The 57,143-nt window shown below is 71.1% G+C and carries 49 protein-coding genes (1 of these 49 running past the window's edge); 36 read left to right on the top strand and 13 right to left on the bottom strand.

Annotation, left to right across the window (positions count from 1 at the left end):
* From EOE48_RS06540 to fliP, 4 genes are all read left to right on the top strand, one after another.
* Positions 1-297 carry the 3' portion of a MotE family protein gene (locus EOE48_RS06540; protein WP_246153995.1) on the top strand. It extends 210 nt beyond the left edge of the window, so the window shows 297 of its 507 coding nt (coding positions 211-507); its start codon lies off the left edge, out of view; the stop codon is at positions 295-297.
* 135 nt (positions 298-432) lie between these two features.
* Positions 433-1,128, top strand: coding sequence for a flagellar basal body L-ring protein FlgH (gene flgH, locus EOE48_RS06535; protein WP_127727977.1), 696 nt, complete (start codon positions 433-435; stop codon positions 1,126-1,128).
* 55 nt (positions 1,129-1,183) lie between these two features.
* Positions 1,184-1,672 (top strand): flagellar basal body-associated FliL family protein, encoded by a 489-nt coding sequence (locus EOE48_RS06530; RefSeq protein ID WP_127727976.1) that lies wholly within the window; start codon positions 1,184-1,186, stop codon positions 1,670-1,672.
* Position 1,673: 1 nt separating this feature from the next.
* Positions 1,674-2,456: a flagellar type III secretion system pore protein FliP gene (fliP, locus tag EOE48_RS06525; protein ID WP_127727975.1), complete on the top strand. Its 783-nt coding sequence runs from the start codon at positions 1,674-1,676 to the stop codon at positions 2,454-2,456.
* Positions 2,457-2,673: 217 nt separating this feature from the next.
* On the opposite strand, the gene EOE48_RS06520 is transcribed toward fliP, so the two are convergent.
* Positions 2,674-3,285: a CatB-related O-acetyltransferase gene (locus tag EOE48_RS06520; protein WP_127728043.1), complete on the bottom strand. Its 612-nt coding sequence runs from the start codon at positions 3,283-3,285 to the stop codon at positions 2,674-2,676.
* Between the two features lie 66 nt (positions 3,286-3,351).
* On the opposite strand from EOE48_RS06520, the gene EOE48_RS06515 reads away from it, so the two are divergent.
* The gene (locus EOE48_RS06515; RefSeq protein WP_127727974.1) at positions 3,352-5,691 is read left to right on the top strand and encodes an NADP-dependent malic enzyme; all 2,340 of its coding nucleotides are present in this window, start codon (positions 3,352-3,354) and stop codon (positions 5,689-5,691) included.
* A gap of 284 nt (positions 5,692-5,975) precedes the next feature.
* Here the strand turns inward: EOE48_RS06515 and EOE48_RS06510 are convergent, their stop codons facing one another.
* Positions 5,976-8,393, bottom strand: a complete 2,418-nt coding sequence (locus EOE48_RS06510) for a penicillin-binding protein 1A (protein ID WP_127727973.1) — start codon at positions 8,391-8,393, stop codon at positions 5,976-5,978.
* A 173-nt stretch (positions 8,394-8,566) separates the two neighbouring features.
* Positions 8,567-9,835 (bottom strand): N-acetylmuramoyl-L-alanine amidase, encoded by a 1,269-nt coding sequence (locus EOE48_RS06505; RefSeq protein WP_127727972.1) that lies wholly within the window; start codon positions 9,833-9,835, stop codon positions 8,567-8,569.
* A gap of 672 nt (positions 9,836-10,507) precedes the next feature.
* Between EOE48_RS06505 and EOE48_RS06500 the strand changes: the two genes are divergently transcribed.
* Positions 10,508-13,603 (top strand): Rne/Rng family ribonuclease, encoded by a 3,096-nt coding sequence (locus EOE48_RS06500; protein ID WP_127727971.1) that lies wholly within the window; start codon positions 10,508-10,510, stop codon positions 13,601-13,603.
* Between the two features lie 75 nt (positions 13,604-13,678).
* Here the strand turns inward: EOE48_RS06500 and EOE48_RS29745 are convergent, their stop codons facing one another.
* Positions 13,679-14,224 (bottom strand): helix-turn-helix domain-containing protein, encoded by a 546-nt coding sequence (locus EOE48_RS29745; protein WP_246153994.1) that lies wholly within the window; start codon positions 14,222-14,224, stop codon positions 13,679-13,681.
* Entirely contained in the window at positions 14,115-14,459 is a 345-nt protein-coding gene (locus tag EOE48_RS06490) for a hypothetical protein (RefSeq protein WP_127727970.1), read from the bottom strand. The genes EOE48_RS29745 and EOE48_RS06490 overlap by 110 nt, the downstream gene beginning before the upstream one ends.
* Before the next feature lie 306 nt (positions 14,460-14,765).
* On the opposite strand from EOE48_RS06490, the gene EOE48_RS06485 reads away from it, so the two are divergent.
* Positions 14,766-16,109 (top strand): methyl-accepting chemotaxis protein, encoded by a 1,344-nt coding sequence (locus EOE48_RS06485; protein ID WP_127727969.1) that lies wholly within the window; start codon positions 14,766-14,768, stop codon positions 16,107-16,109.
* Between the two features lie 8 nt (positions 16,110-16,117).
* Here EOE48_RS06485 and EOE48_RS06480 read toward each other — a convergent pair whose 3' ends face one another.
* From EOE48_RS06480 to EOE48_RS06455, 6 genes are all read right to left on the bottom strand, one after another.
* Positions 16,118-16,429, bottom strand: a complete 312-nt coding sequence (locus tag EOE48_RS06480) for a nitrile hydratase accessory protein (RefSeq protein WP_127727968.1) — start codon at positions 16,427-16,429, stop codon at positions 16,118-16,120.
* Positions 16,426-17,100 (bottom strand): nitrile hydratase subunit beta, encoded by a 675-nt coding sequence (gene nthB / locus EOE48_RS06475; RefSeq protein ID WP_127727967.1) that lies wholly within the window; start codon positions 17,098-17,100, stop codon positions 16,426-16,428. Before nthB ends, EOE48_RS06480 begins: the two co-directional genes overlap by 4 nt.
* Positions 17,097-17,765 carry a nitrile hydratase subunit alpha gene (gene nthA, locus EOE48_RS06470; RefSeq protein WP_127727966.1) on the bottom strand — a complete coding sequence of 223 codons (669 nt, stop codon included), beginning with the start codon at positions 17,763-17,765 and terminating at the stop codon, positions 17,097-17,099. The genes nthB and nthA overlap by 4 nt, the downstream gene beginning before the upstream one ends.
* Before the next feature lie 55 nt (positions 17,766-17,820).
* Positions 17,821-19,692 carry a M23 family metallopeptidase gene (locus EOE48_RS06465; RefSeq protein WP_246153991.1) on the bottom strand — a complete coding sequence of 624 codons (1,872 nt, stop codon included), beginning with the start codon at positions 19,690-19,692 and terminating at the stop codon, positions 17,821-17,823.
* A 455-nt stretch (positions 19,693-20,147) separates the two neighbouring features.
* Positions 20,148-21,875, bottom strand: a complete 1,728-nt coding sequence (locus EOE48_RS06460; protein WP_127727964.1) for a class I adenylate-forming enzyme family protein — start codon at positions 21,873-21,875, stop codon at positions 20,148-20,150.
* A gap of 45 nt (positions 21,876-21,920) precedes the next feature.
* Entirely contained in the window at positions 21,921-22,688 is a 768-nt protein-coding gene (locus EOE48_RS06455; RefSeq protein WP_127727963.1) for an SDR family oxidoreductase, read from the bottom strand.
* A 218-nt stretch (positions 22,689-22,906) separates the two neighbouring features.
* Here EOE48_RS06455 and EOE48_RS06450 point away from each other — a divergent pair, with 218 nt between their 5' ends.
* The 27 genes from EOE48_RS06450 to EOE48_RS06320 all read left to right on the top strand — a co-directional run bounded on the left by EOE48_RS06450 (position 22,907) and on the right by EOE48_RS06320 (position 53,653).
* Positions 22,907-24,109 carry an acetyl-CoA C-acyltransferase gene (locus tag EOE48_RS06450; RefSeq protein ID WP_127727962.1) on the top strand — a complete coding sequence of 401 codons (1,203 nt, stop codon included), beginning with the start codon at positions 22,907-22,909 and terminating at the stop codon, positions 24,107-24,109.
* A 246-nt stretch (positions 24,110-24,355) separates the two neighbouring features.
* The gene (locus EOE48_RS06445; RefSeq protein WP_127727961.1) at positions 24,356-26,431 is read left to right on the top strand and encodes a 3-hydroxyacyl-CoA dehydrogenase NAD-binding domain-containing protein; all 2,076 of its coding nucleotides are present in this window, start codon (positions 24,356-24,358) and stop codon (positions 26,429-26,431) included.
* A 232-nt stretch (positions 26,432-26,663) separates the two neighbouring features.
* Complete coding sequence (pimC, locus tag EOE48_RS06440; RefSeq protein WP_127727960.1) at positions 26,664-27,872, top strand: pimeloyl-CoA dehydrogenase large subunit; 1,209 nt, start codon at positions 26,664-26,666, stop codon at positions 27,870-27,872.
* 243 nt (positions 27,873-28,115) lie between these two features.
* On the top strand, positions 28,116-29,264 hold the full coding sequence (locus EOE48_RS06435) for an acyl-CoA dehydrogenase family protein (RefSeq protein ID WP_127727959.1): 1,149 nt from the start codon (positions 28,116-28,118) through the stop codon (positions 29,262-29,264).
* Between the two features lie 131 nt (positions 29,265-29,395).
* The gene (locus tag EOE48_RS06430) at positions 29,396-29,881 is read left to right on the top strand and encodes a CAP domain-containing protein (RefSeq protein WP_127727958.1); all 486 of its coding nucleotides are present in this window, start codon (positions 29,396-29,398) and stop codon (positions 29,879-29,881) included.
* Between the two features lie 389 nt (positions 29,882-30,270).
* The gene (locus EOE48_RS06425) at positions 30,271-30,636 is read left to right on the top strand and encodes an NADH-quinone oxidoreductase subunit A (protein ID WP_127727957.1); all 366 of its coding nucleotides are present in this window, start codon (positions 30,271-30,273) and stop codon (positions 30,634-30,636) included.
* Positions 30,637-30,683: 47 nt separating this feature from the next.
* A complete protein-coding gene (locus EOE48_RS06420; RefSeq protein WP_127727956.1) occupies positions 30,684-31,271 on the top strand; it encodes a NuoB/complex I 20 kDa subunit family protein in 588 nt (195 codons plus the stop codon).
* Positions 31,272-31,280: 9 nt separating this feature from the next.
* Positions 31,281-31,943: an NADH-quinone oxidoreductase subunit C gene (locus EOE48_RS06415; RefSeq protein WP_127727955.1), complete on the top strand. Its 663-nt coding sequence runs from the start codon at positions 31,281-31,283 to the stop codon at positions 31,941-31,943.
* 6 nt (positions 31,944-31,949) lie between these two features.
* Entirely contained in the window at positions 31,950-33,140 is a 1,191-nt protein-coding gene (locus EOE48_RS06410; RefSeq protein WP_127727954.1) for an NADH-quinone oxidoreductase subunit D, read from the top strand.
* Between the two features lie 38 nt (positions 33,141-33,178).
* Entirely contained in the window at positions 33,179-34,279 is a 1,101-nt protein-coding gene (gene nuoE, locus EOE48_RS06405) for an NADH-quinone oxidoreductase subunit NuoE (protein ID WP_127727953.1), read from the top strand.
* Positions 34,280-34,346: 67 nt separating this feature from the next.
* Positions 34,347-35,648 carry an NADH-quinone oxidoreductase subunit NuoF gene (nuoF, locus tag EOE48_RS06400; protein ID WP_127727952.1) on the top strand — a complete coding sequence of 434 codons (1,302 nt, stop codon included), beginning with the start codon at positions 34,347-34,349 and terminating at the stop codon, positions 35,646-35,648.
* 5 nt (positions 35,649-35,653) lie between these two features.
* On the top strand, positions 35,654-35,863 hold the full coding sequence (locus tag EOE48_RS06395) for a hypothetical protein (protein ID WP_127727951.1): 210 nt from the start codon (positions 35,654-35,656) through the stop codon (positions 35,861-35,863).
* Positions 35,864-35,874: 11 nt separating this feature from the next.
* Positions 35,875-37,956 carry an NADH-quinone oxidoreductase subunit NuoG gene (gene nuoG, locus EOE48_RS06390; protein WP_127727950.1) on the top strand — a complete coding sequence of 694 codons (2,082 nt, stop codon included), beginning with the start codon at positions 35,875-35,877 and terminating at the stop codon, positions 37,954-37,956.
* Positions 37,957-37,964: 8 nt separating this feature from the next.
* On the top strand, positions 37,965-38,987 hold the full coding sequence (nuoH, locus tag EOE48_RS06385; RefSeq protein ID WP_127727949.1) for an NADH-quinone oxidoreductase subunit NuoH: 1,023 nt from the start codon (positions 37,965-37,967) through the stop codon (positions 38,985-38,987).
* A 29-nt stretch (positions 38,988-39,016) separates the two neighbouring features.
* On the top strand, positions 39,017-39,505 hold the full coding sequence (gene nuoI / locus EOE48_RS06380; protein WP_127727948.1) for an NADH-quinone oxidoreductase subunit NuoI: 489 nt from the start codon (positions 39,017-39,019) through the stop codon (positions 39,503-39,505).
* A gap of 151 nt (positions 39,506-39,656) precedes the next feature.
* Positions 39,657-40,277 (top strand): NADH-quinone oxidoreductase subunit J, encoded by a 621-nt coding sequence (locus EOE48_RS06375; RefSeq protein ID WP_127727947.1) that lies wholly within the window; start codon positions 39,657-39,659, stop codon positions 40,275-40,277.
* A gap of 120 nt (positions 40,278-40,397) precedes the next feature.
* Entirely contained in the window at positions 40,398-40,703 is a 306-nt protein-coding gene (nuoK, locus tag EOE48_RS06370) for an NADH-quinone oxidoreductase subunit NuoK (protein ID WP_048425446.1), read from the top strand.
* Between the two features lie 88 nt (positions 40,704-40,791).
* Positions 40,792-42,924: an NADH-quinone oxidoreductase subunit L gene (nuoL, locus tag EOE48_RS06365; protein ID WP_127727946.1), complete on the top strand. Its 2,133-nt coding sequence runs from the start codon at positions 40,792-40,794 to the stop codon at positions 42,922-42,924.
* A gap of 22 nt (positions 42,925-42,946) precedes the next feature.
* Complete coding sequence (locus EOE48_RS06360) at positions 42,947-44,467, top strand: NADH-quinone oxidoreductase subunit M (protein WP_127727945.1); 1,521 nt, start codon at positions 42,947-42,949, stop codon at positions 44,465-44,467.
* Positions 44,468-44,481: 14 nt separating this feature from the next.
* Positions 44,482-45,927: an NADH-quinone oxidoreductase subunit NuoN gene (nuoN, locus tag EOE48_RS06355; RefSeq protein WP_127727944.1), complete on the top strand. Its 1,446-nt coding sequence runs from the start codon at positions 44,482-44,484 to the stop codon at positions 45,925-45,927.
* A gap of 7 nt (positions 45,928-45,934) precedes the next feature.
* The gene (locus EOE48_RS06350; protein WP_127727943.1) at positions 45,935-46,732 is read left to right on the top strand and encodes a biotin--[acetyl-CoA-carboxylase] ligase; all 798 of its coding nucleotides are present in this window, start codon (positions 45,935-45,937) and stop codon (positions 46,730-46,732) included.
* Between the two features lie 228 nt (positions 46,733-46,960).
* Positions 46,961-48,634 (top strand): ribonuclease J, encoded by a 1,674-nt coding sequence (locus EOE48_RS06345; protein WP_127727942.1) that lies wholly within the window; start codon positions 46,961-46,963, stop codon positions 48,632-48,634.
* A gap of 352 nt (positions 48,635-48,986) precedes the next feature.
* Positions 48,987-49,391: a methylmalonyl-CoA epimerase gene (mce, locus tag EOE48_RS06340; RefSeq protein WP_127727941.1), complete on the top strand. Its 405-nt coding sequence runs from the start codon at positions 48,987-48,989 to the stop codon at positions 49,389-49,391.
* 1 nt (position 49,392) lies between these two features.
* Positions 49,393-49,725: a DUF1467 family protein gene (locus EOE48_RS06335; RefSeq protein WP_127727940.1), complete on the top strand. Its 333-nt coding sequence runs from the start codon at positions 49,393-49,395 to the stop codon at positions 49,723-49,725.
* 471 nt (positions 49,726-50,196) lie between these two features.
* Positions 50,197-51,528, top strand: a complete 1,332-nt coding sequence (gene proS, locus EOE48_RS06330; protein WP_127727939.1) for a proline--tRNA ligase — start codon at positions 50,197-50,199, stop codon at positions 51,526-51,528.
* Between the two features lie 7 nt (positions 51,529-51,535).
* The gene (locus EOE48_RS06325; RefSeq protein WP_127727938.1) at positions 51,536-52,822 is read left to right on the top strand and encodes a lipoprotein-releasing ABC transporter permease subunit; all 1,287 of its coding nucleotides are present in this window, start codon (positions 51,536-51,538) and stop codon (positions 52,820-52,822) included.
* A 129-nt stretch (positions 52,823-52,951) separates the two neighbouring features.
* On the top strand, positions 52,952-53,653 hold the full coding sequence (locus tag EOE48_RS06320) for an ABC transporter ATP-binding protein (protein ID WP_127727937.1): 702 nt from the start codon (positions 52,952-52,954) through the stop codon (positions 53,651-53,653).
* Positions 53,654-53,882: 229 nt separating this feature from the next.
* On the opposite strand, the gene EOE48_RS06315 is transcribed toward EOE48_RS06320, so the two are convergent.
* Positions 53,883-54,095, bottom strand: coding sequence for a hypothetical protein (locus tag EOE48_RS06315; protein WP_127727936.1), 213 nt, complete (start codon positions 54,093-54,095; stop codon positions 53,883-53,885).
* A 232-nt stretch (positions 54,096-54,327) separates the two neighbouring features.
* On the opposite strand from EOE48_RS06315, the gene EOE48_RS06310 reads away from it, so the two are divergent.
* A complete protein-coding gene (locus tag EOE48_RS06310; RefSeq protein ID WP_127727935.1) occupies positions 54,328-55,578 on the top strand; it encodes a molybdopterin molybdotransferase MoeA in 1,251 nt (416 codons plus the stop codon).
* Positions 55,579-55,581: 3 nt separating this feature from the next.
* On the opposite strand, the gene EOE48_RS06305 is transcribed toward EOE48_RS06310, so the two are convergent.
* Positions 55,582-56,469: a glycosyltransferase family A protein gene (locus tag EOE48_RS06305; RefSeq protein ID WP_127727934.1), complete on the bottom strand. Its 888-nt coding sequence runs from the start codon at positions 56,467-56,469 to the stop codon at positions 55,582-55,584.
* Between the two features lie 221 nt (positions 56,470-56,690).
* Between EOE48_RS06305 and EOE48_RS06300 the strand changes: the two genes are divergently transcribed.
* Entirely contained in the window at positions 56,691-57,011 is a 321-nt protein-coding gene (locus tag EOE48_RS06300) for a hypothetical protein (protein ID WP_127727933.1), read from the top strand.
* Positions 57,012-57,143: the final 132 nt, after the last annotated feature.

The following is a 57,143-nucleotide window of genomic DNA, read 5'->3' as shown; positions in this document are numbered from 1 at the left end:
GTCGAGGAGCGCATCCAGCGCCTCGAGGCCAAGCGGGCCGAGTACGAGGAGTGGCTGCGCCGCCGCAACGAGTTCCTGGCCAAGGCCGAGGCCGGAGTCGTGGCGATCTACACCAAGATGAAGCCGGATGCGGCGGCGCTCCAGCTCGCCAACATGCCGGAGGAGGGCGCCGCCGCCATCCTCACCAAGCTCAACGCCCGCGCCGCCAGCGCGATCCTGAGCGAGATGGAGGCCGCCCGCGCGGCCCAGCTCGCCCGCGCGATGGCGAACGCCGCCAAGAAGCCCCAGGAAGGCTGAGCGTCAGCCAGCCTGAGAAACACAAGCAAGGCTGAGCGTCAGCCAGCCTGAGAAGCACAACCAAGGCTGAGCCCCAGCCAGCCTGAGAAACCCCAGCAAGGCTGAGCCCGGCAGGGCTCGCACAGCGAGAGATCGATGAGACTAGCACTCGCCTGCGCGGCGGCTCTCGGGCTCGGGGCCTGCTCCAGCCTCAAGGAGGTCGGCCAGACCCCGACGCTCACGCCGATCGGCACCGGGCTCTCGACCCCGCGCGAGCCGCTGCCGGCGACCTTCGCCACCCCGAGCCGGCGCTCGTTCTACTCGACGTGGTCGCCGATGGCGTCCGAGCTGTACCAGGATCCCCGCGCCCGCAACGTCGGCGACACGATCACGGTCAGCATCCAGATCGACGACAAGGCGCAGTTCGACAACGCCACCGACCGCTCGCGCAGCCAGAAGTCGACCCTCGGCTTCGATTTCGGCTACGGCGTCTCGGCGCTGAAGGACGCGGCCACCGCCGATGTCGGCATCCGCTCGGGCACCTCGACCAAGGGCGAGGGCACGATCGACCGCAAGGAGACCCTGCGCCTGTCGGTCGCCGCCATCGTCACCGAGGTGCTGCCCAACGGCAACGTCCTCATCAGCGGCTCGCAGGAGGTGCGGGTGAACAACGAGGTCCGGGTGCTCACCGTCGCGGGCATCGTGCGGCCGCGGGACATCTCGCGCCGCAACACCATCGACTACGACAAGATCGCCGAGGCCCGCGTCTCCTACGGCGGCCGCGGCCGGATCACCGACGTGCAGTCGCCGACCCCGGGCCAGCACCTGTTCGAGATCCTCACGCCGTACTGACGCCCCATCGCCGTGCGACCACGGCCCGACCCGCCCCTCACCCCGGACGCATCCGATGGCCGCGAAGACCGACGAGACGACGAAGAAGCCCGGCAAGGGCTGGATCGCCGCCCTGGCGCTGGTGACGCTCGTCGCCGTCGGCACCGGCGGGGCGCTCGGCACGTACCTCGTCACGACGGTCGAGAAGGCGGTCGACCGCAAGAACCGCGACGACCACGACAAGGCCGCCAAGGTACTGACCTATACCGGCGACCTCACCCTGCGCAGCGTCGGGCCGGTGGTGACCAACCTCGCCGATTCCGCCGATACCTGGGTCCGGCTCGAATCCTCGGTGGTGTTCAAGGCCGGCAGCCTGCCGACCCCGGACGTCACCCTGGCCGAGATCCGCCAGGACATCGTCGCCTACATGCGCACCGTGTCGCTCGCTCAGGTCGAGGGGGCGAGCGGCCTGCTGCACCTGCGCGAGGACCTCAACGAGCGGGTCGCCCAGCGCACCAAGGGGCAGGTGCGCGAGCTGATCCTCGAAACCGTGATCGTGCAGTAGCGTGACCGTTCCCTCGACGGTTTCCGCGCGCGGGCGCCTCGGCCGCCTCGCGGCCGTGCTCGTCCTCGTCGCGGTGCCGGGCGCCGCCCTGGCGCAGGGCGCCACCGGCCTGCCGGCCCTCGACGCGCTGCTGCCCGCCGGCAACGGCGCGGCGAGCGGGCGCATCATCCAGCTCGTCGCCCTGCTCACCGTGCTGTCGGTGGCGCCTGGCCTGCTCGTGATGATGACGAGCTTCACCCGCTTCGTCGTCGCGCTGTCGTTCCTGCGCTCGGGCCTCGGCCTCCAGAGCACGCCGGCCAACCTGTTCATGGTCAGCCTCGCGCTGTTCATGACCTTCTACGTCATGGCGCCGACCTTCGACCGCGCCTGGCAGGAGGGGGTGCGCCCGCTCTCCGAGAACCGGATCAGCGAGGAGGAGGCGTTCGCCAAGGTCGTCGACCCGTTCCGCGAGTTCATGGCCAACAACGTGCGGCCGAAGGACCTCCAGACCTTCGCCGACCTCGCCCCGGCGGGCCTGCCGCGGCCGCAGGAGGGCCAGAAGATCGACCTGCGCATCCTGATCCCGGCCTTCATGATCTCCGAGCTGCGCCGCGGCTTCGAGATCGGCTTCCTCATCGCCCTGCCGTTCCTCGTCATCGACATGATCGTGGCGACGGTGGTGATGTCGATGGGCATGATGATGCTGCCGCCGACCGTGATCTCGCTGCCGTTCAAGGTGCTGTTCTTCGTCCTGATCGACGGCTGGAACATGCTGGTGAGCGGGCTGGTGCGATCGTATTTCTGATACGATTTTCGATTGACCGCTCGGCGATCCCTGCGGGATCGTGGCGATTGCTGCGCAATCGCTGACGCGACGCGAAAATCGGCTTTGCTCAGGCGCCGCGCGGGCCGGTCATACGGTTTTTGGACGAATCGTCCAAAAACCGTATGACGATCGAAGCCGCCACAACCCCTCCCGCGCAGGGTCGCCTGGGGCCGCCCCTTTGCCGGTGGGGCTCGCCTCAAATGGCGACCGACCGCTCCGCCCGCAGCAGCGCGATCAGTTCCTCCGCCCGCCCGCTCTGCAGCAGCGGCACCAGCGCCCGCACCCGCGCCGGCGGCAGGTCCCACCACGCGGTCTCGACCAGCGCCGCTGCGACCTCCGCCGGGAAGCGGTGGCGCACCACCCGGGCCGGGTTGCCGGCCGCCACCGCGTAGGCCGGCACGTCGCGCGTGACGACCGCGCGGGCCGCCACCACCGCCCCCGGCCCGAGGGTGACGCCCGACAGGATCAGGCAGCCCGAGCCGAGCCAGACGTCGGCGCCGATCGTCACGTCGCCGCGGCCGACCTCGTGGTCGGGCGGCACCGGCAGGTCCGGCCACAGGCCCTCCAGCGCGCCGAACGGATAGGCCGACACCCAATCGGTGCGGTGGTCGCCGCCGAGCAGGATCTCGACCTTGTCGGCGATCGAGCAGTAGGGGCCGATCGTCAGTCGAGCGCCGGATCCGGCGAAGCGCACCTTGGGCCTGCCGTAGGAGAACGCACCGATCGCGAAGCCGTGCCGGCGCGCCAGTCCGGCGAGGTGCCGTTGCGTCTCGTTGTGAGGGTTGCGCCCCGGGAGGAGGCGGTGCAGGAAACCGGTCACGCCAGGTCGAACGGGCCTGCGGCGAGGATGCGCGCGATCCGAGGAGGGAACGCTGTGAGCGGCAACATGTCGGACGATCTCAAGAGTGGCGCGCTCTTCTATCACCGCAATCCGCGCCCCGGGAAGCTGGAGATCCAGCCGACCAAGCCGCTGGGCAACCAGCGCGATCTCGCCCTCGCATATTCTCCCGGCGTCGCCGCCGCCTGCGAGGCGATCGCCGCCGATCCCGACGAGGCCGCGACCCTCACCGCGCGCCAGAACCTCGTCGCCGTGGTCTCGAACGGCACCGCGGTCCTCGGCCTCGGCAATATCGGACCCCTCGCCGCGAAGCCCGTGATGGAGGGCAAGGCGGTCCTGTTCAAGAAGTTCGCCGGCATCGACGTGTTCGACGTCGAGCTGGCCGAGAACGACGTCGACAAGCTCGTCGACGTGGTGGCCGCCCTGGAGCCGACCTTCGGCGGCATCAACCTGGAGGACATCAAGGCGCCCGAGTGCTTCGAGGTCGAGGAGCGCTGCCGGGCCCGGATGAACATCCCGGTCTTCCACGACGATCAGCACGGTACCGCGATCATCGTGGCGGCGGCCGTCCTCAACGGTCTCGAACTCGCCGGCAAGCCGCTGTCCGAGGTCAAGATCGTCACCTCGGGCGCCGGGGCGGCGGCGCTCGCCTGCCTCAACCAGCTCGTCTCGCTCGGCGCGCGGCGCGAGAACATCTTCGTCACCGACATCGAGGGCGTGGTCTACGAGGGCCGCACCAGCCTGATGGACCGCTGGAAGGCGGTCTACGCCCAGCCGACCCAGGCGCGGACGCTGGCCGAGGTCATCCCCGGCGCCGACGTCTTCCTCGGCCTCTCGGCCGGGGGCGTGCTCAAGCCCGAGCTGCTCGAGCAGATGGCCGCCAAGCCGATGATCCTCGCGCTCGCCAATCCGTATCCGGAGATCATGCCGAACCTCGCCGAGGAGAAGCGGCCGGACGCGATGATCTGCACCGGCCGGTCGGACTTTCCGAACCAGGTCAACAACGTCCTGTGCTTCCCCTACATCTTCCGCGGCGCGCTGGATGTGGGCGCGACCACGATCAACGAGGCGATGAAGGCGGCGGCCGTGAAGGCGATCGCCGGGCTCGCCCGCGAGACCCCCTCCGACGTCGTCGCCCGCGCCTATGGCGGCGAGGCGCGGCCGTTCGGCCCGCACTCGCTGATCCCGAGCCCGTTCGACCCGCGGCTGATCCTGCGCATCGCGCCCGCGGTCGCCAAGGCCGCGATGGAATCCGGCGTCGCCCGGCGCCCGGTCGAGGATCTCGACGCCTACGCGGAGTCGCTCGACCGCTTCGTCCACCGCTCCGGCTTCATCATGAAGCCGGTCTTCACCAAGGCCAAGCAGGACCCGCGCCGGGTCATCTACGCCGAGGGCGAGGACGAGCGCGTCCTGCGCGCCGTCCAGGCGATCGTCGAGGAGGGGCTGGCCAAGCCGATCCTGGTCGGGCGCCCGAACGTGATCGAGACCCGCCTCAAGCGGTTCGGCCTGTCGATGCGGATCGGGCGCGAGTTCGACCTCATCAACCCCGAGGACGATCCGCGCTACCGCGCCTACGTCTCGACCTATCTCGACATCGCCGGCCGCAAGGGCGTGACGCCCGACGCCGCCCGCACGCTGGTGCGCACCAACACCACGGTGATCGGGGCGCTGGCGGTGCGCCGGGGCGAGGCCGACGCGCTGATCTGCGGCCTGGAGGGCCGGTTCGACAGCCGGGTCAAGCACATCCGCGACATCATCGGGCTGGCGCCCGGCGCCCGCGACTTCGCGGCGCTGAGCCTGATCGTGACCTCGAAGGGCGCCTACTTCATCGCCGACACCCATGTCCGGCCCGACCCCAGCGCCGAGGAGATCGCCGACGTCGCCATCGCCTGCGGCGAGACCGCGCGGCGCTTCGGCCTGACTCCGAAGATCGCGCTGGTCAGCCACTCGGATTTCGGCTCGTCCGACACGCCGTCGGCCCGCAAGATGCGCCACGCCTTCACGCTGATCCGCGAGCGGGCGCCCGACCTCGAGGCCGACGGCGAGATGGGCGCCGACACCGCCCTGTCGCAGATGATCCGCGACCGGGTGCTGCCGGGCTCGCGCCTGAAGGGCGAGGCCAACGTGCTCATCATGCCGAACCTGGATGCCGCCAACATCGCGTTCCAGTTCTCGAAGGTGCTGGCGGACGCGCTCCCGGTCGGCCCGCTGCTGCTCGGCCCGGCCAAGCCGGCCCACATCCTCACCCCCTCGGTGACGGCGCGGGGCATCGTCAACATCACCGCCGCGGCGGTGGTGGAGGCCCAGGGCGAGACGGTCGCCGGCGCCGTGTCCGAGACGGCCGCCGAGACCGGGACGCCGCTGACGTCGGAGTGAGGGTGGGGCGGGCGGGCCGAACCCTCCCCCCTCTGCGGGGGAGGGTGCCCGGCGGAGGCCGGGCGGGAGAGGGGATGCCGTTTCCGGAGAAGCCGCGACCTGGGTCAAGGCCGCCACGTTCTGAACCGTCGCGTTCCCCTCTCCCGGCTCGCCGCGCTCGCCACCCTCCCCCGCATAGGGGGGAGGGTTGGGCTGCGGCATCTCGAAAGGTTCGACACTAAAAAACCGGCGCGGGAGCGCTCCCGCGCCGGTTCCGTTCGTACCGAGCCTCTCGGCCCTGCCCGTCAGTACAGCCCGCCCGCCTGGGCGGCGCGGTCGGCGTCCGGCGGGGCCGCGCTCGCCGCCGGGGCGCTCGGCGGGGCCGAGTAGGCGTCGGGCGGGGCGGTGCCGGGCTTGAACGCCTCGAGGACGCCGCCCTCGCCGCCGGCGCGCTGGCCCGAGGCGAGATTGACCCGGATCAGCTTGATGCCCGGCGGCACCCGGAACGGGGTCGGCGGCTTGTCCTTGAGCGCGACCTTCAGGAAGTCGCGGGCGATCGGCGCGGCGAGCCCGCCGCCGGTGGCGCGGTCGCCGAGCGAGCGCGGCTTGTCGAAGCCGATATAGATGCCGACCGCGAGGTCGGGCGAGAAGCCGACGAACCACGCGTCCTTGGCGTCGTTGGTGGTGCCGGTCTTGCCGGCGAGCGGCTTGCCGATCTCCTTCAGGATCGTGGCGGTGCCGCGCTGGACCACGCCCTCCATGATCGAGGTGATCTGGTAGGCGGTGAGCGGGTCGAGCACCTGCTCGGAATCGTCGACCAGCTTCGGCTCGTCCTGGCCCGACCACTTCTCGGCGTCGCAGCCGATGCACTTGCGGTTGTCGTGGCGGTAGATCGTCTCGCCGACCCGGTCCTGGATCCGGTCGATGAGGGTCGGGCGGATGCGCCGGCCGCCATTGGCGAGCATCGAGTAGGCGGTGACCATCCGCATCACGGTGGTCTCGCCGGCGCCGAGCGACATCGGCAGCACCGGCAGCATGTCGTCGTAGACGCCGAAGCGGCGGGCGTACTCGGCGATCAGCGGCATGCCGACGTCCTTGGCGAGCCGCACCGTCATGAGGTTCTTCGAGTGCTCGATGCCGTAGCGCAGGGTGTGGGGGCCGCCGGACTTGCCGTCGTAGTTCGACGGCGTCCACGCCTCCTGGCCGGGACCCGCCTCGATGGTGATCGGGGTGTCGAGCACGATCGAGGACGGGGTGTAGCCGTTGTCGAGCGCCGCCGAGTAGACGATCGGCTTGAACGAGGAGCCGGGCTGGCGCATCGCCTGGGTGGCGCGGTTGAACTCGCTCTCGTCGTAGGAGAACCCGCCGACCATCGCGTGGACGCGGCCGGTATAGGGGTCCATCGCCACGATCGCGCCGGAGACTTCCGGGATCTGGCGCAGGCGGTAGGTGGTGCCGGCGCCTTCCAGGCGCTCGACATAGACCACGTCGCCGGGGTTGAGCGCCGAGGCGATGCCGCGGCCGGTCCAGCGCACGCCCTCGGCGGTGATGGTGCCGGTCTCGCGGTCCTTCGACACCTGCCCCGAGCTCTCGCGCCGCGGCTGGAGGCCGATCTGCGCCCGGCCGCCGGAGGTGTCGAGCACCACCGCGAGCCGCCAGGGCTGCACGTCGCCCAGCGCCGGCACCTCGGCCACCGCCATGCCCCAGTCGCGCCCGGCGAGGTCGACGCGGGTCTGGGGGCCGCGCCAGCCGCGGGCCTGGTCGTAGCGCACCAGCCCGTCGATCAGGGCGCGGCGGGCCTGGGCCTGCATCTTCGGGTCGAGGGTGGTGCGCACCGACAGGCCGCCCTCGTAGAGCTTCTTCTCGCCGTAGCGCTCGGAGATCTCGCGCCGGACCTCCTCGGCGAAGTAGTTCGCGCTGGCGGTGTTCGGCGAGACGCTGCGCGGGTTGACGCCGAGCGGCAGCTTGCGCTCGGCCTCGGCCTCCTCGCGGGTGATGTACCCGTTCTGGGCCATCAGGCCGATGATCTCGTTGCGCCGCGCCAGCGCCGCCTGGGTCTTGCGGTAGGGGTGGTAGTTGTTCGGGCCCTTCGGCAGCGCCGCGAGGTAGGCCGCCTCGTGGATCGTCAGCTCGTGGACCGACTTGCCGAAATAGTCGAGCGCGGCCGCCGCGATGCCGTGCAGGTTGCGGCCCGGCACGATCGTGCCGAGGAAGATCTCGTTGAGGTAGAGTTCGAGGATCTTGTCCTTCGAGTAGGTCGACTCGATGCGCAGCGCGATCAGCGCCTCGCGGATCTTGCGGTCGAGGGTCTGCTCGTTCGAGAGCAGGAAGTTCTTGGCGACCTGCTGGGTGATGGTCGAGGCGCCCTGCTTCTTGCCGCTCGACGCGTTGGTGACGATGGCGCGCACCACGCCCTCGGGGTCGATGCCGTTGTGCTTGTAGAAGTTCTTGTCCTCGGCCGACAGGAAGGCCGCGACGACGATCTTCGGCATCGCCTGGATCGGCAGGTAGAGCCGGCGCTCGCGGGCGTACTCGGCGAGCAGGCTGCCGTCGGCGGCGTGGACGCGGGTCATCACCGGCGGCTCGTAATTGGCGAGCGCCGCGTGGTCCGGCAGGTCCTGCGAGTACTTCCAGAAGAAGTAGCCCGCCGCCGCCGAGCCGATGACCACCACCAGCGCGGCGATGCTGAACAGGAAGCCGAAGAAACGTAGGACGAAGCGCATCCGAACCCGATCCGTCGATGGTGCCGCCGCGGGGGCGGGAGGTTGCGCCTCGTGGCGACCACCGGCAAGCCTCGTCCGCGGGCCGGAAGGGCACGGGGCGGGGGCGGCGGATCACGGGGCGTCGACGGCGTCTATCGACACGGGATCTATGGTGAAACTGGGGCGTCGCCGGGTCAGCGCGAGGCGGTGGTCGCCCGGCCCGGCGGAACCGCGCTCTCGGCGAGCGCCGGGCGGGCGCCTCCGCGGCCGGCGAAGAACGTCTCGATCGCCGAACTCATCTCGGCGGTGACGCGCCCGCGCCACTCGTCGGAGAGCAGCAGATCGAGGTCGCGCTGGCTCGACAGGTAGCCGAGTTCGACCAGCACCGAGGGCACGTCTGGCGAGCGCAGCACCTTGAACCCGGCCTCGCGGTGGGGCTTGGCGCTCATCTCCATCACGCGGCCGAGGCGGGTGCGCAGACCCTGCGCGAACCGGGCCGAGAAGCCGCGGGTCTCGCGCAGGGTGAGTTCCTGCAGGATGTCGGCGACGTCGCCCGGGCCCTCGCCGGCATCGGCGCCGGCGGCGGCGTCGGCCCGGTTCTCGCGGTCGGCGAGGCGGGCCGATTCGGCGTCGGTCGCCCGCTCCGAGCCGGTGTAGATCGTGGCGCCGCGCACCTGCGGCGCCGCCGAGATCGAATCGGCGTGGATCGACACGAACAGGTCGGCCCGGGCGTCGCGGGCGATGCGGACCCGCTCGGCCAGCGGCACGAACACGTCGCTGTCGCGGGTCATGCGCACCCGCAGCCGGCCGCCGGCTTCCAGCCGGCGCACGAGGTCCTGCGCCACCCCGAACACGATGTCCTTTTCGAACGCGCCGTTGGCCGCGATCGCGCCCGGATCGGTGCCGCCGTGGCCGGCATCGACGATGACGAGCGGGCGGGCGTCGCCGGTCTCGGCGGCGGGGGCGGGCGCCGCCTCCGGGGCCGCGGCCGGGACCACCGCGGCGCGGCGGAAGCCGTCGCGGTCGCTGCGGGCGAGGTCGATGGTGAGCAGCGTGGCGCCGTCGCGCGGCCGCGGCGCGGTGGCCACCCGCGCGATGGTGGCGGGCTGGGCGAGATCGATGACGATGCGCGAGCGGCCCGGGGCGAACAGCCCGTAGCGGTAGGAGCCGATCAGCCCCTCGCGCCGCCGGCCGGATTGCGGCGCGAGCTGGAAGTTGACCTCGGGCAATTCGATGATCGCCCGGTCGGGACGCTCCATCACGAAGGCCCGCGCCTCGACCGGCTTCGACAGCACCACGGTGAGGCGGGTGCCGTTGTCCGGCCCGGCCGCGACCTCGGCGGCGATCGCCACCGCCGGCAGATCGGGCACGACCGCCGGGGCCGCCGCCGCCGGCACGGCGAGCAGCGCCCAGGCGGCGAGGAGGACGCACAGGAGATGGCTCGGGCAGGCGCGTATCGGCATGGCTTCGCGGCTCGTCGACTTCCCCCGTACGGGATTGCCCACGCGTGGTTAACGCTTCGCAAACCCGCCGGATCACGCCGTTCCGCGATGTTGCTCACAGGGCACAAGCGAGCCTCGCAGGATCCCGCTTGCCAAGGCCGAGGAACACTCTTTAATGATGGTGATCCCTGCCCGATGCCGCCGGTCTTCCGTCGCGGCCCGCGGGCTCGCCCGGACACCTCGTTGTCCGCGGCGTCCGTCGCCGGCTTTCCGCCAGGCGGCAGGTCCGCCAGGCCGGGCAGGAATCGCCTTCGCCAGCGGCGGCGTTCTCGTTGAGCGTCTCCGCCCGTTTCCAAGCGGTCGGCCCTCGCGCCGGCCCGTCGTTTCGAGAGGTCGGTGGGATCATGCGCGGACGCACAGCCACGGATTCCGTTGCTGCCGTCCCCGGCGCGCGCGATCGGCGTCGCGCCCGTCCGCGCTTCCTGCCCCCGGCCTGTGTCAACCCCTCGCGCGCAGGCTTGCGCGCAGCGGCGTTTGACGGCAGCCCCAGCCCGACACCCCCTGCCGCGACCCCTCGGTCGCGGCCAGACAGCGCCGTTGCGGTCGGAGGCGCCTTCCTGCGGGAAGTGCGGTTCTCCGCGGCACGGTCGGATCCCGCGACGCTGCCGCCACTCGCCATGCCGAAAGAACGTCATGGCCAACAAGATGCTCATCGACGCCGCCCACCCGGAAGAGACCCGGGTGGTGACGGTCAAGGGATCGAAGGTCGAGGAATTCGACTTCGAGGCGGCTAACCGCCGCCAGTTGCGCGGCAACATCTACCTCGCCAAGGTCACCCGGGTCGAGCCGTCGCTCCAGGCCGCCTTCGTCGAGTACGGAGGCAACCGCCACGGCTTCCTCGCCTTCAGCGAGATCCATCCCGACTACTACCAGATTCCGATCGCCGACCGGATGGCGCTCCTCGAGGAGGAGGCCCGGGCCGAGCGCGAGCACGAGGAGCGCCCCGAGCGACCGGCCCGCGAGCAGGACGAGCGCCGCCGCCGCGGACGCCGCCGCCGCCGCGCCGAGCCCGCCGCCGCCCGCCCCGATGCCGTCGTCACCGCCCCCGCCGAGGGGCTGGAGCCGGAGGAGGGCGAGCGCCCCGCCGCCGAGACCGCCTCGCACGAGCACGACCACGACACCGTGGCGCCCGACGCCGAGGCGCGCCCGGTCGAGAGCGAGACCGAACACGCGGTCGCGCAGGACGCCGCCGGCGGCGAGGCGACCCCGGCGCAGGACGACGCGCCGTCGCACGCGGCCGGGGACGCGTCCTCGCACGAGGTCGAAACGGTCTCGCACGAGCCTGCATGGTCGCACGAGGCCGGGGCGGCCTCGCACGAGGTCGAGGCCGAGCCCGCACCGGTCGCGGTCGAACCCGACGCCCCCGTCGCCGCAGAGCCGGTCCACGGCTCCGCCGGCATCGCGCCGGAGCAGGACGCCGCGGCCTCCGAGGGCGAGACCGCCCTGCCGCAGCCCGTCGCCGCCTCCCAGCCCGTCACCGACAAGGACGAGCCGGAGGACGAGGACGATTCCGACGAGGATGACGACGAGGACGAGGAGTCGGACGACGATGACTCGGACGACGACGAGGAGGATGACGAGGACGGCGACGACGAGCACGACGAGGAGCACGAGGAGCCGGTCGTCGAGCAGGTCGGCGGCCGCGGCGACGCCCTCGCCGAGATCCCGGACCGTCCCCGCGCCCCGCGCCGGCACTACAAGATCCAGGAGGTCATCAAGCGCCGGCAGGTCATCCTGGTGCAGGTGGTCAAGGAGGAGCGCGGCACCAAGGGCGCGGCGCTCACCACCTACCTGTCGCTCGCCGGCCGCTACTCGGTGCTGATGCCCAATACCGGGCGCGGCGGCGGCATCTCGCGCAAGATCACCAGCGCGGCCGACCGCAAGCGCCTGAAGGAGATCGCCACCGACCTCGAAGTGCCGGACGGGATGGGCGTGATCCTGCGCACGGCGGGCGCCTCGCGCACCAAGCCGGAGATCAAGCGCGACTTCGAGTACCTGATGCGCCTGTGGGAGAGCGTGCGCGAGCTGACGCTGTCGTCCTCGGCCCCGGCGCTCGTCTACGAGGAGGGCTCGCTCATCAAGCGCGCCATCCGCGACCTCTACAACAAGGACATCGACGAGGTCCTGGTCTCGGGCGACGACGCCTACCGCGAGGCCCGCGACTTCATGCGGATGCTGATGCCGGGCCAGTCCAAGGTGGTGCGGCCCTACCGCGACCCGGTGCCGGTCTTCGCCCGGTTCGGGGTCGAGCAGCAGCTCGACGCGATGTTCTCCAACCACGTCTCCCTGCGCTCGGGCGGCTACCTCGTCATCAACCCGACCGAGGCGCTGGTCTCGATCGACGTCAATTCGGGCCGCGCCACCCGCGAGCACGACATCGAGGACACCGCGCTCAAGACCAACCTGGAGGCCGCCGAGGAGGTGGCGCGCCAGTTGCGCCTGCGCGACCTCGCCGGGCTCATCGTCATCGACTTCATCGACATGGAGGAGAAGCGCAACAACCGCGCCGTCGAGAAGAAGCTGAACGAGTGCCTGAAGAACGACCGCGCCCGCATCCAGGTCGGCCGGATCTCGCCGTTCGGCCTGCTGGAGATGTCGCGCCAGCGCATCCGCACCGGCGTGCTCGAATCCTCGTCGGTGCCGTGCGCCCATTGCGGCGGCTCGGGCTTCGTGCGGGCGACCGCGTCGGTCGCGCTGCTGATCCTGCGGGCGATCGAGGAGGCGCTGCTCAAGTCGAGCAGCCATAACCTGATCCTGCGCACCCGGACCGAGGTCGCGCTCTACATCCTCAACCAGAAGCGCGCCCATCTCGCCGAGCTGGAGGCCCGCTTCGGCGCCGCCGTCATCATCGCGGCCGACGAGCGGCTCGCCGCGACCTCGGTGTTCCACCTCGAGCGCGGCGACCCGGCCCAGCGGCTGGAGCCGCGGCCGCAGGCGACCAGCATCCGCGCCGAGGCGGTCGAGCCGCCGCCGCTGGAGGAGGACGACGAGGAGGACGAGGTCGTCGAGGCGATCGAGGAGGTCGAGGAGACCGCCGAGGCCGCCGCACCCGAGCAGGCCGCCGCGAACGACGACGAGAACGGCGGCCGCCGCCGCCGCCGCCGTCGCCGCCGCCGGACCCGCGGCGAGCGCGGACCCGACGAGGAGGGCCAGAACGAGGCCGAGGGCGACGACGAGGACGAGGACGACGCCGTCGCGGAAGCCGCGGTCTCGATCCCGATCACCGAGGACGGCGAGGCCGTGGCCGCGCCGGACGATCGCCCCGGCGCCGACGAGCGCGACGACGGCCAGGGCCGCCGCCGCCGCCGCGGCCGCCGCGGCGGGCGGGGGCGCGACCGGATCGAGGAGGCCGGCGGCACCGTCGGCGACGAGATCGTCAGCAGCGCCGACGCTCCGGCCGAATCGACCGTGGTGACCCTCGTCCCCGACTCGCTGTCGGAGGAGATCGTCGCCGTCGGCGAGATCGCCGGGCCGTCGCCCGAGGCCGTCGCTCCGGCGCCCGGCGCCGAGACGCCCGACCTCGTCGCGGCCGAGCCGAGCGCCCACGAGCGCGAGGCCCTCGCCGCCGCGACGATCGAGGCACCCGAGGCCGCCCCGGAGCCCGCTCCCGTCGAGCCCCCGGCACCCGAGCCTGAGCCGGTCGCGGTCGTCCTGACCCCGTCCGATCCGGACCGGCCGAAGCGGGCCGGCTGGTGGTCGCGCACCAAGGCGGCGATCGGCAACGCCTGACGTTCCCGCAAGGGGACCGGATCGACGGGGCGGCGTTCGGGAGACCGGGCGCCGCCCCATTCGTCTCGATGACGATCAGGCCGCGCCGACGTCCTCCTCCCGCCGGTCGCGCTGCGCCCGGGCCAGCAATCCGACGACGGCGCCCGGATCCGTGGCGATCATCGCCAGCAGGCTGCGCGAGGCCCGGTCGGGCTGGGACCGCCCCTGCTCCCAGTTCCGAAGCGTCGCCGCATCGAGGCCGAAGGCCAGCGCGAACTGTTCCTGCGTGAGCTGCAGGCGCTCGCGAAGTTCCGCCGGACCCACCGACGCGGGCTCCCGGTAGCGGGATGCGCGAATGCCGGCTCCGGCCAGTTCGTGGATGACCGCGTCCACGTTCTCGACCATCGGCACCTCGACGACGACCCATCCCGTTTCGACGAGGCGGCTCAAGGCCCGATGGGCCGCACGCAGCGTCATGTGGCGGCGCGCGAGGATCAGGGCGGCCTGCGGTGTGTCGGGGCCGCCGGCGACCTCAGCCTTCCCGAGGAGAAGGCTTTCGCGTGAACCTGAGCCGACCCGGTCGACGCCCTGGATTCGCACCCGTGGTCCGGCTTGCGCCAGCAACTTCGAGAGATCCGACATCGAAGGTCTCCATGACGGCTTGCGCGAGATGGCGCAGGTGGACGGCACCGAAGGCATTGGCGCCGCCGACCTGCGAGTGCATATGCAGCCCGCGCAGGATCAGGCCCCCCTCCGTGAAGCTCACCTCCGCCATCACCTTGACGGTTCCGGCCGGCGTCGCGACGACGCCGGTGAGGATGTCCTCGGCCGACTCGTCGAGCACGAGGTCGATCGTGATGTCGCTCGCCGACCACATGGTGCTTTATGCGCAAGTCGCGTAGGACGGGGCAAGGGGCGGCGCGATCCTGCCGCCCATCGCAGCGTCCCGACGCCCCGGCCGTCCTAACAACCAGCGGGCGAGTCCTCTGCGGCCCATCCCGTCCGCCGCCCCGATGTCGCGGCGCTGGCCGCGCGCCTGTACTGCGGGACGAAGGGTCTCATCAATCGACGCCGACCATCCTCGTCTCCAGTGGCCTAGTCCGGCTGACCACGTGCGGTTGTAACGAAGGGTGAACTGATTCGGTTCAAGTTCCGTCGCGACAACCGACGAAACGACGACGCCATGTTCTTGTCCCGCCGCGCCCCGCCAGCCATCGCAACGGCCGAAGCCCCCGAGGCCGTGGAGGAGCGGCTGGCCCGCCTGCTCGATACGGCCGGTGCCGCCGGCACGGTGACCGCCGACGGCCGGTTCGGGCTCGCCCTGCGCGGGCTGGTCGCGCAGGGCCGCCGGACCGCCGCGGCGGATCTCGCGGTCGCGGCGCAGGTCTCGGCCGAGGCGTCGGAGGCCGCCACCGTCCTGGCCTGGATGACCCACGACGCCGCCGAGGTGTCGAGCCAGACCCGCGCGATGGCGGCGGCGGTGGAGCAGGTCGCGGCCTCGACCCGCGAATTGTCGAGCCGGTCGCAGGCCAGCGCCGGCCTCGCCGAGCGCGCCCGCGACGGCATCCTCGGCTGCGCCGCCGGGATGCGCGAGGCGGTCGACACCATGGCGGCGATCGAGTCGGGGACCGCCCAGATCGAGGAGCGCCTGCGCGGCTTCGAGGGCGCCGCCCAGCAGATCCAGGAGATCGCCGGCGCCATCGAGGCGATCTCGAGCCAGACCAACCTCCTGGCGCTGAACGCCACCATCGAGGCGGCCCGGGCCGGCGAGGCCGGCAAGGGCTTCGCGGTCGTCGCCGCCGAGGTCAAGCAGCTCTCGGGTCAGACCGCCCGGGCGACCGACCAGATCCGCCAGCGCCTCTCGACCCTGCTGCAGGAACTCGCCGCGATCCAGGCGGCGGTCGAGGAGAGCCGCCGCGCGGTCGCGGCGGGCAGCGCCGCGGTCGCGCGGATCGGCGGGCGGGTGAGCGAGGAGGGCGAGGCGGTGGCGCAGTCGGCCGGCGGCATCCGGGCGCTCGCCGACGTGCTCGGCCAGCAGGAGACCGCCGCGTCGGAGATCTCGTCGGGAGTGCAGCAGGTCGCCGGCAAGGCCGACAAGACCCTCGCCGAGATCGACGGGCTGATGACGATCCTGGTCCGCGCCGAGGCCGGGGCCCTCGACGCCCTGGAGGCCGGTGGAGCCCGCGAGTTGTCGGGCTACTCGCTGGTGCGCCTGCCGGCCGATCTCGCCGCCTGGAAGCGGCGCCTCGCCGCGATCCTGGTCGGCCGGGCGTCGGCGAGCGCAGAGGCCGCCGGCGCGCCCGCGGCCGTCGAGGCCGCGCCCGCGGCGTCGGAGGCCGTCGAGGGTGCGGACCGGGCCGCCCGCGACCGGCTGCTCGCCGCCTGTGCCGAGGCCAAGCGGCAGGCGGCGGCGGTGGTCGAGGGCGTCGGGGCCGGCGCCTGGGACCGCGCCATCCCGGCCTTCCAGGCCTTCGAGGCCGCCGCGAAGACGATGGTGGCGGCGTCCGAGGCGGTGCGGCGGAGTTGAACCAGGGGTCACGCCCCGGGGTCGTTCTCGAGCCGGATCGGCTCGCCGTGCGGCGTCGCCGCGGCGGCGCGGGCGAAGGCGGCGCGGCGGGCCTCCAGAGCGCCGGGCGCCGTCACACCCCGGGCGGCGAGCAGGCCCTCGACCGTCTCCAGCCACAGGGCGTAGTCGGTCGGTCCGCCGCCGCGGCGGCTCGCGGCGCCGAGCGCCTCGGCCCATTCGCCCGGGGTGAACAGGCCGGCATCCTGCAGCGACACGACCATGGCGAAGACCTGCGCCTCCCACGGCTCGGCGAAGACCGGCGGGTCGGGCGGGGCGCTCACGCGGCGCGCCTGCGGGCCGGTTCGAGGTAGCTCTCGAAGGCGCCGACCGAGACGGTGAGGCCCGGATCGGCATCCTCGCCCCAGAGTTCCAGGCCGGAGAACCGCACGGTGTAGAGCCATTGCGGCGCCTCGCCGGCGAGGTCGGCGTTGGTGTCGGGAAACACGAAGGCGCCGTGCACCCGCTCGACCGTGCCGGTGCGGCCGCGGACGTAGCGCGGCAGGCGGGTATGGCCGGTCGGGTTGATCGTCTTCGCGCTCACCTCGTCACCGACGGCGAAGCGGGCCGGGCCCGGCTGCTCGCGGTCGCTCGGGAAGCCGCGGGCGAAGAGCGGCGCGACCTGCTCGGCGTGGAGCACCCGGGCGACCGGGGCGGGCGGCGCCAGGGCGGCGCCGGCCGACAGCTCGGCGCCCTCGACGAGGCCGTGGGCCAGCACCTGCTTCTCCAGGGCGCGGAACCAGATCTCGTAGTAGCTCGCCAGCATGTACTCGCCGGGGTTGAGCGATTCGCGGGCGGCGCGGCTGGCGTCGAGGTTCCAGGCGCCGGTGAAGCCCATCGCCATCGCGAGGGCGAAGACCCGGCGCTCCCACTCGGCGTGGAAGCGCGGCTCGTCGGCCTCCGGCGCCACCGGCCCGAAGCCGTGCATCCCGCCGAGATCCTGGCCGCCGTTCATGCCCGGCCTCCCTGCGGCAGCCCGGTGCCGATCATCGCGTCGCGGGTCACGAGGTCGGCGAGCGCCGCCTCGTCGAGGTCCTCTGTGCCCTCGGGCCGCATCGGCAGCACCATGAAGCGCAGCTCGGCGGTCGAGTCCCACACCCGGATGCGGGTGGTGGCCGGCAGCGCGACGCCGAATTCCTCCAGCACGCCGCGCGGGTCGATCACCGCCCGCGAGCGGTAGGGCGGCGACTTGTACCAGACTGGCGGCAGGCCCAGTACCGGCCAGGGATAGCAGGAGCACAGGGTGCAGACGACGAGGTTGTGCTCCTCGGGGGTGTTGGCGACCACGACCATGTGCTCGCCGCCGCGGCCGCCGATGCCGAGTTCGCGGATCGCCGCCGTGCCGTCGGCGAGCAGCCGCTCGCGGTAGGCCGGATCGACCCAGGCCCGGGCCACCACCCGGGCGCCGTTGCGCGGGCCGATCCGGGTCTCGTAGGTCTCGATCAGGGCGTCCATCGCGGCGGGCTCGACGTAGCCCTTCTCGACCAGGATCGATTCGAGCGCCCGCACCCGCAGCTCCATCGGCGACAGCGCGCTGCCGTGATGCGGGTGGTCGTGCCCGTGGTCGTGATCCGCGTGGGGGTGGTGATGGGGCTCGTGCGGGCCCGGGTCGTGCGCCATGCCGCGTCTCCTCGCGGCGAGACTACGCGCTCGCCGCGGCGGCGTCACCCGCGGCTCAGATCCGCGCCGCCACCGCCTTGGCGCCGTGGCTGCGGCGCAGGGCGTCGACCTGCTCCTCGGCCTGCCGGAACGCCGCGAGGGCCGGGCCGGCGAGCTCGCGGGCGCTCGGCAGGCGGATCTTCATCGGGTCGACGAAGCGGCCGTTGATCGTCACCTCGTAGTGGACGTGCGGCCCGGTCGACAGGCCGGTGGTGCCGACGCCGCCGATCACCTGCCCGAGGCGGACGCGGGCGCCCGGGGCGACGCCGCGGGCGATGCGGGCCATGTGGTTGTAGGCGCTGGTATAGCCGTTGGCGTGCTGGATCTCGACCCGGTTGCCGTAGCCCGAGCGCGCCCCGGCCGACAGGATCGTGCCGTCGCCGGTCGCCATGATCGGCGTGCCGCGGGTGGCGGCCCAGTCGACGCCGTTGTGCGGCCGCAGATAGCCGAGGATCGGGTGGTAGCGCGCGCCGAACGGCGAGCTGATCCGCCCGTCCGCCACCGGCCGGCGCATCAGGAACTTGCGGCTGGAGCGCCCGTGGGCGTCGAGGTAGTCGACCTCGCCGGTGCCGGGCACCCGGTAGCGGTACAGCGCCTGGGTGTCGCCGTGCAGGCGCAGGGCGGCGAAGACCAGTTCGGGCCGGCTGTCCTCGTCCTCGGTGAACAGCATCTCGACCCGGTCGCCGGAGGCCACCCGCTGCTGCAGGTCGGTGCCGTAGGCCAGCGCCAGGACCAGTTCCTCGATGATCGGGCGCGGCACGCCGTTCCTCAGCCCGGCGCCGTAGAGGCTCTCGTACAGGGTCGCGCCGCCGGCATCGTCGTCGTCGTCCCGCGCCGCCTCGGTCCCGGCCCGGGGCGGCGCGACCGAGACGAAACGGCCGCGGTCGTTCATCGCCACGATCTCCTCGATCCCGGCCTCGCCGTAGAGCGTCACCCGCTGGATCGCGCGCCCCTCGCCCTCCGGGCCCAGCAGCAGGCGCAGGTGCTGGCCCTCCTCCAGTTCGCCGCGGGCGCGGGCGCTGAGCACCGGCAGGATTGCGGCGATCCGTCCGGCCGCGGCGCCGTTGGCCCGCAGCACCGCTTCCAGGGTCTCGTCCCTGCCGAGCACGACGTCGCGCTCCTCGACCAGCGGGGCGGCCTCGGTCGGGTTCTCGGGCACCTCGGTGAGGTTCTCGGGCAGGATCCGGACCTCGATCGAGCCGAAGGCGGCCTCGGGTTCCGGCACGCCCGGGGCGGGCAGCCCGGCCCGCAACGCCCGCGACAGCAGCCGCTCGGCCGGGAGGAGCGGCAGGGTGCCGCCCGCGGCCCGTTCCGCCTCGGCGACCACGGCGTCGACCTCGGCCTCGGTCAGGGCGGGGGCGTCTTCGCCCGCCTCGTCCCCGGCGAGGGGGGAGCGGGTGAGGGTGACGGCGGTCTCGGCCGGATCGGTGCCGTCGTCGGGCGGCATCGCCTCGGGCGCGGCGCCGCTGCGCATCGGGTCGAAGGGCGGCACCGGCTCGTCGGGCGGGCGCGCCGACAGGTCGGTGGCGACCTGGACGTAGGCGTGGTTGCGGATCACCTCGCGCTCGCCGACCCGCTCGGTGACCGGGGCGCGGAAGCTCTGCTTGGCGGCGACCGTCATCGCCTCGCGCATCAGGCGGTCGCCCTTGCGGGCGCCGTCGCCGTGGCGGCCGTCCTCGGCCGCGTTCTCCGCGGCGGCGTCCTGGCGCCACGCCGCCCGCTCCGGCGGCGCCACCTCGGTCTCGCCCGACACCGCCAGCGCCAGGGCGGCGCCGAGCAGGCCCGCGCCGGCGATGCCCGTCAGCAGGCACCCGGCGAGCCAGCGCAGGCTCACCGCCTGCCGGGGTGGGGCGGCCGGGCGGGCGGAGGGGGCGTCTTCGGCGAACACTCGGCGATCCTGGCTACGGCGACCGGGGTCTGACACAGGACAACCGTGACGGTTTTGCGACCGGGCCGGGCTCGGGGGCCTGTTCGAGCCGTGCTCGGAGGCGTCCGATCGGCTCTTCTGGCGAATGGCCGAAGTCGCGATCTCGGCGTTGTCGAGCCACCGTGTCATCGTGGCTGCCGGCCGACCTGATGGCGCAACCCCGACCCTCCCCTCTCTGCGGGGGAGGGTGGCGAGCGGAGCGAGCCGGGAGAGGGGATGCCGCTTCCGGAAAAGGCGCAACCGTGATGACGGGCGCCACCTCCGGCACCGTCGCGGTCCCCTCTCCCGCCCCACTCCGTGGAGCACCCTCCCCCGCAGAGGGGGGAGGGTTGGTGCGGCGGCTTCTTCGTGAACGGATGGACCTCCGGACCGGGCCCAACGACGGAAGCGAATGCAACAGGTCGCGGCATCCGCTCTCAGAACAGCTTGCGCAGCTCGCTCTTCAGGATCTTGCCGTTGGCGTTGCGCGGCAGGATCTCGTCGTGGAGCAGGATCCGCACCGGAACCTTGAACGCGGCGAGGCGCTCGGCGACGAAGGCGCGCAGCTCCGCCTCGCTCGCCGTCTGGCCGCGGCCGAGGGCGACGATGGCGCCGGGCTCCTCGCCGAGGGTCGGGTGCGGGATCGCCACCACGGCGGCGTCGACCACCGACGGGTGCTCGTGCAGGGCGTTCTCGACCTCGCCGCAATAGATGTTCTCGCCGCCGCGGATCAGCATGTCCTTGGCGCGGTCGACGATGGTGACGAAGCCCTCCCGGTCCATCCGGGCGAGGTCGCCGGTGAGGAGCCAGCCGTCGCGGAAGGTCGCGGCGGTGTCCTCGGGGCGGCGCCAGTAACCCGCGACCACGTTCGGGCCCTTGACCCACAGGTCGCCGACCTCGCCCGGGGCGAGCGGCGCGCCGAGGGGATCGGTGATCCGCGCCTCGCAGACCGGCAGCGGCGGCCCGCAACTGTCGGGATGGTGGACGTAATCCTCGGCCTGATGGTGGGTGAAGGTGCCCGAGGTCTCGGTCATGCCCCAGCCGGTCGCCGGCACGGCGTGCGGGAAGGCGGCGCGCAGGCGGCGCACCAGCTCGGCCGGGGCGGGGGCGCCGCCGTAGCTGATGCTCTCCAGCGACGACAGGTCGTGGGTTCCGGCCTCGCGCCCGTCGAGGAGCTGCCAGGCGATGGTCGGCACCCCGCCGGCGCTGGTGCAGCGCTCGCGCTCGATCAGGCCGAGCGCCGTCGCGAGGTCCCAGCGCCGCATCAGCACGAGGCGCGAGCCCCGGTAGAGCCCGGTGACCAGCGTCGCGAAGCAGCCGGTGACGTGGAAGAACGGCACCGAGACCAGCGACACCTTCTGGGGCGCGGCCGGATCGGGCGCCGGCAGCGCCTGCCCGCGGCGCAGCAGCGAGCGGGCGAGGGAATAGGGATGGGCCAGCACCGCGCAGGCGCCGTTGCGGTGTGTGCCGACCGCGCCCTTGGAGCGGCCGGTGGTGCCCGAGGTGTAGAACAGGGTGGCCGGGCCGTCCGGGTCGAGGGCGATCTCCGGCACCCCGCCCTCCGGCAGGTCGCCCCAGGCGGCGACCGGGCCGATCACGCCCTCCAGGGCTTCGACCCCGTCCGGCGCCGCGCGGGCGACCAGCACCCGGCGCAGCTCCGGGTAGAGGTGCCGGCGCCCGGCGATCCGCTCCCAGCGCTCGCCGTCGACGATCGCGACGCCGGCACCGGAATCGGTCAGGCCGTGGTCGAGTTCCGGCCCGGTCCACCACGCATTGAGCGGCGTGGCGATGCCGCCGGCGAGAATCGTGGCGAAGAACGCCACCGGCCATTCCGGCAGGTTGCGCATCGCGATCGCGACCCGGTCGCCGGGCTTGAGCCCGTCGCGGATCAGGTCGGCGGCGAGCGCCAGCACGGCGCGGGCGAACCCCTCGAACGTCGCCCGGTCGTCCTCGTAGACGAGGAACGTCCTGTCGCCGTGGGCCCGCCCGGCGAGGAACACGTCGCGCAGGGTCGGCGGCGCGGCGGTCCAGACCCGGGTCGGCACGCCGCGGATCACCGCCTCGGTCACCGCGAAGGGCGAGCCCGGCGCGGTCAGCCGCGCGGTCGCGTCGGCGAAGGAGATCGCGGGCCAGGACGGGTGGGGAGGAGCGGACGGTTTGGTCATCGACGGGCTCGCGGAGGGGGAGGGGATCGGGGGCCGCGAAGCCGCTCAGGTGATGGTCTGGCCGCCGTCGATCACGATGCTCTGCCCGGTCATGAACGCGCCGGCGGGGCTCGCCAGGAACACCGCGGCGCCGGCGATCTCGTCGGGCTGGCCGATCCGGGCGAGCGGCGTGCGCGACAGATACGCCTCGCGGGTCTGCGGGTTCTCCCACAGGGCGCGGGCGAAGTCGGTCTGGACGAGGCCCGGCGCGATGCAGTTCACCCGCACGTTGTGCGGCCCGAGTTCGACCGCGAGGTTGCGGGCGAGCTGGAAGTCGGCGGCCTTCGACACGTTGTAGGCGCCGATCACCCCCGACCCCTTCAGCCCGCCGACCGACGAGACCAGGATGATCGCGCCGTCGCGCCGGGCGACCATGCCGGGGGCCGCGAAGCTCACCAGCCAGTTGCTGGCGACGACGTTGTTGTCGAGGATCTTGCGGAACTGCTCGTCGGCGATGCCGCTCATCGGCCCGTAATAGGGATTGCTGGCGGCGTTGCAGACCAGGACGTCGATGCGGCCGTGGCGTTCCTCGGTGGTGCGGACCAGCCGCTCCAGGTCCGGCTTCGACGAGATGCTGGCGGCGACCACGTCGGCGCGGCCCTCGCCGTGGCGGGCGTTGATGGCGTCGGCGACGGCCCGGCACGCCTCCTCCTTGCGGGAGGACACCACGACCCGCGCCCCGTGCTCGGCCAGCCGCTCGGCGATGGCCCGCCCGATGCCCCGCGACGAGCCGGTGACGACGGCGACGCGGCCGGACAGATCGAACAGCGACATGCCCTTCCTCCCGAAATCAGGTCTTGCCTTTTGGGGGACCTTAGCCCTGAATGCGATTTAAGCAAGCCGCGTTTTCGAAAACGCGGCCGGACGGCGCTCGGCCTGGGGTGTTTGCTCAAGGTTCGGTGGCTCTTGCGGCGCCATACCGGATCCACGATAATGGCGCAAAGCCGAGACCGGACCCGAACGGGCCGGCGTTTCCACGGAGGAGACCCGAGATGCGGGAAGCCGTCATCGTCGCGACCGCGCGCACGCCCATCGGCAAGGCGTACCGGGGCGCCTTCAACGACACCCAGGGACAGGCGCTCGGCGGCCATGCCATCGCGGCGGCGGTGCAGCGGGCCGGCATCGACCCGGCCGAGATCGGCGACGTGGTGATGGGCGCGGCACTCCAGCAGGGCTCGACCGGCGGCAACGTCGCCCGGCAGGCGGCCCTGCGCGCCGGCCTGCCCGAGACCGTGGCGGGCATGAGCCTCGACCGGCAATGCGCGTCCGGCCTGATGGCGATCGCCACCGCCGCCAAGGAGATCGTGAGCGACGGGCTCGACGTCGCGGTCGGCGGCGGGCTGGAATCGATCTCGCTCGTGCAGAACGACAAGATCAACCGCTTCCGCGGCGCCGATCCCTGGCTCGTCGAGCACGTCCCGGCGATCTACATGACGATGATCGAGACCGCCGAGACGGTGGCCGACCGCTACGGCATCAGCCGCGAGGCCCAGGACGAGTATGCCCTGCGCTCGCAGCGCCGCACCGCCGAGGCCCAGGCGGCCGGGCGCTTCGCCGACGAGATCGTGCCGATCACGACCCGGATGAGCGTCGCCGACAAGGCGACCGGCGAGACCTCGTCGCGGGAGATCACCCTGTCGCAGGACGAGGGCAACCGGCCGCAGACCCGGCTGGAGGATCTCGCCGCCTTGAAGCCGGTGTTCAAGGACGGCCAGCGCATCGCTCAGGGCCGCTTCGTCACCGCCGGCAACGCCAGCCAGCTCTCCGACGGGGCCTCGGCCTGCGTGCTGATGGAGGCCCGCGAGGCCGAGCGCCGCGGCCTGACGCCGCTCGGCGCCTATCGCGGCATGGCGGTCGCCGGCTGCAACCCCGACGAGATGGGCATCGGCCCGGTCTTCGCGGTGCCCAAGCTGCTCGCGCAGCACGGCCTCTCGGTCGAGGACATCGACCTGTGGGAGCTGAACGAGGCGTTCGCCTCGCAGGTGCTGTACTGCCGCGATCGCCTCGGCATCCCGGACGAGCGCCTCAACGTCGACGGCGGCGCGATCTCGATCGGCCATCCCTACGGCATGTCGGGCGCGCGGATGACCGGCCACATCCTGCTGGAAGGCCGCCGCCGCGGCGCCAAGTACGGGGTGGTGACGATGTGCGTCGGCGGCGGCATGGGTGCTGCCGGATTGTTCGAGATTTTCTGAGGGGGGAGGGGCGGGACGCCGCCTTAGCCCTCCCCCCTCCGCGGGGGAGGGTGCCCGGCGGAGCCGGGCGGGAGAGGGGACCGCGACGGTGCCGGACGTGGCGCCTGTCAGAAAGGCTCAGACCTTTCCGGAAACGGCGCTCCCCTCTCCCGGCTCGCTTCGCTCGCCACCCTCCCCCGCAGAGGGGGGAGGGTGGGGCGGCGGTGCCCCTCCATTTCCGCACACACGCCGGAGGACCAGCGTTCCATGACCCAGGACAATCCCGTCTCCGTGAGCCGCGAGGGCGCGGTCGTCGTGCTCACGATGCGCTCCGGCCCGGTCAACGCCCTCGGCTCGGCCCTGCGCGAAGCCCTGCGCGCGGCGTTCGACGAGGCCGCGGCCGACCCGGCCGTGAGCGCGATCGTGCTCACTGGCGGCGGGCGGATGTTCTCGGCCGGAGCCGACATCTCGGAATTCGGCAAGCCCCAGAGCGGGATCTCGCTGCCGGCCCTGCTCGACCGGATCGAGTCGGTGCAGAAGCCGGTCGTCGCCGCGATCCACGGCAACGCGCTCGGCGGCGGGCTGGAGACGGCGCTCGCCTGCCACTACCGGGTGGCTTTGCCCTCGGCGAAGGTCGGGCTGCCGGAGGTGAAGCTCGGCATCCTGCCGGGTGCGGGCGGCACCCAGCGCCTGCCGCGCATCGTCGGCCCGCGCAAGGCCCTCGACGTGATCGTCGGCGGCGCCCCGATCGGCGCCAAGCCCGCCGCCGAGATGGGCCTGATCGACGACCTCGCCCCCGAGGACGGGCTCGTCGCCCACGCGGTCGCCTTCGCCGAGCGCGTGGTGGCGGAGAAGCGCCCGCTGACCAGGATCCGCGACCGCGACGACCGCATCGCGGAGGGACGCGACGATCCCGGCCTGTTCGACGCCTTCCGCAAGGAGAACGCCCGCAAGCTGCGCGGCTTCGAGGCGCCGGAAGCCTGCATCGCCTGCATCGAGGCCGCCTGCCGGCTGCCGTTCGAGCAGGGCCTCGCCTTCGAGCGCGAGCAGTTCGGCAAGCTCGTCTCCGGCACCCAGTCGGCGGCGCAGCGCCACGTCTTCTTCGCCGAGCGCCAGACCGCCAAGATCCCCGACGTGCCGGAGGACACGGCCCCCCGCCCGATCCACAAGGTCGGCGTCATCGGCGCCGGCACGATGGGCGGCGGCATCGCGATGAACTTCCTCAACGCCGGCATCCCGGTGACGATCGTCGAGACGCGCCAGGACGCCCTCGACCGCGGCCTCAAGACCATCCGCACCAACTACGAGAACACCGCGAAGAAGGGCCGCCTGAAGCCGGAGGACGTCGAGACCCGGATGGGGCTCCTGACCCCGACCCTGGACCTGGAGGCCCTGCGGGACTGCGACCTCGTCATCGAGGCGGTGTTCGAGGACATGGGGATCAAGAAGGAGATCTTCTCCAAGCTCGACCGGATCGCCAAGCCCGGCGCGATCCTCGCCTCGAACACCTCCTACCTCGACATCGACGCCATCGCGGCGATGACCGGCCGGCCCGGCGACGTGATCGGGATGCACTTCTTCTCGCCCGCCAACGTGATGCGGCTGCTGGAGGTGGTGCGCGGCGAGAAGACCGAGAAGGACGTCATCGCCACCGCGATGCAGCTCGGCCGCAAGGTCGGCAAGATCGCGGTGCTGGTCGGCGTCTGCCACGGCTTCGTCGGCAACCGGATGCTCGCCCAGCGCCAGCGCGAGGCCAACCGGCTGATGCTGGAGGGCGTGAAGCCCTGGGACGTCGACCGGGTGATCCAGGATTTCGGCCTGCCGATGGGGCCGTTCGCGATGATCGACCTCGCCGGGCTCGACATCGGCTGGAGCCGGGAGACCAACAAGTCGGAGACCGTGCGCGACCTGCTGTGCGAACTGGACCGCCGCGGCCAGAAGACCGGCGCCGGCTTCTACGACTACGACGCGAGCCGCAAGGCGACGCCGTCCAAGGTCACCGAGGAGATCATCGCCAAAGTGTCCGGCCGCCAGGGCGTCGCCCAGAAGCCGGCCTCCGATGGGGAGATCCTGGAGCGCTGCCTGTACCCGATGGTCAACGAGGGCGCGAAGATCCTGGAGGAGGGCAAGGCGATCCGCGCCTCCGACATCGATATCGTGTGGATCAACGGCTACGGCTGGCCGGTCTATCGCGGCGGCCCGATGTTCTGGGCCGACACGATCGGGCTGCCGAAGGTGCTGGAGCGCCTGCGCGCCTACCAGGCCGAGTACGGCGACGACTTCAAGCCGTCGGCCCTGCTGGAGCGGCTGGCGGCGGAGGGGAAGGGGTTCAGGGATCTCTGAGCCGCGACGCGCTTGAACCCTCCCCCCTCTGCGGGGGAGGGTGCCCGGCGGAAGCCGGGCGGGAGAGGGGAACGCGACGGTGCCGGAGGTGGTGCCCGTCACAGCGGTCGCGACCTGTCCGGAAGCGTGGTTCCCCTCTCCCGGCTCGCTTCGCGCGCCACCCTCCCCCGCAGAGGGGGGAGGGGGAGGTGGCGTTCTCAGGTTAACCCAATCATTTTTCGAGGAGGCACCCATGGACCTTCGCTTCACCCCAGAGGAGCGCGCCTTCCGGCAGGAAGTCCGCGGCTTCTTCGAGCAGAACCTGCCCAAGGACATCCACGCCAAGATGATCGACGGGCGCCATCCGTCGAAGGACGACATCGTCACCTGGCAGAAGATCCTGAACAAGCAGGGTTGGGCGGTGCCGAACTGGCCGGTCGAATGGGGCGGCACCGGCTGGGATCCGGTGCGGCAGTACATCTTCCTCGACGAGCTGCAGAGCTTCCCGGCGCCGTCGCCGCTGCAGTTCGGCGTCTACATGGTCGGGCCGGTGATCGCTCAGTTCGGCAACGAGGCGCAGAAGAAGCACTTCCTGCCGCGCATCGCCAACCTCGACGACTGGTGGTGCCAGGGCTTCTCCGAGCCGGGCTCGGGCTCCGACCTCGCCTCGCTGAAGACCCGGGCCGTGCGCGACGGCGACCACTACGTCGTCAACGGCCAGAAGACCTGGACCACGCTCGGCCAGTACGCCGACTGGATCTTCTGCCTCGTGCGCACCGACGCCACGGTCAAGAAGCAGGAGGGCATCAGCTTCCTGCTCATCGACATGAAGACGCCGGGCATCACCGTGCGGCCGATCCAGACCATCGACGGCGGCCACGAGGTCAACGAGGTGTTCTTCGACGACGTGCGGGTGCCGGTCGAAAACCTCGTCGGCCAGGAGAACAAGGGCTGGGACTACGCCAAGTTCCTGCTCGGCAACGAGCGCACCAACATCGCCCGGGTCGGCGTGTCGAAGCAGCGCCTGCGCCGCCTGCGCGAACTCGCCGCCCTGGAGCGGGTCGGCGACGCGCCGATCCTGGAGAACCCGCGCTTCGCGGAAAAGCTCGCGGCCCTGGAGATCGAGCTGAAGGCGCTGGAGATGACGCAGCTGCGCGTCGTCGCCGCCGAGCGCAAGCGCGAGAAGGGCAAGCCCGACCCGGCCTCGTCGATCCTCAAGATCAAGGGCTCGGAGATCCAGCAGGCGACGACCGAACTCCTGATGGAGGTGGTCGGCCCGTTCGCGCTGCCCTACGCGCCGGAGGACGAGGGCGACGAGCACGGCCACAACGAGCCGCCGGTCGGGCCGGACTGGGCCGCCCCGGTCGCGCCGACCTACTTCAACTGGCGCAAGATCTCGATCTACGGCGGGTCGAACGAGATCCAGAAGAACATCATCGCGAAGGCGATCCTGGGCCTATAACCCCGGATTCGTTCTACGCGGCCCTTTTCCCGGACGACTGGAACGCAGTGGAAGGAGATCCGGGAACCAGCACAAGACTTCGCGGAGCGACCGTTCTCTGCACCGTCGCCGCTTCAGAGCCGCTTCGCGGCACTTCCTCTGCTGGATCCCGGGTCGCATTCCGCTGTCGCTGCATGCGCCCGGGAAAAGGGGAGCCATCCTCGGCCGCGCTGCCGGCCCCTGACCGACCAGGAACATACGGCCATGGACTTCGATCTGAGCGAGGAGCAGAGTCTCCTCAAGGACAGCGTCGAGCGGCTGCTCGCCGACCGCTACGACTTCGAGGCGCGCAAGCGCCACGGGAAGCACCCTGAGGGCTTCTCGCCCGAGATGTGGCGCGCGTATGCCGAGCAGGGCCTGCTCGCGGTGCCGTTCTCCGAGGAGGAGGGCGGCATCGGCGGCGGCACGATCGAGACGATGATCGTCATGGAGGCGTTCGGCGGCGCCCTGGTGCTGGAGCCCTACCTCTCGACCGTGGTGCTCGCCGGCGGGCTGCTGCGCCACGCCGCCAGCGCCGAGCAGCGGGCCGAGTGGCTGCCGGGCCTGATCGGCGGCGAGACCCGCTACGCCCTCGCGCACGGCGAGCGGCAGGCCCGCTACGACCTGCACGACGTCGGCGTCCAGGCCCGGCGCGACGGCGAGGGCTGGGTGCTGGAGGGCGAGAAGGCGCTCGTCCTGCACGGCGACAGCGCCGACCGGCTGATCGTCTCGGCCCGCACCGCCGGCGGACGCCGCGACCGCGACGGGATCGGGCTGTTTCTGGTCGAGGCCGGCGCCGAGGGCGTCTCCCGCCGCGGCTACCCGACCCAGGACGGTCAGCGCGCCGCCGAAGTCTCGCTGTCCTCGGTGCGGGTCGGGCCGGAGGCGGTGATCGGCTCCCCCGAGGGCGCGCTGCCGGCGATCGAGCGCGTCGCCGACGAGGCGATCGCGGCGCTCTGCGCCGAGGCGGTCGGCGCGATGGACCGGATGCACCGGCTGACGGTCGAGTACCTCAAGACCCGCAAGCAGTTCGGCGTCACCATCGGGTCGTTCCAGGTGCTCCAGCACCGGGCCGCCGACATGTTCATCGCCCTCGAACAGGCGCGCTCGATGTCGTTCCTCGCCACCATGATGGCCGAGGCCGACGACCCGGCCGAGCGCTCGCGGGCGGTGTCGGGCGCCAAGGTGCAGATCGGCCGCTCCGGCCGGACGGTCGGGCAGGGCGCGGTGCAGCTCCACGGCGGCGTCGGCATGACGATGGAGTACAGCGTCGGCCACTATTTCAAGCGGGTCACGATGATCGACCAGCTCTTCGGCGACGCCGACCACCACCTCGCCCGGGTCGCCCGGATGGGCAGCCTGCTGGCGGCCTGAAACTCTGGCGTGGCCTCCGGGCCACGCCGACCGCTTCCTGCGCCGCGCGCCCGGAACCGTTCCGGAAATCTCCACAATCCGGCGACACGGACCCCTCGCGGCCCAGGCATCGGGCCGGGAGAGGTCCGCTCATGCATCGCCGGGGTTTCGTCACGCTCGCCTGCTGCCTGTGGCTCGCCGGGTGCAGCGGCTCGGCGCTGCTGCCGGCGCCGGACCTGCCGACGACGCCGGTGATCCTCGACGAAACGGCGGCGGCGGCCGCGATCTCGCGCTACCGCGCCAGCCACGGCCTCGGTCCCGTCACCGTCGACCCGAGCCTGATCCGCGCCGCCTCGTTCCAGGCGCAGTCGAACGCGAAGGCCGGCCACCTGTCGCACGAGGTCGGCGGCACCTTCGACGCGCGGCTCGCCCGGGCCGGGTTCGGCGGGCGCTACGCCGCCGAGAATCTCAGCGCCGGCTCGACCACCTTCGACGAGGTGCTGCGGCGCTGGCAGAACTCGCCGGAGCACAACCGCAACATGCTCATGCCGCAGGTCCGGCGCATCGGCGTCGCCCGGGTGGACGCCCCGGGGACCCGCTACAAGCGCTACTGGGCGCTGATCCTGACGAGCCCGTGATGCGATTGCCGGACGATCCGTCCGGCAATCGCATCGCCAGCCCGCGCGGCACTTGAGCGAAGCCGATTTTCGCATCGCGAAGCGATCCATCGAAAATCGTAGAACGGCCACGCTGCGGCGCAACAGGCCGCAGGGTCAGCCGGGGCCGGGGCCTGCGACGATCCTGCCCGGGGAACGAATCCCCGAATCGGTTGAGCGGGAGCGTGTTTCTCCTATCTAACGCACAGGCGTTCGCGGTTTGTGCGGTGCGAACGCCCCTTGTTTCGCCCTACCCGCTCGTTTAAGCCTCGCGCACCTTCCGGGCTTTGGAACCGTTCCGACATGGCGGCGCCGAAGCGGCGGGGCCCGCGCGGCTCCCCCGTGCCCGCAACAACCATAGAGGGTGCTCGATGAACGGCCTCCTGTCGGACTACCTGCCCCTGGTGATCTTCATCGGCGTGTCCCTGGTGATCGCGCTCGCGCTCCTCGTCGCCCCGTTCCTGGTCGCCTACAACAGCCCCGACCCGGAGAAGCTGTCGGCCTACGAGTGCGGCTTCAACGCCTTCGATGACGCCCGCATGAAGTTCGACGTGCGGTTCTACCTCGTCGCCATCCTGTTCATCATCTTCGACCTCGAAGTCGCGTTCCTGTTCCCGTGGGCGATCACCTTCGGGGATCTCGGCTGGTTCGGGTTCTGGTCGATGATGCTGTTCCTCGGCGTGCTGACGGTCGGCTTCGTCTACGAGTGGCGCAAGGGCGCCCTCGAGTGGGATTGAACGCAGGACCGCTCCCGCCGCCGCCCCCCGAGTTCCGGACACCCTCCATGGCCCTCGACACCACCCTCTCCCGCGCTCCCGCGATCGCGCCCCAGCCGAAGGGGATCCTCGATCCCGCCACCGGCCAGCCGATCGGCGCCAACGACCCGACCTTCCTGCAGATCAACAGCGAACTCGCCGACCGCGGCTTCCTGCTGACCACCACCGACGACCTCATCACCTGGGCCCGCACCGGCTCGCTGATGTGGATGACCTTCGGCCTCGCCTGCTGCGCCGTCGAGATGATGCAGATGTCGATGCCGCGCTACGATTGCGAGCGCTTCGGCTTCGCGCCGCGCGGCTCGCCGCGCCAGTCCGACGTCATGATCGTCGCCGGCACGCTGACCAACAAGATGGCGCCTGCTCTGCGCAAGGTCTACGACCAGATGCCGGAGCCGCGCTACGTCATCTCGATGGGCTCCTGCGCCAACGGCGGCGGCTACTACCACTATTCCTACTCGGTGGTGCGCGGCTGCGACCGGGTCGTCCCGGTCGACATCTACGTGCCGGGCTGTCCGCCGACCGCCGAGGCGCTGCTCTACGGCGTGCTGCTTCTGCAGAAGAAGATCCGCCGCACCGGCACCATCGAGCGCTGAGGCCCGGGCATGAGCAACGGCATCACCATCCTGGCGCACACCCCGGTCACGCAGGGCGAGGCCGGCCTCGAGGCGCTCGGCGCCTCGATCGAGGCGGCGCTCGGCGACGCGGTCACCGCGCGAGTCATCGCCTTCGGCGAACTGACCCTCGTCGTGAAGGCCGAGGCGATCGTCGCGGCGCTGACGCATCTGCGCGACGACCCGGCCTGCGCGTTCAAGTGCTTCATCGACATCTGCGGCGCCGACTACCCGGGCCGCCAGAAGCGCTTCGACGTCGTCTACCACCTGCTCTCGCTGCGCCACAACCAGCGCATCCGGATCAAGGTCCAGACCGACGAGGCGACCCCGGTCCCGTCGGTCATCCCGGTGTTCCCGTCGGCGAACTGGTACGAGCGCGAGGCCTACGACCTCTACGGGATCCTGTTCTCGGGCCATCCGGACCTGCGCCGGCTGCTGACCGATTACGGCTTCGAGGGTCACCCCCTGCGCAAGGACTTCCCGCTGACCGGCTTCGTCGAGGTCCGCTACGACCAGGACGAGGCCCGGGTGGTGTACGAGCCCGTGCGGCTCACGCAGGAATTTCGGCAGTTCGACTTCCTCTCGCCGTGGGAAGGGACGGATTACGTCCTCCCGGGTGACGAGAAGGCCGACAAGGCACCGGCGAAAGGCTGAGCCGACATGGGCGAGCACAGCATCCGCAACTTCTCGATCAATTTCGGCCCGCAGCACCCGGCGGCGCACGGCGTGCTGCGCCTCGTGCTGGAACTCGACGGCGAGATCGTCGAGCGGGTCGATCCGCATATCGGCCTGCTGCATCGCGGCACCGAGAAGCTGATCGAGTACAAGACTTACCTCCAGACCACGCCGTATTTCGACCGGCTCGACTACGTCGCGCCGATGAACCAGGAGCACGCCTTCTGCCTCGCGATCGAGCGGATGCTCGGGATCGAGGTGCCGCGGCGCGCCAAGCTGATCCGCACGCTGTACTGCGAGATCGGCCGTCTGCTGTCGCACCTGCTCAACGTCACCACGCAGGCGATGGACGTCGGCGCCCTCACGCCCCCGCTCTGGGGCTTCGAGGAGCGCGAGAAGCTGATGATCTTCTACGAGCGCGCGTCCGGCGCTCGCCTGCACGCCAACTACTTCCGCCCCGGCGGCGTCCACCAGGATCTGCCGACGGCGCTGATCGACGACATCGAAACGTTCTGCGAGACCTTCCCGCAGGTGGTCGACGACCTTGACAACCTCGTGATGGCCAACCGCATCTTCAAGCAGCGCAACGTCGACATCGGCATCGTCACGGTCGAGGAGGCGATGGCCTGGGGGTTCTCGGGCGTGATGGTGCGTGGCTCGGGCATCCCGTGGGACCTGCGCAAGGCGCAGCCCTACGAATGCTACGAGGAGATGGAATTCGACATCCCCGTGGGGAAGAACGGCGACACCTACGATCGCCAGGTGATCCGCATGGAGGAGATGCGCCAGAGCGTGCGCATCATGAAGCAGTGCATCGCCAAGCTGCGCGAACCGGCGGGGCAGGGCCCGATCGCGACCGTCGACGGCAAGGTGGCGCCGCCGCCGCGGCGCGAGATGAAGCGCTCGATGGAGGCGCTCATCCACCACTTCAAGCTCTACACCGAGGGCTTCCACGTCCCGGCCGGCGAGGTCTACGCCGCGGTCGAGGCGCCCAAGGGCGAGTTCGGCGTCTACCTCGTCGCGGACGGCACCAACAAGCCGTATCGCTGCAAGATCCGCGCACCGGGCTTCGCCCACCTGCAATCGATGGATTGGATGTGCCGCGGCCACATGCTGGCGGACGTGTCGTGCATCCTCGGTACCCTCGACATCGTGTTCGGCGAGGTGGACCGGTGACGACGACGACGACCGCGCCCGGCGGAGACGTGTGAGAGATGGCCAACCGTAGACTCGCCCCCGCTTCCGAGCAGCCCGAGAGCTTCGCGTTCACTCCCGAGAACGCCGACTGGGCCGAGGGCCAGATCGCCAAGTACCCCGAGGGCCGGCAGGCCTCGGCGGTGATCCCGCTGTTGTGGAAGGCGCAGGAGCAGCATGGCGGCTGGCTGCCGCAGAAGGCGATCGAGGCGGTCGCCGACCAGCTCGGCATGCCGCATATCCGCGTGCTCGAAGTCGCGACCTTCTACACGATGTTCGCCCTGGAGCCGGTCGGGCGCTACTGGATCCAGGTCTGCGGCACCGTGCCGTGCGACGTCTGCGGCGCCCGCGACCTGAAGAAGATACTGCACGACCGGCTCGGGCCCTCCGGCCACGTCGATCCGGACGGCAACTTCTCGTGGCTGGAGGTCGAGTGCCTCGGCGCGTGCTGCAACGCCCCGATGGTGCAGATCAACCAGGACTATTACGAGGACCTGACCCCGGAGTCCCTCGGCACGCTGATGGACGACCTCGCCGCCGGCCGCCCGGTGCGCAAGGGCTCGCAGACCGGCCGCATCTCGTCCGAGCCGAAGGACGCGGTGACGACGCTGAAGGACGAGACGCTGTTCGACGGCTCGCGCGTCGGCGCGTGGCGCAAGCGCTTCGAGGAGCAGGACCGCAAGGACGGCGACGCGGGCAACGAGGCCAAGGCGAAGGCCGAGGCCGCCGGCAGCGCCCAGGCCGCGGCCGCCGATCCGAAGCCGGCCCGTCCCGATGCCGGCCGGCCGATCGAGAGCGGCTCGGTCGACACCCCGGCGCAGCGCGCCGCCGGCGGCCAGGAGCCGGCCAACCCCCAGGGCGATGCCGGCCGCGGCGACCGCGCGACCGTCGTGGAGCCGAAGACCGGCCCCGAGGAGCGCGGCACGCCGCAGAGCGGGCGCTCCTACACCAAGACCCCGTCGAAGCCGGAGGAGGGGAGGCCGGTCGCCGAGACCAAGGGCTCGACCCCGGAATCCGGCGCCGAGCCGATCGCCTCACCGGGCAAGACCGACGGCACGCAGGCCAAGCCGGTCGGCGTCGACCCCGCCGACAAGGGGCCGCCCGGCCCGATCGGGAGGTAGCGCCACGACCCCGCGCCGCCCCCGCTTCTCCTCTCAGTCCGCCGCTTCAGGCCCGTAGGACGATTCCATGCTCTCCGATCAGGATCGCATCTTCACCAACCTCTACGGCTTCCACTCCGCCGGCCTCGACGCCGCGCGGAAACGCGGCGCCTGGGACGGCACCCAATTCCTGCTGCAACAGGGCCGCGACTGGATCATCGAGGAGATGAAGAAGTCGGGCCTGCGCGGGCGCGGCGGTGCCGGCTTCCCGACCGGCCTCAAGTGGTCGTTCATGCCCAAGCAGTCGGACGGCCGGCCGCACTACCTCGTAGTCAACGCCGACGAGTCGGAGCCGGGCACCTGCAAGGACCGGGAGATCATGCGGCACGACCCGCATCTCCTGATCGAGGGCTGCATGCTGGCCTGCTTCGCCATGGGGGCGCACGCGGCCTACATCTACATCCGCGGCGAGTACATCGCCGAGCGCATCGCGCTCCAGCGCGCCGTGGACGAGGCCTACGACGCCCGCCTCGTCGGCAAGAGCAACGTCCACGACTACCCGTTCGACATCTACGTCCACCACGGCGCCGGCGCCTACATCTGCGGCGAGGAGACCGCGCTGCTGGAGAGCCTGGAGGGCAAGAAGGGGATGCCGCGGCTGAAGCCGCCGTTCCCGGCCAACATGGGCCTCTACGGCTGCCCGACGACGGTGAACAACGTCGAGTCGATCGCGGTCGCCGGCACGATCCTGCGCCGCGGCGGCGCGTGGTTCGCCGGGCTCGGCACCAAGGGCAACACCGGCACCAAGCTCTTCTGCGTCTCGGGCCACGTCAACAAGCCGTGCAACGTCGAGGAGGAGCTCGGCGTCACCTTCCGCGAGCTGATCGACCGGCATTGCGGCGGCATGCGCGGCGGCTGGGACAACCTGCTGTGCTCGATCCCCGGCGGCTCGTCGGTGCCGCTGGTGCCCGCCGAGCAGATCATCGACGCGCCGATGGACTTCGACACCCTCAAGAACCTGAAGTCCGGCCTCGGCACCGCCGCCGTGATGGTGTTCGACAAGTCGACCGACATGGTCGCGGCGATCGCCCGCATCGCCTACTTCTACAAGCACGAGTCGTGCGGCCAATGCACGCCGTGCCGCGAGGGCACCGGCTGGATGTGGCGCGTGATGCTGCGCATGGCGGAAGGCCGGGCGCAGAAGCGCGAGATCGACATGCTGCTCGACGTGACGAAGCAGATCGAGGGCCACACGATCTGCGCGCTCGGCGACGCCGCCGCGTGGCCGATCCAGGGCCTGATCCGGCATTTCCGCCCCGAGATCGAGAAGCGCATCGACCGCTACAGCGCCAACCCGCACCCGGAGCCGGTGCCGATGGCGGCGGAGTGAGCGTCATGACGAGCGAACCCGACCACCTCGTCCTCGTGTATCTGCGGCGCATCGACGAGAAGGTCGATCGGCTGAGCGCAGACATGCACGACCTGAAGGCGCGAGTGACCGGCGTCGAGGAAAATCTCGCCGGAGTGAATCGTCGCCTGGATCGCCTCGAACTTCGCGTCGACCGCATCGAGAGACGACTCGATCTCGCCGACAGTCACGCTTGAGAGTTGACCGCATGACCAAGATCGTCGTTGACGGCACCGAGGTCGATGTCCCGCCGGACTACACCCTGCTCCAGGCGTGCGAGATCGCGGGTGCCGAGATTCCGCGCTTCTGCTTCCACGAGCGGCTGTCGATCGCCGGCAATTGCCGGATGTGCCTCGTCGAGCTGAAGGGCGCGCCGAAGCCCGTCGCCTCCTGTGCCTGGGCGGTGCGCGACTGCCGGCCGGGTCCGAACGGCGAGCCGCCGGCGGTCTCGACCAAGTCGGCGCTGACCAAGAAGGCCCGCGAGGGGGTGATGGAGTTCCTCCTCATCAACCATCCCCTCGACTGCCCGATCTGCGACCAGGGCGGCCATTGCGACCTGCAGGATCAGGCGATGGCCTACGGGGTCGACTCGACCCGCTACGGCGAGAACAAGCGCGCCGTCGAGGAGAAGTACATCGGCCCGCTGGTGCGGACCGCGATGAACCGCTGCATCCACTGCACCCGCTGCGTGCGCTTCCTCGCCGAGGTGGCGGGCGTGCCGGATCTCGGCGCCATCGGCCGCGGCGAGGACATGGAGATCACCTCCTACCTCGAACAGGCGATGGCCTCGGAGTTGCAGGGCAACGTCGCCGACCTGTGCCCGGTCGGCGCCCTCGTCCACAAGCCGCAATCCTACAACGTGCGCCCCTGGGAGCTGAACAAGACCGAGTCCGTCGACGTGATGGACGCCGTCGGCTCGGCGATCCGGGTCGACACCCGTGGCCGCGAGGTGATGCAGGTCGAGCCGCGGATCAACGAGGCGATCAACGAGGAGTGGATCTCCGACAAGACCCGCCACGTCGTCGATGGCCTGAGGCTCCAGCGCCTCGACCGCCCGTACCTGCGCGAGAACGGCCGCCTGCGGCCGGCCTCCTGGGCCGAAGCCTTTTCCGCCATCGCGGCGAAACTGAAGGCGGCTGATCCCAAGCGCGTCGGCGCGATCGTCGGCGACCTCGCCGGGGTCGAGGAGACCTACGCCCTCAAGCGGCTGATGACGGCGATCGGCTCGCCGAACCTCGACTGCCGCCAGGACGGCGCGGCGATCGACCCGGCCTGGGGACGGGCCGCCTACACCTTCAACCCGACCATCGCCGGCATCGAGCAGGCCGACGCGATCCTGATCGTCGGGGCCAATCCGCGCACCGAGGCCTCGCTGCTCAACGTGCGCATCCGCAAGCGCTGGCGGCAGGCGCCGCTGGCGGTCGGGCTGATCGGCGAGGCGACCGACCTCACCTATCCCCACACCTATCTCGGGGCCGGGCCGGAGACGCTGGCGGAGGTGGCGGGCGGCAAGCACAGCTTCGCCGAGGCCCTGTCCAAGGCCGAGCGGCCGCTGGTCATCGTCGGCCAGGGCGCGCTCGCCCGGCCGGACGGCGCCGCGATCCTCGCCGCCGCCGCCGCGCTCGCCCGCGACATCGGTGCCGTCTCCGAGGGCTGGAACGGCTTCGGCGTGCTGCATACCGCGGCGGCCCGGGTCGGCGCGCTCGATCTCGGCTTCGTGCCGGGGGAGGGCGGTCTCGACTTCGCGGCGATGACGCAGGCCGGCGCCCTCGACGTGCTCTACAATCTCGGCGCCGACGAGGTCGAGATCGGGGCCGGCGCCTTCGTGATCTACCAGGGCACCCACGGCGACAAGGGCGCCCACCGGGCCGACGTGATCCTGCCGGGCGCCGCCTACACCGAGAAGTCGGCGACCTACGTCAACACCGAAGGGCGGGTGCAGCTCGCCAACCGCGCCGCCTTCCCGCCGGGCGACGCCCGCGAGGACTGGGCGATCCTGCGGGCGCTGTCCGACGTGGTGGCGAAGCGGCTGCCCTTCGATTCGCTCACCGCGCTGCGCAAGGCGCTCTACGCCGACCACCCGCACTTCGCCGGGATCGAGCAGGTCGCCGGGCAGGACGTGGCGGCGGCGGTCGCGGCCCTCGCCGGCCTCGGCGGCCAGCCGGGCAGCGAGCCGTTCCGCAGCCCGGTCCTCGACTACTACCTCACCAACCCGATCGCCCGCGCCTCGCGGGTGCTCGCCGAGTGCTCCGGCCTCGCCCGCGAGCGCGTGCTCCAGGCGGCGGAATAGGACTGACGATGAGCGTCCTCGACATCCTGCTGACCGTCGGCCTGATCGCGCTGAAGAGCGTGCTCCTGCTGGTCGCCCTCCTGGTCTTCATCGCCTACGCGCTGCTCGCCGACCGCAAGATCTGGGCGGCGGTGCAGTTGCGCCGCGGTCCGAACGTCGTCGGGCCGTTCGGCCTGTTCCAGTCCTTCGCCGACCTGCTCAAGTTCGTGCTCAAGGAGCCGGTGATCCCGGCCGGCGCCAACAAGACCCTGTTCCTACTGGCGCCGGTCATCTTCGCGACGCTCGCGCTGTCGTCCTGGGCGGTGATCCCGCTCTCCGACGGCTGGGCGATCGCCGACATCAACGTCGGCATCACCTACATCTTCGCGATCTCGTCGCTCGGCGTGTACGGCGTCATCATCGGCGGCTGGGCCTCGAACTCCAAGTACGCCTTCCTCGGCGCCCTGCGCTCGGCGGCTCAGATGGTGTCCTACGAGGTGTCGCTCGGCTTCGTCATCATCACGGTGCTGATGTGCGCCGGTTCGCTCAACCTGTCGCAGATCGTCCGGGCGCAGGACACCGCGATCGGCATCCTCGGCTGGTACTGGCTGTGGCTGTTTCCGATGTTCGTGGTGTTCTTCGTCTCGGCGCTGGCCGAGACGAACCGCCCGCCCTTCGACCTGCCCGAGGCCGAGTCCGAGCTCGTCGCCGGCCACATGGTCGAGTATTCCTCGACCCCCTACCTGCTGTTCATGCTCGGCGAGTACGTCGCCATCATGGGCATGTGCGCCCTCGGCACGGTGCTGTTCCTCGGCGGCTGGCTCTCGCCGATCCCGTTCGCGCCCTTCACCTGGGTGCCCGGCCTGATCTGGTTCGTGCTCAAGGCGAGCTTCCTGTTCTTCATGATCGCCATGGTGAAGGCCATGGTGCCGCGCTACCGCTACGACCAGCTGATGCGCCTGGGCTGGAAGGTGTTCCTGCCGCTCTCGCTCGTCATGGTGTTCGTCGTCGCCCTCGTTCTCAAGCTGACCGGCCTCGCGCCGGTCTCCTGACCCCCGCTCTCACCCGGAGAGATTGAGCCATGAAGCTCGATCAGATCGCCCGCGGTCTGCTGCTCAAGGAGTTCGTGTCGGGCTTCGGCCTCGCCATGAAGTACCTGTTCAAGCCCAAGGCCACGATCGACTACCCCTTCGAGATGGGCCATCGCGGCCCGCGCTTCCGCGGCGAGCACGCCCTGCGGCGCTACCCCAACGGGGAGGAGCGCTGCATCGCCTGCAAGCTGTGCGAGGCGATCTGCCCGGCCCAGGCCATCACCATCGAGGCCGGCCCGCGCCGCAACGACGGCACCCGCCGCACGACCCGCTACGACATCGACATGGTGAAGTGCATCTATTGCGGCATGTGCCAGGAGGCCTGCCCGGTCGATGCCATCGTCGAGGGGCCGAATTTCGAGTTCTCGGTCGAGACCCGCGAGGAGCTGCTGTACGATAAGCAGAAGCTGCTCGCGAACGGCGACCGCTGGGAGCGCGAGATCGCCCGCAACATCGCGGCCGACGCGCCCTACCGCTAGGGCGGACGGCGGTTCCGAGCCGGAATCGCATCGACGCCACGCCATTGTTCCCCGCATCGGTTGTGCGCTGCGGGGGGCGGATCTATAGACGGGCCGCCGGGTCGTCCGGGGTCGGGCAGGAGGCCGCCGCGAGGCGGCACGAGACGAGCGCATGACCGCAGCCGCCGCCTTCTTCTATCTCTTTTCGGCGATCACCGTCGCCTCGGGCTTCATGGTGATCGCCTCCCGTAACCCGGTCACCTCGGTCCTGTTCCTGATCCTCGCCTTCGTGAACGCCGCCGGCCTGTTCATGCTGATGGGCGCCGAGTTCCTGGCGATGATCCTGATCGTCGTCTATGTCGGCGCGGTCGCGGTGCTGTTCCTGTTCGTCGTGATGATGCTCGACGTCGACTTCGCCGAGCTGCGCCAGGGCTTCCAGGACTACCTGCCGGTGGGCGGGCTGATCGGCGCGGTGTTCCTGGTCGAGCTGCTCCTCGTGGTCGGCTCCTGGGCGATCGATCCCGGCCTCGTCCACGGGCCGCTGGCCAACGCGCCCGGCGGCGAGACCGTCACCAACACCCAGGCTCTGGGGCTGGTGCTCTACACCAACTACTTCTTCCTGTTCCAGGTCGCCGGCCTGATCCTGCTGGTGGCGATGATCGGCGCGATCGTGCTCACCCTGCGCGAGCGGCCCGGCGTCAAGCGCCAGGACATCTCGGTCCAGAACGCCCGCACCCAGGCGATGGCGGTCGAGGTGCGGCAGGTGCCCTCCCGCCAGGGCGTCGAGGTCTGAGCGTCCGGCCCCGCGCGGGAGGACCCGGGCGGGAGGACGGGCGACGGCAAGAATGCGCGGCCTCCCGGGCGGGGAGGCGGCGAGCGAGAACACGGGCGGCCGAGCGCGGCCGGAGGCACGATGATCGGTCTGAGCCACTACCTCACCGTTGCGGCGATCCTGTTCACCCTCGGGGTGCTCGGCATCTTCATCAACCGCAAGAACATCATCGTCATCCTGATGTCGGTCGAGCTGATCCTGCTCGCGGTCAACATCAACCTCGTGGCGTTCTCGACCCATCTCGGCGACATCGTCGGGCAGGTCTTCGCCCTGTTCGTCCTGACGGTGGCGGCGGCGGAGGCCGCGATCGGCCTCGCGATCCTGGTGGTGTTCTTCCGCAACCGCGGCTCGATCGCCGTCGAGGACGTCAACATGATGAAGGGCTGACGGCCGGCGACGGCCCCAGGATCCTTCCCCGAAACCTTCACGACCCGTAGCGGCCCCCCGGGAGCCGCGAAGCGAGGCCGGACCGAGCATGTACCACGCGATCGTCTTCCTGCCCCTCATCGGCTCGCTCATCGCCGGGCTGTTCGGCCGCCGCATCGGCGCGAAGGCGAGCGAGTTCGTCACGACCTCGCTCGTCGCCTTCGCGGCCTTGCTGTCCTGGGTCGCGTTCTTCGAGGTGACCGGCGGCCACGGCCACGGCGCCACCCGGCATCTGGTCGCGAACTGGTTCACGGTCGGCGACCTCGCGGTCGACTGGGCGTTCCGGGCCGATACCCTCACGGTCGTGATGCTGGTGGTCGTCAACTCGGTCTCGTGCCTCGTCCACCTGTACTCGACCGGCTACATGCACGAGGATCCGCACCGGCCGCGGTTCTTCTCGTACCTGTCGCTGTTCACGTTCGCGATGCTGATGCTCGTGACGTCCGACAACCTCGTGCAGATGTTCTTCGGCTGGGAGGGCGTCGGCCTCGCCTCCTACCTGCTGATCGGGTTCTGGTACGAGAAGCCCTCGGCCAACGCCGCCGCCATGAAGGCGTTCATCGTCAACCGCGTCGGCGATTTCGGCTTCTCCCTCGGCATCTTCCTGGTCTTCGTCCTGACCGGCTCGGTCGCCTTCGACGGCATCTTCCCGAAGGTCGCCGAACTCTCGAACGCCCAGTTCCACTTCCTCGGCACCGAGTGGCACGCGCTCACCCTGTGCTGCCTGCTGCTGTTCATGGGCGCGATGGGCAAGTCGGCGCAGTTCCTGCTGCACACCTGGCTGCCCGACGCGATGGAGGGCCCGACCCCGGTCTCGGCGCTGATCCACGCCGCCACCATGGTCACCGCCGGCGTGTTCATGGTCGCGCGCCTGTCGCCGCTGTTCGAGGCGGCGCCGAACGCCCTGATCGTCGTCACGGTGATCGGCGGCATCACCGCCTTCTTCGCCGCCACGATCGGCCTCGTGCAGAACGACATCAAGCGGGTCATCGCCTACTCGACCTGCTCGCAGCTCGGCTACATGTTCGTCGCGCTCGGCGTCGGCGCCTATGCGGCGGGCGTGTTCCACCTGTTCACCCACGCCTTCTTCAAGGCGCTGCTGTTCCTCGGCGCCGGCTCGGTCATCCACGCGATGCACCACGAGCAGGATATGCGGAACATGGGGGCGCTGCGCCGCTACATCCCGTTCACCACCGCCATGATGGCGATCGGGACGCTCGCGCTGATCGGCTTCCCGTTCACCGCCGGCTACTACTCGAAGGACGCGATCATCGAGGCGGCCTACGTCTCGACCCGGCCCGGGCACACCCTGGCGTTCCTCGCCACCGTGATCGCGGCGTTCTTCACCTCGTTCTACTCGTGGCGCCTGTTCTTCATGACCTTCGAGGGCCAGAAGCGCTGGGCGGCGCACGGCGCCCACGGTCATGATGCCCACGGCCATGACGACCACCACGCGGACGCTCACGCCACTGCGGGGGCTGCCCAGGCCGATGGCGCGCGGGGCCACCACGAGGGCGTCGCCCACGACGACAAGGGCCACGACGTCGAGGCCGCCTTGCACGCCTCGCACGAGCACCACGACCACGCGCCGCACACCCCGCACGAGAGCCCGCGGGTGATGACGATCCCGCTGGCGATCCTCGCGGTCGGCGCGCTGTTTGCCGGCATGGTGTTCAAGAATCGCTTCATCGGCGAGGGCATGGACGAGTTCTGGAAGGGCGCGCTGGCGCACGGCCCGAACAACCACATCATGCACGACATCCACAACGCGCCGGGCTGGGTGCAGAACTCGCCCTTCGTGATGCTGGTGCTCGGTTTTCTCGTCGCCTACTGGATGTACATCCGCAGCCCGTCGCTGCCGCACCGGCTCGCCGGGAGCCAGCCCCTGCTGTACCGCTTCCTGCTCAACAAGTGGTACTTCGACGAGATCTACGACCGGATCTTCGTCCGCCCGGCCAAGGGCTTCGGCGAGTTCCTGTGGAAGGTCGGCGACGGTCGGATCATCGACGGGATGGGCCCGAACGGCATCGCCGCCCGCGTCCTCGACGTGACCCGCGGCGCCGTCCGGCTCCAGACCGGCTACGTCTACCACTACGCCTTCGTGATGCTGATCGGCGTCGCCCTGCTGGTGAGCTGGTACCTGTTCACCGGATCGCCGGCCGTCTCGGCCGTGGCCCACTGATCGACCGGAGATCGCTGTTCCCATGTTCGGTTTCGGGATTCTCTCCGGCCTCCTGCTGCTGCCGCTCGTCGGCGCCGGCTTCATCCTCACCCTGCGCGGCGACGAGGCCTCGGTGCGGCGCAACGCCCGCTGGGCGGCGCTGATCGCGACGCTCGCCACCTTCCTGCTCTCCCTCGTCGCCTGGGCGCGCTACGACACCGCGACGGCGGCGTTCCAGCTCGTCGAGAACCACGCCTGGCTGACGGAGACGATCCGGTTCAAGCTCGGCGTCGACGGCTTCTCGATGCCGCTCGTCCTGCTCACCACCTTCCTGATGCCGTTCTGCATCGGCGCCTCGTGGCTCTCGATCGAGCACCGGGTGAAGGAGTACTTCGTCGCGTTCCTGGTTCTCGAAACCACGATGATCGGCGTGTTCTGCGCCCTGGATCTCGTGCTGTTCTACCTGTTCTTCGAGGCCGGCCTGATCCCGATGTTCCTCATCATCGGCATCTGGGGCGGCAAGCGCCGGATCTACGCCTCGTTCAAGTTCTTCCTCTACACCCTGCTTGGCTCGGTGCTGATGCTGCTCGCCATCATGGCGATGTACTGGCAGGCCGGCACCACCGACATCCCAACCCTGCTGCAGACCCGCTTCCCGGCGCACATGCAGACGTGGCTGTGGCTCGCCTTCTTCGCCTCGTTCGCGGTGAAGATGCCGATGTGGCCGGTCCATACCTGGCTCCCCGACGCCCACGTCGAGGCGCCGACCGCGGGCTCGGTGATCCTGGCCGGCATCCTGCTCAAGATGGGCGGCTACGGCTTCATCCGCGTCTCGCTGCCGATGCTGCCGGACGCCTCGCACTACTTTGCGCCGCTGGTCTACTCGCTGTCGGTGGTGGCGATCATCTACACCTCGCTGGTCGCGCTGGTGCAGTCGGACATCAAGAAGCTCATCGCCTACTCGTCGGTGGCGCATATGGGCTTCGTGACCCTCGGGCTGTTCACGATGACCGAGCAGGGCATCCAGGGCGCCCTGTTCCTGATGATCTCGCACGGCATCGTGTCGGGCGCGCTGTTCCTCTGCGTCGGCGTCGTCTACGACCGGATGCACACCCGCGAGATCTCGGCCTATGGCGGCCTCGTCAACCGCATGCCGCTCTACGCGGTGGCGATGATGGTGTTCACCATGGCCAATGTCGGCCTGCCGGGCACCTCGGGCTTCGTCGGCGAGTTCCTGGCGATGATCGGCGCCTTCCGGGCCAACCCGATGGTGTCGTTCTTCTCGGTCTTCGGCATCATCCTGTCGGCGGCCTACGCCCTGTGGCTGTTCGCCCGGGTGGTCTACGGCAAGCTCGAGAAGCCGAACCTCCAGGGCATCGCCGACCTCGACCGCCGCGAGATGATCATCCTCGCGCCGCTCGTCTTCCTGACGATCTATTACGGCTTCCATCCGAGCCCGATCCTCGACGTGTTCGCGCCCTCGACCGAGGCGCTGATGCAGGGGATGCGCGCCGCCCTGTCCTCGACCCAGACCGCTGCCGCGGCTCTGCCGGTCCCGCATTGAGCCCCGAGGGTTCCATGAACGCCGCCCAAGTCGTCCTGCCCGCCCTCGGGCCGGCCCTGCCGGAGCTGATCCTCGCGGTCGGCGCCCTGGTCCTGATCCTGTACGGCGCCTTCAAGGGGGAAAAGTCCACCGAAGGCGTCACCGTCGGCACGCTGATCGTGCTGATCCTCGCCCTGTTCGCGGTGGTGAGCCAGCCGCTCGGGGCCAAGGTCACGACGCTCAACGGGGCCTTCATCGTCGACGGCTTCGCCCGGGTGATGAAGTCCCTGGTCCTGCTCGGCTCGGCCGCGGCGCTCCTGCTCGCCCGCGACCTGTTCGAGCGCGAGCGCATCGCCCGGTTCGAGTACCCGATCCTGATCCTGCTCTCGACGATCGGGATGCTGATCATGGTCTCGGCCAACGATCTCATCGCGCTCTACATGGGCCTGGAACTGCAGAGCCTCGCGGCCTACGTCATCGCGTCGTTCCACCGCGACAACGTGCGCTCGACCGAGGCCGGCCTGAAGTACTTCGTCCTCGGCGCGCTGTCCTCGGGCATGCTGCTCTACGGCGCGTCGCTGATCTACGGCTTCACCGGCAGCGTGTCGTTCCCCGGCATCGTCACGGCCCTGCGCGAGACCTCGGGCCTCGGCGTGATCCTCGGCATCGTGTTCGTGTCGGCCGGCGTCGCCTTCAAGCTCGCCGCGGTGCCGTTCCACATGTGGACGCCGGACGTCTACGAGGGCGCGCCGACCCCGGTCACCGCCTTCTTCGCCTCGGCCCCCAAGATGGCCGCGATGGCGATGGCGGTGCGGGTCTTCGTCGGTGCCTTCCCGGCGGTGACCGACCAGTGGCAGCAGATCATCGTGTTCGTCTCGATCGCCTCGATGGCGCTCGGCTCGTTCGCCGCGATCGGCCAGCGCAACCTCAAGCGCCTGATGGCCTATTCCTCGATCGGCAATGTCGGCTACGCGCTGATCGGGCTCGCCGCCGGCACCGAGGAGGGGGTTCGCGGCGTGGTGATCTACATGGCGATCTACCTCGCCATGACGCTCGGCGCCTTCGCGGTGATCCTGTCGCTGCGCCGCGGCCGCCAGATGTTCGAGACCATCGACGACCTGTCGGGCCTGTCGCGCACCCATCCGTGGATCGCGTTCCTGCTCGCGATGATGATGTTCTCGCTCGCCGGCATCCCGCCGCTCGCCGGGTTCTTCGCCAAGTTCTACGTCTTCGCCGCCGCCATCAAGGCGGGCCTGTTCACCCTCGCGGTGATCGGCGTGGTGACCAGCGTGGTCGGCGCCTACTACTACCTGCGCCTCGTCAAGGTGATGTACTTCGACGAGCCGCAGGGCGGCTACGAGCCGATGGCGCCGGGCCTGCGCATCGTGCTCGGCCTGTCGAGCGTCGTCGTGGTGCTGTTCTGGCTCGTCCCGGCGCCCCTCGTCGGCGCGGCCGGCGTCGCCGCCCGGTCTCTCTTCTAGGACCGGCATGACGTTCGTGCTCGATCCCGCGGCGCGTGCCGCGGGATACCGTCTGGACCTGCACCCGAGCCTCGGCTCCACGAGCACGCACGCGATGGCGCTCGCCCGGGCGGGCGAGGCCGGGCCGCTCTGGGTGGTCACCCGCGACCAGACCGGCGGACGCGGGCGGCGCGGCAAGGTGTGGACTTCGCCCGCCGGCAACCTCGCGGCGAGCCTGCTCTGGACGGCGCCGCCGGACGTGGCGCCCGAGCACGTCGCGACCCTCGGCTTCGTCGCCGGCCTCGCCCTCGCCGGTGCCTGCGACCGCGCCCGCGGGCCGTCGCCGGACGGCACGCCGTCCCCCTTCCGCCTCAAATGGCCGAACGACGTCCTGGTCGACGGCGCCAAGGTCTCGGGAATCCTGCTCGAGACCGAGACGGTGCCCGCCGGGCGCGCCGTGGTGGTCGGGTTCGGCGTCAACGTCGCGGCGGTCCCGCCCGATCTTCCCTACCGCGCCACCTCGCTCGCCGGCTGCGGCTGCCCGGCCGATGCCGGCGGCCTGTTCTCGCTCCTCAGCGGGTCGTGGCTGGCGGAACTCGCCGCCTGGGATCTCGGCCGCGGCTTTGCCGTCACGCGGGAGCGCTGGCTCGCCCGGGCGGTCGGGCTCGGCACCGCCGTCTCGGTGCGCTATGGAACGGAACGGCGCGACGGGGTTTTCGAGACCATCGACGCCGGCGGCCGCATGGTCCTGCGCCTCGCCTCCGGCGAGCGCAGCCTGATCTCGGCCGGCGAGGTGTTTTTCGCGCCGCCCGCCCCGGCGGCGTGACGGTATCGTTCCCGCCGCTCGGCGGCGGGCCTGGACGAGGAGCCGGAACGGCGCCGGGACGGCGACGACGGCGGGACCCGGATTTCAGACGCGGCGGAGGTGCCCGGCACCACCGCCGCGAGGCCGCATGCGCGGCCGGCAGGAACCATGACGGTGCCGCGACCGTGGCGGCAGACGGACCGTCCTATCGGGAAAGGATCGCGACGGCGGTCCGCGAGGTGTTGGTGAATGACGACGCGTGAGGATGAACTCGTCTTCGTGCCGCTCGGCGGCGTGGGCGAGATCGGGATGAACATGGCGCTGTACGGCTTCGGGCCGACCAAGCGGCGGAAGTGGATCATGGTCGATTGCGGCATGGGCTTCGCCAGCGAGGAGCACATGCCGGGCGTCGACCTGATGTTTCCGGACATCAGCTTCGCCGAGGAGATCCGCAACGACCTCCTGGGGATCCTCATCACCCACGGGCACGAGGACCATATCGGCGCGCTGAGCGAGCTGTGGCCGAAGCTGAAGGTCCCGGTCTACGCCACGAAGTTCACCAAGAACCTGATCGAGACCCGCCGCCTCGGCGAGCCCGGCGCGCCGAAGATCGATCTGCGCGAGATCCGCCCGGGCGTGCGCACGACCTTCGGCCCGTTCGAGGTCGAGTACGTGCCGGTCGCGCACTCGATCCCGGAGGCGAACGCGCTCGCCATCCGCACCCCGCTCGGGCTGGTGCTGCATACCGGCGACTGGAAGCTCGACGACGGGCCGGTGGCCGGCAACGTCACCTCCGAGGAGGCGTTCGTCCGGCTCGGCGAGGAGGGCGTGCTGGCGCTGGTCTGCGATTCGACCAACGTCACCCGCGAGGGCCGCTCGCCGAGCGAGACCGAGGTCGCGGCGCATCTCGCCGAGCTGATCCGCAGCGCCCCCCACCGGGTCGCCGTCACCACCTTCGCCTCCAACGTCGCCCGGATGCGGGCGGTCGCCGACGCGGCGTTGTCGTGCGGGCGCGAGGTGATCGCCGTCGGGCGCGCGATGGACCGGGTGATCGACGTCGCCCGCGAGTGCGGCTACCTCGACAACCTGCCGGACTTCCGACCGGCCGAGGCCTACGGCCACCTGCCGCGCGAGAAGGTCGTGGCGCTGCTCACCGGCTCGCAGGGCGAGGCGCGGGCGGCGCTCGCCCGCATCTCCCGCGACGAGCATCCGGAGGTCTCCCTCACCGCCGGCGACCGGGTGATCTTCTCGTCGCGGGCGATTCCCGGCAACGAGCGGGCGATCGGCGCGATCATCAACGACCTGATCGAGGCCGGCATCGAGGTCGTCACCGACCGCACCGAGCTCGTCCACGTCTCGGGCCATCCCCGGCGCGACGAGATGGCGGCGATGTACCGCTGGACCCGGCCGCAGGTCGCGATCCCGGTCCACGGCGAGGCGCTCCACCTCGCCGAGCACGCGACCTTCGCCCGCAAGCAGGGCGTGGAGAAGGTGGTCAAGGCCCGCAACGGCACGCTGATCCGCCTCGCTCCCGGCGAGCCCGAGATCGTGACCCATGTCCGCAGCGGCCGGCTCTACAAGGACGGCAACGTCCTCGTCGGCGCCAACGACCGCGCACTGCCGGAGCGGCGCAAGCTCGCCTTCACCGGCGTCGTCTCGGTGGCGATCGCGCTCGATCGCAACGGCGACGTCAAGGGCGAGCCGTCGATCGACCTGATGGGCCTGCCGACCTACGGCCGCAAGGGCGAGCTCGTCATCGACGTCGTCGGCGACACCGTGGAGCGGACGATCAACAACCTGTCGCGGCAGAAGCGGCGCGATTCGGAAGCGGTCGAGAACGCCGTCGACCGGGCGATCCGCTCCGCCGTCAACGAGGTCTGGGGCAAGAAGCCGGCCTGCCACGTCCTCGTGGTCGAGGTGTAGGGGACCCGACTCCGAACCCTCCCCCCTCGGCGGGGGCGAGGTACCCAGGGAAGATCCATTCAAAAATCAGGCGCGGGATCCCCTCTCCCGAGAGGGGTAGGGGTGAGGGTGGAGACGGTTCAGGATCAAGCACCAAGCGTCGAGCCGCACAGCTCGACCGTTGACGCTTTAGTCTGACCCCGAGCCACCCTCACCCCCGGCCCCTCTCCCACTCGGGAGAGGGGAGATGCGCCAATTCTGTACCCGGACAGTCCTGCCTCGGAGGAGGGAGAGTGTCCCAGCGGCGCCTGACGTATCCTTCCGACGCGGACCCAGTCACCTCGATCACCCCACCCACCACCGGAGCACCCCCATGATCGGACGGTTGAACCACGTCGCCATCGCGGTGAAGGATCTCGACGCGGGGGCGAGGATCTACCGCGACACGCTCGGCGCGACGCTGTCGCCGCCGCTGCCGCAGCCCGAGCACGGGGTGACGGTGATCTTCGTCGAGCTGCCCAACAGCAAGATCGAACTGCTCGAACCCCTCGGCGAGGGGTCGCCGATCACCGCCTTCCTGGAGCGCAACCCGGGCGGCGGCATCCATCACGTCTGCTACGAGGTCGACGACATCCTGGCGGCCCGCGACCGGCTCGTGGCGCAGGGGGCGCGCATCCTCGGCAGCGGCGAGCCGAAGATCGGCGCCCACGGCAAGCCGGTGCTGTTCCTGCACCCGAAGGACTTCCTCGGCACGCTGGTCGAGCTGGAGCAGGTCTGACGTGCTGCGCCGCCTCCTCGACCTCGCCACCGCGTCGATCCCGCGCACGCTCCTCGCCTGTGTGGCCCTGGCGCTGCCCGCCTTCGCGGTGGCGGTGCTCGGTTTCCGGCTCACGGCGTTCGGGGCGGTGGCGCTGTACTTCGTCGTGTGGTGGACGCTGCTGTTCGCGGTGCTACCGTTCCGCGGTCCCGACGACGGCCAGCCCCTCGTGCCGGGGCAGGATCCCGGCGCGCCCTCGCAGCCGCGGATGCGCCGCAAGGCGGTGTGGACCACGCTGGTGTCCGACGCGGTGTTCCTCGCCGCGATCGCGGCCTTTCCGCTCGCCGGCCTCTGATCCGACCTGGTACAGCCACGGTTCCGACCGCTTGCCGCAGCGTCGCGACCAATAAAAAAGCAAGGCTCGTAAGCCTTGCTTGAGAACGTCTGAATGTTATCGCCAACTGTTGTGTGAGTCTTGTGCCGTTCCCGGCTGCTCGGTTGGCTTATCCTCCCAAGACTCGGGCCCGTGCGCGGCGCCGTTCCATCGTCGCCTCCGCAAGCGCGAGGCCGGTTATAGGAAGAAGAATTCGCGGTGTCACCACCCCCGGAGAACCAAATTGCGTTTTTTTGCATGACGGAGCGGAGCTTCTCTCCGCCTGTTCTGGAGGCAGGCCTGCAAAGCATGCAGGCCGCCCGCCGGCGCGGCCACGGTCGTGCCGCGCACGGACGATGCGCGGCCCACCGGTATGGGCTATAGCCCTCGTCCGGCCTCGCGCGTTTCCTCGTCCGGGCCGACCGTCCGCTCCCCACCTGTCAGGGTCGATTCATGCGTCTCAGCCGCTACTTCCTGCCCATCCTGCGCGAGACGCCCAAGGAAGCCGAGATCGTCTCCCACCGCCTGATGCTGCGGGCCGGCATGATCCGGCAGGAATCGGCCGGCATCTATGCGTGGCTGCCGCTCGGCCTGCGGGTGCTCAACCGGGTCAACGCGGTGATCCGCGCCGAGCAGGAGCGCAGCGGCGCCATCGAGATCCTGATGCCGACGATCCAGTCGGCCGACCTGTGGCGCGAATCCGGTCGTTACGACGCCTACGGCAAGGAGATGCTGCGCCTGCGCGACCGCCACGAGCGCGACATGCTGTTCGGGCCGACCAACGAGGAGATGGTCACCGGGATCTTCCGCTCGGCGGTGCGCTCGTACAAGGACCTGCCGAAGAACCTCTACCACATCCAGTGGAAGTTCCGCGACGAGGTCCGGCCGCGCTTCGGCGTGATGCGCTCGCGCGAGTTCCTGATGAAGGACGCCTATTCCTTCGACCTCGATCAGGCCGGGGCGCGGCACTCCTACAACAGGATGTTCGTCGCCTACCTGCGCACCTTCGCGCGGCTCGGCCTCAAGGCGATCCCGATGCGGGCCGAGACCGGGCCGATCGGCGGCGACCTCAGCCACGAGTTCATCATCCTGGCCCAGACCGGCGAGAGCGAGGTGTTCTGCGACCAGGCCTTCCTCGACTTCGAGATCCCGCCCGCGACCACCGATTTCGACGACGTCGCCGGGCTCCAGGCCACCGTCGACCACTGGACCTCGCGCTACGCCGCCACCTCCGAGATGCACGACGCCGCCGCCTTCGCGGAGGTGCCGGAGCCGGCCCGGATGGCCGCCCGCGGCATCGAGGTCGGCCACATCTTCTATTTCGGCACCAAGTACTCCGAGCCGATGGGCGCCAAGGTCAGCGGGCCGGACGGCGTCGAGCGCCCGGTCCACATGGGCTCCTACGGCATCGGGCCGAGCCGCCTCGTCGCGGCGATCATCGAGGCGAGCCACGACGAGGCCGGCATCGTGTGGCCCGATTCGGTCGCGCCGTTCGACGTCGGCCTGCTCAACCTCAAGGCCGGCGACGGCGCCACCGACGCCGCCTGCGCGTCGATCCAGGCCGAGCTGGAGGAGGCCGGCCTCTCGGTGCTGTACGACGACCGGGACGAGCGCCCGGGCGCCAAGTTCGCCACCGCCGACCTCATCGGCCTGCCCTGGCAGGTCGTGGTCGGCCCCAAGGGCCTCGCCGAGGGCAAGGTCGAGCTGAAGCGCCGCGCCACCGGTGCGCGCGAGACCCTGGCCCCGGCGGAGCTGCTCGCCCGCCTGCGCCAGGGCCGCACCTGAGGTCGGCATGGCCATCGGAGCCCTGAACCGGGCGCTGCGGCCCGGCCGGTCCGGCACGCTGCCCTTCGCGCCCTACGAGTGGAGCATCGCCGGGCGCTACCTGCGCACCCGGCGCAAGGAGGGCTTCGTCTCGGTCATCGCGCTGTTCTCGTTCCTCGGCATCATGCTCGGGGTCGCGACGCTCATCATCGTGCTGTCGGTGATGAACGGCTTTCGCAAGGAGCTGCTGTCGAAGATCGTCGGCATCAACGGCCACATCTTCGTGGCGCCGATCGACCGGCCGCTGACCGACTTCGCCGACCTGTCGGAGCGCCTCGGCAAGGTCGCGGGCGTCACCCTGGCCCTGCCGATGGTCGAGGGGCAGGCCTTCGCGTCCTCGCCCTACAACGGCTCGGGCGTGCTCGTGCGCGGCGTGCGCGCCGAGGACCTGCGCCACATCCCCTCGGTCGCCGGCAACATCCGGGGCGGCTCCCTCGACACCTTCGATTCCGGCGGCGGGGTCGCCATCGGCCGGCGGCTCGCCGACTCGCTCGGGCTGCAGGCCGGCGACACCCTTACCCTTGCCACCCCGAAGGGCGCCACGACCCCGTTCGGCACCGCGCCGCGGATCAAGGGCTACCCGGTCGCGGCGGTGTTCGAGGTCGGCATGTCGGAGTTCGACGCCACCTTCGTCTACATGCCGCTGTCGGAGGCGCAGGCGTTCTTCAACCGCGACAACGACGTCTCGGTGATCGAGGTCTTCCTCGACGACGCCGACCAGGTCGGCGAGGTCCGCGCCGCCCTCGAACTCGCCGCCGAGCGGCCGGTCCTGCTCACCGACTGGCGCCAGCGCAACCGCACCTTCTTCTCGGCGCTCGAAGTCGAGCGCAACGTGATGTTCATCATCCTGACCCTGATCGTGCTGGTGGCGGCGCTCAACATCGTGTCGGGCCTCATCATGCTGGTGAAGGACAAGTCGAGCGACATCGCGATCCTGCGCACCATGGGGGCGACCCGCGGGGCGATCATGCGGGTCTTCCTCATCACCGGAGCGTCGATCGGCATCGTCGGGACGCTCGCAGGCTTCGTCCTCGGGCTGGTGTTCTCGTCCAACCTGACGGCGATCCAGCGCACGCTGTTTCCCGGCGCCTGGGATCCGACCGTGCGGTTCCTGTCGGAGATCCCGTCGGAGACCAATGCCAGCGAGGTCGTGGCGGTCGTCGCGATGTCGATGGTGCTGTCGCTGCTCGCGACGCTCTACCCGTCCTGGCGCGCGGCGCGGCTCGACCCGGTCCAGGCTCTGCGCTACGGCTGATGGCTGACGCGCGCGCCGGTTGCAGGCGGCCGGCCGCGCCCGAGTTCGAGTTCCCGATGCCCCTCCGCACTCCCGATTCGTCTCCCCGCCGCGCGCCGGCCGCCCTCGCCCCCCGCGGCTGACGGCCCGATGGACGCCTCCCCGCACCAGCCGGTCCCGGCTTTGTTCCTGTCGCGCGTCGAGCGGCGCTACCCGCAGGGCGAGGGCAGCCTCGAGATCCTGCGCGGCGCCGACCTCGCGATCTGGCCCGGCGAGATCGTCGCCCTGGTGGCGCCCTCGGGCACCGGCAAGTCGACCCTGCTCCACGTCGCGGGACTGCTGGAGCGCCCGGACGGCGGCGAGGTCTATGTCGGCGGCCAGCCGAGCGCCCGGATGGACGACGCCGCCCGCACCCGCATCCGCCGCGAGGAAATGGGCTTCGTCTACCAGTCGCACCACCTGCTGCCGGAATTCTCGGCGCTGGAGAACGTGGTGCTGCCCCAGCGCATCCGCGGCCTGCCGGCGGGCGAGGCCCGCTCCCGCGCCGCCGAGCTGCTCACCTTCCTGGGTCTCAAGGACCGGCTGTCGCATCGGCCGGCGGAGCTGTCGGGCGGCGAGCAGCAGCGCGTCGCCATCGCGCGGGCGGTCGCCAACGGCCCGCGCCTGCTGCTCGCCGACGAGCCGACCGGCAACCTCGATCCGCAGACCGCGGGGCGGGTGTTCGGGATCCTGGTCTCGCTGGTGCGGGCCTCCGGCGTCGCCGCGCTGATCGCCACCCACAACCTCGACCTCGCCGCCCGCATGGACCGCCGGGTGACGATCCAGGACGGGCTGATCGTGCAACTGCCCTGAGGACGTTTCATACGGGTTCCGATCGATGGCTTCTGGCGCCCCCTGCGGGATCGCTCCTTGATGTGGAAGCCGGCGTCGCCGTCCCTCGCAGAAGAGACCGGGTGGCGGTCGTTTGCACCCGTCGAAGGCGACTTTCGGAGTAGCGCAGGTCTCCCTCTCCCGGGTGGGAGAGGGGATCCCGCGCTCCAAAAATATACCGTGAGATCAATAGCTTGTAGCCGGTTTCCATTCAAGCGTCCCGCGGCGCCGACGCCTTCGGCCGGTCGTCCCCGGCGCCCGAGGCGCTAAGCGCATCCGCCAGCCGGTCGGCGGCGGCGCGGTCGAGGCCGACCTGGAGCACGTCGTCGAGAATCGCGGTCTGGCCCGAGCGCAGGTCGTAGACCGTCCAACCGTGCCGGTCGCGGCGGGTGTCGTACCGGACGAGGGTCGCTCCGGCTGCCATGGAGTGCTTCCTTGTGAACTGCCCCGCAGCCTAGCCAGTCTCGCGGGAGGCCCCGGTGCTCCGCCGCACATCGGGGATCGCCGCACTTGATCCGGCCCCGGGGATGCCGCATGCCGGGCTGCCGTCGTTCCGGGTCGCGCATGCAGGATCGTCCGCCTCGCCTCGACACTCCGCCCGCGCTCCGCGGGGGCTGCGCCGTGCGGCTGCGGCCGTCCGCGCCGGGGCGGGGCTGATGACGCGGCTCGCCGACGACTGTTTCACCGCCCCGGACGCGGTGCTCTCCGTCGAGGCGGCGGCCGCGCTGATCGCCGGGCAGGTGCCGGTGGTGGCCGGCCCCGAGACCGTGCCCCTCGCGCAGGGCGACGGGCGCGTCGCCGCGGCCGACGTGATCGCCGCCCACGCCCTGCCGCCGTTCGACAATTCCGCCGTCGACGGCTACGCGCTGCGCACCCGCGATCTCGCGCCGGACGGCCCGACGCGGCTGCCGGTCGCCGGCCGCCTTCCCGCGGGGACCGCGCCGGCCGTGCTGGCGCCGGGAACCGCCTGCCGCATCTTCACCGGCGCGCCGATTCCCGCCGGCGCCGACGCGGTGGTGATGCAGGAGGATGCGCGTCCCGGCGACGGATTCGTCACGGTGCCGCCGGGCCTCGTGCCGGGTGCCAACCGGCGGCGTGCCGGCGAGGATCTGCCGGCGGGGGCGGTGGTGATCCCGGCCGGACGGCGCCTCGGTCCCGCGGATCTGGCGCTGGCCGCCGCGGCGGGGCATGGCAGCCTCGTCGTGCGCCGGCGCCTGCGCGTCGCGCTGTTCTCGACCGGCGACGAGCTCAGGGAGCCCGGCACGCCGCTCGGCCCGGGCGCCATCGCGGATTCGAACCGCGTGCTCCTCGCCGCGCTGCTGCGCCGGCTCGGCGCCGCGGTGAGCGACCTCGGCATCCTGCGCGACGACCCGGCCGCGCTGCCCGGGCGCCTGCGGGCGGCCGCGCGAGACCATGACGTGGTGCTCACCTCCGGCGGCGTCTCGGTGGGGGAGGAGGACCACGTCAAGGCGGCGGTCGCGGCGACCGGCCGGCTGACGCTGTGGCGGGTCGCGATCAAGCCGGGGCGGCCGCTGGCGGTCGGAGGGATCGGCGAGGCCGCCTTCGTCGGGCTGCCCGGCAATCCCGTCGCGGCCTACGTCACGCTGCTCGTCGTGGTGCGGCCGCTGCTCGCGCGGCTCGCCGGCGAGGACTACCGTCCGCCGCCGCCCCAGATGGTCCGGGCGGCGTTCTGCCACGACAAGCGCGCCGGGCGGCGGGAATACCTGCGGGTCGGCCTGCGCCGGGCCGGCGACGGCGCCGTCGAGGCCGTTCTCGGGCCGTCCTCCGGGAGCGGCGCCCTCGCGGCGCTCGCCGGCAGCGACGGCCTCGCCGACCTGCCGGAGGCGGCGAGCGCCGTCCGCGAGGGCGATCCGGTCGCGGTCTACCCCCACGCCCTGCTGTGGTGAGGCTCAGCCGGCGTTGCGCCGGGCCCCGGCGGCCGTCCCGCGCTCGTCCAACTGCCGGTCGATCTCGTCGGCGGCGGCGCGCAGTTCCATCGACAGGCGGCGCAGGTCGGGCCAGGGGAGGGAGAGCCGCAGGTTGCGGTGCCAGAGCACGAACGGATTGAGCTGGCGGTCGGCCAGGAGGCGGCCGAAATAGCTGCCGCGGGAGCGGGCGTAGCGATCGACCGTCGCCTCCGCCTCGGCGCTGTCCCGGCGGCGGCCGTGGTCGTGGTAGACCTTCGGGCCGGGCATGATCGCCCCGACATAGCCGCGCTGCGAGGCGAGCTGCGGCGTCAGCAGGCTGCTATTGGCCTCGCTCCCGACCTGGACCGGGCCGCCCACCGCCTTCAGCACCTCGCGCAGGAAGAACATGTTGGCGTTCTGGATCCAGCCCGGCTCGACGACGGTGTTGGCCGGAATCAGGGTCAGGTCGTCGTAGGTCCACCATTGGGTGTTGGCGATCCGGGGATCGGCGTCGGGATCGGCGGGCAGGATCTCGCCGGTGCCGTACTGGAACTGGTTCGGGTCGAAGCGGTCGATCAGCTCGGACAGGTAGGTCGGGTCGAGGACGCAGTCGTCGTCGGTGAAGATCAGCAATTCGCCGCGGGCCAGTTCGACGCCGAGCCTCTGGGCATGGGCGAGGCCGGGCTGGTTGGCGGTCACGTAGGCGACCGGAAACGGGGCGGCGGCGGCGAAGTCGCGCATCACCGCGGCGGTGTCGTCGGAGGAGGCGCCGTCGACCAGGGCGATGTCGGTGCCGTGCGCGAGCAGCGAGGCGACGGGGAGCCGGGCCAGGAACTGGCGCAGGCGGTCGGCGCGGTTGCGCGACGCGATGACGAGGGAGGTGGTGAGCATCGCGGCGATCCGCTCCGATGGGATACGGCGCGACAATCTCGGATCAGGGTTAATGTCGCCTTAAGACGAGGGGGCGGCTCCGCCGGGGCTCCCTGCCAAGTGCCTGAGACGGCGGCCAGTCCCGACCCGCTGGTCCCATGGACCGGCGTGCGTCGGCGCGCCCGGATCATTAAGATCTTTCGGTTAAGCCTGACGAACGGTTGTCATCCCGGGGTATCGGCGTGTCCCTTCGTCTCAACCTTGCCATCGGCGCCCTTTCGTCGTTCGGCCTCGTCGCCGTCTGCACCGTCTCGGCGGCCCGGCTCGACTACGCGCCCGACCCGGCTCAGGCGCGACAGGCGCCCGTGGCCGCCGTCGCGGTCGACGAACCGGCCGCCACGGGGGCGATCGCGCCGGTGGCGGCCGTGCCGGCGAAGCCGGCGGCCAAGCCCGCCCGGGCCAAGGCCGAGGCGAAGCCGGAGACCGGTCTCGATTCCGAGCGACTCGCGGCGCTGCTCAGCAGCGCGCCGATCGGGACCGTCAAGCCGGCCCGCCGGCCGTAGAGCGACCGGCGCACTCGACTGCTGCGTGCTTTTCCACACGCAACGGCTGCGGTTCCACGAAACCTTCCGCGCGTCTCCGCGTCTTCTAGGAACGGCCCGCCCCGGGCCCGACCAGAGCGAAAGAGGGACGAC

The organism is Methylobacterium oryzihabitans (genome assembly GCF_004004555.2).
GTDB classification, from domain to species: domain Bacteria; phylum Pseudomonadota; class Alphaproteobacteria; order Rhizobiales; family Beijerinckiaceae; genus Methylobacterium; species Methylobacterium oryzihabitans.
The sequence above is the reverse complement of the archived record's forward strand: the minus strand, read 5'-3'. Positions and strand labels throughout refer to the sequence as shown.

Excerpts from the sequence above, each read along its gene's own strand:
- flgH (WP_127727977.1), top strand. The coding sequence starts at position 433 with ATGAGACTAGCACTCGCCTGCGCGGCGGCTCTCGGGCTCGGGGCCTGC.
- EOE48_RS06530 (WP_127727976.1), top strand. The coding sequence starts at position 1,184 with ATGGCCGCGAAGACCGACGAGACGACGAAGAAGCCCGGCAAGGGCTGG.
- EOE48_RS06510 (WP_127727973.1), bottom strand. The coding sequence starts at position 8,393 with ATGCGCTTCGTCCTACGTTTCTTCGGCTTCCTGTTCAGCATCGCCGCG.
- EOE48_RS06505 (WP_127727972.1), bottom strand. The coding sequence starts at position 9,835 with ATGCCGATACGCGCCTGCCCGAGCCATCTCCTGTGCGTCCTCCTCGCC.
- EOE48_RS06500 (WP_127727971.1), top strand. The coding sequence starts at position 10,508 with ATGGCCAACAAGATGCTCATCGACGCCGCCCACCCGGAAGAGACCCGG.
- EOE48_RS29745 (WP_246153994.1), bottom strand. The coding sequence starts at position 14,224 with ATGTCGGATCTCTCGAAGTTGCTGGCGCAAGCCGGACCACGGGTGCGA.
- EOE48_RS06490 (WP_127727970.1), bottom strand. The coding sequence starts at position 14,459 with ATGTGGTCGGCGAGCGACATCACGATCGACCTCGTGCTCGACGAGTCG.
- EOE48_RS06485 (WP_127727969.1), top strand. The coding sequence starts at position 14,766 with ATGTTCTTGTCCCGCCGCGCCCCGCCAGCCATCGCAACGGCCGAAGCC.
- nthB (WP_127727967.1), bottom strand. The coding sequence starts at position 17,100 with ATGAACGGCGGCCAGGATCTCGGCGGGATGCACGGCTTCGGGCCGGTG.
- nthA (WP_127727966.1), bottom strand. The coding sequence starts at position 17,765 with ATGGCGCACGACCCGGGCCCGCACGAGCCCCATCACCACCCCCACGCG.
- EOE48_RS06460 (WP_127727964.1), bottom strand. The coding sequence starts at position 21,875 with ATGACCAAACCGTCCGCTCCTCCCCACCCGTCCTGGCCCGCGATCTCC.
- EOE48_RS06455 (WP_127727963.1), bottom strand. The coding sequence starts at position 22,688 with ATGTCGCTGTTCGATCTGTCCGGCCGCGTCGCCGTCGTCACCGGCTCG.
- EOE48_RS06450 (WP_127727962.1), top strand. The coding sequence starts at position 22,907 with ATGCGGGAAGCCGTCATCGTCGCGACCGCGCGCACGCCCATCGGCAAG.
- EOE48_RS06445 (WP_127727961.1), top strand. The coding sequence starts at position 24,356 with ATGACCCAGGACAATCCCGTCTCCGTGAGCCGCGAGGGCGCGGTCGTC.
- pimC (WP_127727960.1), top strand. The coding sequence starts at position 26,664 with ATGGACCTTCGCTTCACCCCAGAGGAGCGCGCCTTCCGGCAGGAAGTC.
- EOE48_RS06435 (WP_127727959.1), top strand. The coding sequence starts at position 28,116 with ATGGACTTCGATCTGAGCGAGGAGCAGAGTCTCCTCAAGGACAGCGTC.
- EOE48_RS06430 (WP_127727958.1), top strand. The coding sequence starts at position 29,396 with ATGCATCGCCGGGGTTTCGTCACGCTCGCCTGCTGCCTGTGGCTCGCC.
- EOE48_RS06425 (WP_127727957.1), top strand. The coding sequence starts at position 30,271 with ATGAACGGCCTCCTGTCGGACTACCTGCCCCTGGTGATCTTCATCGGC.
- EOE48_RS06420 (WP_127727956.1), top strand. The coding sequence starts at position 30,684 with ATGGCCCTCGACACCACCCTCTCCCGCGCTCCCGCGATCGCGCCCCAG.
- EOE48_RS06415 (WP_127727955.1), top strand. The coding sequence starts at position 31,281 with ATGAGCAACGGCATCACCATCCTGGCGCACACCCCGGTCACGCAGGGC.
- EOE48_RS06410 (WP_127727954.1), top strand. The coding sequence starts at position 31,950 with ATGGGCGAGCACAGCATCCGCAACTTCTCGATCAATTTCGGCCCGCAG.
- nuoE (WP_127727953.1), top strand. The coding sequence starts at position 33,179 with ATGGCCAACCGTAGACTCGCCCCCGCTTCCGAGCAGCCCGAGAGCTTC.
- nuoF (WP_127727952.1), top strand. The coding sequence starts at position 34,347 with ATGCTCTCCGATCAGGATCGCATCTTCACCAACCTCTACGGCTTCCAC.
- EOE48_RS06395 (WP_127727951.1), top strand. The coding sequence starts at position 35,654 with ATGACGAGCGAACCCGACCACCTCGTCCTCGTGTATCTGCGGCGCATC.
- nuoG (WP_127727950.1), top strand. The coding sequence starts at position 35,875 with ATGACCAAGATCGTCGTTGACGGCACCGAGGTCGATGTCCCGCCGGAC.
- nuoH (WP_127727949.1), top strand. The coding sequence starts at position 37,965 with ATGAGCGTCCTCGACATCCTGCTGACCGTCGGCCTGATCGCGCTGAAG.
- nuoI (WP_127727948.1), top strand. The coding sequence starts at position 39,017 with ATGAAGCTCGATCAGATCGCCCGCGGTCTGCTGCTCAAGGAGTTCGTG.
- EOE48_RS06375 (WP_127727947.1), top strand. The coding sequence starts at position 39,657 with ATGACCGCAGCCGCCGCCTTCTTCTATCTCTTTTCGGCGATCACCGTC.
- nuoK (WP_048425446.1), top strand. The coding sequence starts at position 40,398 with ATGATCGGTCTGAGCCACTACCTCACCGTTGCGGCGATCCTGTTCACC.
- nuoL (WP_127727946.1), top strand. The coding sequence starts at position 40,792 with ATGTACCACGCGATCGTCTTCCTGCCCCTCATCGGCTCGCTCATCGCC.
- EOE48_RS06360 (WP_127727945.1), top strand. The coding sequence starts at position 42,947 with ATGTTCGGTTTCGGGATTCTCTCCGGCCTCCTGCTGCTGCCGCTCGTC.
- nuoN (WP_127727944.1), top strand. The coding sequence starts at position 44,482 with ATGAACGCCGCCCAAGTCGTCCTGCCCGCCCTCGGGCCGGCCCTGCCG.
- EOE48_RS06350 (WP_127727943.1), top strand. The coding sequence starts at position 45,935 with ATGACGTTCGTGCTCGATCCCGCGGCGCGTGCCGCGGGATACCGTCTG.
- EOE48_RS06345 (WP_127727942.1), top strand. The coding sequence starts at position 46,961 with ATGACGACGCGTGAGGATGAACTCGTCTTCGTGCCGCTCGGCGGCGTG.
- mce (WP_127727941.1), top strand. The coding sequence starts at position 48,987 with ATGATCGGACGGTTGAACCACGTCGCCATCGCGGTGAAGGATCTCGAC.
- proS (WP_127727939.1), top strand. The coding sequence starts at position 50,197 with ATGCGTCTCAGCCGCTACTTCCTGCCCATCCTGCGCGAGACGCCCAAG.
- EOE48_RS06325 (WP_127727938.1), top strand. The coding sequence starts at position 51,536 with ATGGCCATCGGAGCCCTGAACCGGGCGCTGCGGCCCGGCCGGTCCGGC.
- EOE48_RS06320 (WP_127727937.1), top strand. The coding sequence starts at position 52,952 with ATGGACGCCTCCCCGCACCAGCCGGTCCCGGCTTTGTTCCTGTCGCGC.
- EOE48_RS06315 (WP_127727936.1), bottom strand. The coding sequence starts at position 54,095 with ATGGCAGCCGGAGCGACCCTCGTCCGGTACGACACCCGCCGCGACCGG.
- EOE48_RS06310 (WP_127727935.1), top strand. The coding sequence starts at position 54,328 with ATGACGCGGCTCGCCGACGACTGTTTCACCGCCCCGGACGCGGTGCTC.
- EOE48_RS06305 (WP_127727934.1), bottom strand. The coding sequence starts at position 56,469 with ATGCTCACCACCTCCCTCGTCATCGCGTCGCGCAACCGCGCCGACCGC.